The 54,774-nt window shown below is 73.5% G+C and carries 60 protein-coding genes (2 of these 60 cut by a window edge); 25 read left to right on the top strand and 35 right to left on the bottom strand.

From position 1 onward, the window contains the following. Both fdh and ML5_RS25650 read right to left on the bottom strand, forming a co-directional pair. Positions 1-1,371: the 5' portion of a formate dehydrogenase gene (gene fdh / locus ML5_RS25660; protein WP_013476752.1), read on the bottom strand. It extends 1,953 nt beyond the left edge of the window; only the first 1,371 of its 3,324 coding nucleotides appear in the window; its start codon is at positions 1,369-1,371; the stop codon falls past the left edge of the window. Positions 1,372-1,671: 300 nt separating this feature from the next. Continuing rightward, on the bottom strand, positions 1,672-2,262 hold the full coding sequence (locus ML5_RS25650) for a hypothetical protein (RefSeq protein WP_013476751.1): 591 nt from the start codon (positions 2,260-2,262) through the stop codon (positions 1,672-1,674). A gap of 817 nt (positions 2,263-3,079) precedes the next feature. On the opposite strand from ML5_RS25650, the gene ML5_RS25645 reads away from it, so the two are divergent. Both ML5_RS25645 and ML5_RS25640 read left to right on the top strand, forming a co-directional pair. Next, positions 3,080-3,406 (top strand): hypothetical protein, encoded by a 327-nt coding sequence (locus tag ML5_RS25645; RefSeq protein ID WP_013476750.1) that lies wholly within the window; start codon positions 3,080-3,082, stop codon positions 3,404-3,406. Further along, positions 3,403-4,053, top strand: coding sequence for a nucleotidyl transferase AbiEii/AbiGii toxin family protein (locus ML5_RS25640; RefSeq protein WP_013286395.1), 651 nt, complete (start codon positions 3,403-3,405; stop codon positions 4,051-4,053). The genes ML5_RS25645 and ML5_RS25640 overlap by 4 nt, the downstream gene beginning before the upstream one ends. 87 nt (positions 4,054-4,140) lie before the next feature. Here ML5_RS25640 and ML5_RS25635 read toward each other — a convergent pair whose 3' ends face one another. After that, positions 4,141-5,043, bottom strand: coding sequence for an SDR family oxidoreductase (locus tag ML5_RS25635; RefSeq protein ID WP_013476749.1), 903 nt, complete (start codon positions 5,041-5,043; stop codon positions 4,141-4,143). Between the two features lie 150 nt (positions 5,044-5,193). Here ML5_RS25635 and ML5_RS25630 point away from each other — a divergent pair, with 150 nt between their 5' ends. Next, a complete protein-coding gene (locus ML5_RS25630; protein WP_013476748.1) occupies positions 5,194-6,984 on the top strand; it encodes a bifunctional UDP-sugar hydrolase/5'-nucleotidase in 1,791 nt (596 codons plus the stop codon). A 37-nt stretch (positions 6,985-7,021) separates the two neighbouring features. On the opposite strand, the gene ML5_RS25625 is transcribed toward ML5_RS25630, so the two are convergent. Beyond that, on the bottom strand, positions 7,022-7,207 hold the full coding sequence (locus tag ML5_RS25625; protein WP_135240224.1) for a hypothetical protein: 186 nt from the start codon (positions 7,205-7,207) through the stop codon (positions 7,022-7,024). A gap of 95 nt (positions 7,208-7,302) precedes the next feature. Here ML5_RS25625 and ML5_RS25620 point away from each other — a divergent pair, with 95 nt between their 5' ends. Continuing rightward, positions 7,303-8,337, top strand: a complete 1,035-nt coding sequence (locus tag ML5_RS25620) for an NAD(P)-dependent alcohol dehydrogenase (protein WP_013476747.1) — start codon at positions 7,303-7,305, stop codon at positions 8,335-8,337. Between the two features lie 43 nt (positions 8,338-8,380). Here the strand turns inward: ML5_RS25620 and ML5_RS25615 are convergent, their stop codons facing one another. After that, complete coding sequence (locus ML5_RS25615; RefSeq protein WP_013476746.1) at positions 8,381-9,517, bottom strand: geranylgeranyl reductase family protein; 1,137 nt, start codon at positions 9,515-9,517, stop codon at positions 8,381-8,383. 143 nt (positions 9,518-9,660) lie between these two features. On the opposite strand from ML5_RS25615, the gene ML5_RS25610 reads away from it, so the two are divergent. Next, on the top strand, positions 9,661-9,897 hold the full coding sequence (locus ML5_RS25610) for a hypothetical protein (RefSeq protein ID WP_013286401.1): 237 nt from the start codon (positions 9,661-9,663) through the stop codon (positions 9,895-9,897). 71 nt (positions 9,898-9,968) lie between these two features. Continuing rightward, positions 9,969-11,423 (top strand): MFS transporter, encoded by a 1,455-nt coding sequence (locus tag ML5_RS25605; protein ID WP_013476745.1) that lies wholly within the window; start codon positions 9,969-9,971, stop codon positions 11,421-11,423. On the opposite strand, the gene ML5_RS25600 is transcribed toward ML5_RS25605, so the two are convergent. Next, entirely contained in the window at positions 11,396-11,953 is a 558-nt protein-coding gene (locus ML5_RS25600) for a helix-turn-helix domain-containing protein (protein WP_013476744.1), read from the bottom strand. The two genes, ML5_RS25605 and ML5_RS25600, sit on opposite strands and share 28 nt — an antisense overlap. A 71-nt stretch (positions 11,954-12,024) precedes the next feature. On the opposite strand from ML5_RS25600, the gene ML5_RS25595 reads away from it, so the two are divergent. After that, entirely contained in the window at positions 12,025-12,366 is a 342-nt protein-coding gene (locus tag ML5_RS25595; RefSeq protein WP_013476743.1) for a hypothetical protein, read from the top strand. Further along, positions 12,363-13,280: a S9 family peptidase gene (locus ML5_RS25590; RefSeq protein ID WP_013476742.1), complete on the top strand. Its 918-nt coding sequence runs from the start codon at positions 12,363-12,365 to the stop codon at positions 13,278-13,280. The genes ML5_RS25595 and ML5_RS25590 overlap by 4 nt, the downstream gene beginning before the upstream one ends. 51 nt (positions 13,281-13,331) lie before the next feature. Here the strand turns inward: ML5_RS25590 and ML5_RS25585 are convergent, their stop codons facing one another. The 5 genes from ML5_RS25585 to ML5_RS25565 all read right to left on the bottom strand — a co-directional run bounded on the left by ML5_RS25585 (position 13,332) and on the right by ML5_RS25565 (position 18,115). Then, positions 13,332-13,883 carry a hypothetical protein gene (locus ML5_RS25585; protein WP_013476741.1) on the bottom strand — a complete coding sequence of 184 codons (552 nt, stop codon included), beginning with the start codon at positions 13,881-13,883 and terminating at the stop codon, positions 13,332-13,334. Positions 13,884-14,216: 333 nt separating this feature from the next. Next, positions 14,217-14,942, bottom strand: a complete 726-nt coding sequence (locus ML5_RS25580; RefSeq protein ID WP_091327674.1) for a hypothetical protein — start codon at positions 14,940-14,942, stop codon at positions 14,217-14,219. A 220-nt stretch (positions 14,943-15,162) separates the two neighbouring features. Continuing rightward, on the bottom strand, positions 15,163-16,263 hold the full coding sequence (locus ML5_RS25575; RefSeq protein ID WP_013476738.1) for a DUF3626 domain-containing protein: 1,101 nt from the start codon (positions 16,261-16,263) through the stop codon (positions 15,163-15,165). A 137-nt stretch (positions 16,264-16,400) separates the two neighbouring features. Then, positions 16,401-17,030: an MBL fold metallo-hydrolase gene (locus ML5_RS25570; RefSeq protein WP_013476737.1), complete on the bottom strand. Its 630-nt coding sequence runs from the start codon at positions 17,028-17,030 to the stop codon at positions 16,401-16,403. Continuing rightward, a complete protein-coding gene (locus ML5_RS25565) occupies positions 17,027-18,115 on the bottom strand; it encodes an S-(hydroxymethyl)mycothiol dehydrogenase (RefSeq protein WP_013476736.1) in 1,089 nt (362 codons plus the stop codon). The genes ML5_RS25570 and ML5_RS25565 overlap by 4 nt, the downstream gene beginning before the upstream one ends. Before the next feature lie 139 nt (positions 18,116-18,254). Here ML5_RS25565 and ML5_RS25560 point away from each other — a divergent pair, with 139 nt between their 5' ends. Continuing rightward, positions 18,255-18,668 carry a hypothetical protein gene (locus ML5_RS25560; RefSeq protein WP_013476735.1) on the top strand — a complete coding sequence of 138 codons (414 nt, stop codon included), beginning with the start codon at positions 18,255-18,257 and terminating at the stop codon, positions 18,666-18,668. A 38-nt stretch (positions 18,669-18,706) separates the two neighbouring features. Here the strand turns inward: ML5_RS25560 and ML5_RS25555 are convergent, their stop codons facing one another. The 5 genes from ML5_RS25555 to ML5_RS25535 form a co-directional block, all read right to left on the bottom strand. Then, on the bottom strand, positions 18,707-19,990 hold the full coding sequence (locus tag ML5_RS25555; protein ID WP_013476734.1) for a nitrate/nitrite transporter: 1,284 nt from the start codon (positions 19,988-19,990) through the stop codon (positions 18,707-18,709). Beyond that, complete coding sequence (locus ML5_RS25550) at positions 19,987-20,637, bottom strand: GntR family transcriptional regulator (RefSeq protein ID WP_013476733.1); 651 nt, start codon at positions 20,635-20,637, stop codon at positions 19,987-19,989. Before ML5_RS25550 ends, ML5_RS25555 begins: the two co-directional genes overlap by 4 nt. A 69-nt stretch (positions 20,638-20,706) precedes the next feature. Then, complete coding sequence (locus tag ML5_RS25545; protein WP_013476732.1) at positions 20,707-21,546, bottom strand: alpha/beta fold hydrolase; 840 nt, start codon at positions 21,544-21,546, stop codon at positions 20,707-20,709. Further along, complete coding sequence (locus ML5_RS25540; RefSeq protein WP_013476731.1) at positions 21,543-22,454, bottom strand: SDR family oxidoreductase; 912 nt, start codon at positions 22,452-22,454, stop codon at positions 21,543-21,545. Before ML5_RS25540 ends, ML5_RS25545 begins: the two co-directional genes overlap by 4 nt. Next, on the bottom strand, positions 22,447-23,943 hold the full coding sequence (locus ML5_RS25535) for an NAD(P)/FAD-dependent oxidoreductase (protein WP_013476730.1): 1,497 nt from the start codon (positions 23,941-23,943) through the stop codon (positions 22,447-22,449). Before ML5_RS25535 ends, ML5_RS25540 begins: the two co-directional genes overlap by 8 nt. Before the next feature lie 116 nt (positions 23,944-24,059). Between ML5_RS25535 and ML5_RS25530 the strand changes: the two genes are divergently transcribed. Beyond that, entirely contained in the window at positions 24,060-24,740 is a 681-nt protein-coding gene (locus ML5_RS25530) for a TetR/AcrR family transcriptional regulator (protein WP_013286417.1), read from the top strand. Here ML5_RS25530 and ML5_RS25525 read toward each other — a convergent pair. Both ML5_RS25525 and ML5_RS25520 read right to left on the bottom strand, forming a co-directional pair. Next, positions 24,715-25,170: a hypothetical protein gene (locus ML5_RS25525; protein WP_013476729.1), complete on the bottom strand. Its 456-nt coding sequence runs from the start codon at positions 25,168-25,170 to the stop codon at positions 24,715-24,717. The genes ML5_RS25530 and ML5_RS25525 overlap by 26 nt on opposite strands. Continuing rightward, the gene (locus tag ML5_RS25520) at positions 25,170-25,646 is read right to left on the bottom strand and encodes a hypothetical protein (protein WP_013286419.1); all 477 of its coding nucleotides are present in this window, start codon (positions 25,644-25,646) and stop codon (positions 25,170-25,172) included. The genes ML5_RS25525 and ML5_RS25520 overlap by 1 nt, the downstream gene beginning before the upstream one ends. A gap of 44 nt (positions 25,647-25,690) precedes the next feature. On the opposite strand from ML5_RS25520, the gene ML5_RS25515 reads away from it, so the two are divergent. Continuing rightward, entirely contained in the window at positions 25,691-26,686 is a 996-nt protein-coding gene (locus ML5_RS25515; protein WP_013286420.1) for a YafY family protein, read from the top strand. Here ML5_RS25515 and ML5_RS25510 read toward each other — a convergent pair. Further along, positions 26,650-28,212, bottom strand: a complete 1,563-nt coding sequence (locus ML5_RS25510) for a PLP-dependent aminotransferase family protein (protein WP_013476728.1) — start codon at positions 28,210-28,212, stop codon at positions 26,650-26,652. The genes ML5_RS25515 and ML5_RS25510 overlap by 37 nt on opposite strands. Positions 28,213-28,241: 29 nt before the next feature. Between ML5_RS25510 and ML5_RS25505 the strand changes: the two genes are divergently transcribed. Then, positions 28,242-28,850 (top strand): LysE family translocator, encoded by a 609-nt coding sequence (locus tag ML5_RS25505; protein ID WP_013476727.1) that lies wholly within the window; start codon positions 28,242-28,244, stop codon positions 28,848-28,850. Positions 28,851-28,877: 27 nt separating this feature from the next. Then, entirely contained in the window at positions 28,878-29,585 is a 708-nt protein-coding gene (locus ML5_RS25500; protein ID WP_013476726.1) for a B3/4 domain-containing protein, read from the top strand. A gap of 132 nt (positions 29,586-29,717) precedes the next feature. On the opposite strand, the gene ML5_RS25495 is transcribed toward ML5_RS25500, so the two are convergent. After that, the gene (locus ML5_RS25495) at positions 29,718-30,107 is read right to left on the bottom strand and encodes a hypothetical protein (protein WP_013476725.1); all 390 of its coding nucleotides are present in this window, start codon (positions 30,105-30,107) and stop codon (positions 29,718-29,720) included. A 93-nt stretch (positions 30,108-30,200) separates the two neighbouring features. Here ML5_RS25495 and ML5_RS25490 point away from each other — a divergent pair, with 93 nt between their 5' ends. After that, positions 30,201-31,007, top strand: a complete 807-nt coding sequence (locus ML5_RS25490; protein WP_013476724.1) for an SDR family oxidoreductase — start codon at positions 30,201-30,203, stop codon at positions 31,005-31,007. Positions 31,008-31,036: 29 nt separating this feature from the next. Here ML5_RS25490 and ML5_RS25485 read toward each other — a convergent pair whose 3' ends face one another. The 5 genes from ML5_RS25485 to ML5_RS25465 form a co-directional block, all read right to left on the bottom strand. Next, positions 31,037-32,143, bottom strand: coding sequence for an ABC transporter ATP-binding protein (locus tag ML5_RS25485; RefSeq protein WP_013476723.1), 1,107 nt, complete (start codon positions 32,141-32,143; stop codon positions 31,037-31,039). Next, on the bottom strand, positions 32,140-33,204 hold the full coding sequence (locus ML5_RS25480; protein ID WP_013476722.1) for an ABC transporter ATP-binding protein: 1,065 nt from the start codon (positions 33,202-33,204) through the stop codon (positions 32,140-32,142). Before ML5_RS25480 ends, ML5_RS25485 begins: the two co-directional genes overlap by 4 nt. Positions 33,205-33,219: 15 nt before the next feature. Continuing rightward, a complete protein-coding gene (locus ML5_RS25475) occupies positions 33,220-34,209 on the bottom strand; it encodes an ABC transporter permease (protein WP_013476721.1) in 990 nt (329 codons plus the stop codon). Positions 34,210-34,272: 63 nt separating this feature from the next. After that, positions 34,273-36,018: an ABC transporter substrate-binding protein gene (locus tag ML5_RS25470; protein ID WP_013476720.1), complete on the bottom strand. Its 1,746-nt coding sequence runs from the start codon at positions 36,016-36,018 to the stop codon at positions 34,273-34,275. Between the two features lie 56 nt (positions 36,019-36,074). Then, entirely contained in the window at positions 36,075-37,082 is a 1,008-nt protein-coding gene (locus ML5_RS25465) for an ABC transporter permease (protein ID WP_013476719.1), read from the bottom strand. A 408-nt stretch (positions 37,083-37,490) separates the two neighbouring features. On the opposite strand from ML5_RS25465, the gene ML5_RS25460 reads away from it, so the two are divergent. From ML5_RS25460 to ML5_RS25445, 4 genes are all read left to right on the top strand, one after another. Beyond that, a complete protein-coding gene (locus tag ML5_RS25460; RefSeq protein WP_013476718.1) occupies positions 37,491-37,892 on the top strand; it encodes an SSI family serine proteinase inhibitor in 402 nt (133 codons plus the stop codon). A 26-nt stretch (positions 37,893-37,918) separates the two neighbouring features. Beyond that, positions 37,919-38,959: a pentapeptide repeat-containing protein gene (locus ML5_RS25455; protein ID WP_013476717.1), complete on the top strand. Its 1,041-nt coding sequence runs from the start codon at positions 37,919-37,921 to the stop codon at positions 38,957-38,959. Positions 38,960-39,099: 140 nt separating this feature from the next. Further along, positions 39,100-39,354, top strand: a complete 255-nt coding sequence (locus tag ML5_RS25450) for a hypothetical protein (RefSeq protein WP_013476716.1) — start codon at positions 39,100-39,102, stop codon at positions 39,352-39,354. Positions 39,355-39,390: 36 nt separating this feature from the next. Beyond that, positions 39,391-39,651: a hypothetical protein gene (locus ML5_RS25445; protein ID WP_013286433.1), complete on the top strand. Its 261-nt coding sequence runs from the start codon at positions 39,391-39,393 to the stop codon at positions 39,649-39,651. Here ML5_RS25445 and rnhA read toward each other — a convergent pair. After that, positions 39,570-40,133 carry a ribonuclease HI gene (gene rnhA / locus ML5_RS25440; protein ID WP_013476715.1) on the bottom strand — a complete coding sequence of 188 codons (564 nt, stop codon included), beginning with the start codon at positions 40,131-40,133 and terminating at the stop codon, positions 39,570-39,572. The genes ML5_RS25445 and rnhA overlap by 82 nt on opposite strands. A gap of 70 nt (positions 40,134-40,203) precedes the next feature. Between rnhA and ML5_RS25435 the strand changes: the two genes are divergently transcribed. Both ML5_RS25435 and ML5_RS25430 read left to right on the top strand, forming a co-directional pair. Next, the gene (locus ML5_RS25435) at positions 40,204-40,992 is read left to right on the top strand and encodes a tyrosine-protein phosphatase (protein WP_013476714.1); all 789 of its coding nucleotides are present in this window, start codon (positions 40,204-40,206) and stop codon (positions 40,990-40,992) included. A 77-nt stretch (positions 40,993-41,069) separates the two neighbouring features. Continuing rightward, the gene (locus tag ML5_RS25430) at positions 41,070-42,188 is read left to right on the top strand and encodes a serine hydrolase (RefSeq protein ID WP_236619289.1); all 1,119 of its coding nucleotides are present in this window, start codon (positions 41,070-41,072) and stop codon (positions 42,186-42,188) included. Here ML5_RS25430 and ML5_RS25425 read toward each other — a convergent pair. The 5 genes from ML5_RS25425 to ML5_RS25405 all read right to left on the bottom strand — a co-directional run bounded on the left by ML5_RS25425 (position 42,185) and on the right by ML5_RS25405 (position 46,885). Then, on the bottom strand, positions 42,185-43,369 hold the full coding sequence (locus tag ML5_RS25425; protein WP_187691220.1) for a lycopene cyclase family protein: 1,185 nt from the start codon (positions 43,367-43,369) through the stop codon (positions 42,185-42,187). The genes ML5_RS25430 and ML5_RS25425 overlap by 4 nt on opposite strands. Before the next feature lie 48 nt (positions 43,370-43,417). Further along, positions 43,418-44,665: an MFS transporter gene (locus tag ML5_RS25420; RefSeq protein WP_013286438.1), complete on the bottom strand. Its 1,248-nt coding sequence runs from the start codon at positions 44,663-44,665 to the stop codon at positions 43,418-43,420. 42 nt (positions 44,666-44,707) lie between these two features. Then, positions 44,708-45,853, bottom strand: a complete 1,146-nt coding sequence (locus ML5_RS25415) for an RNA polymerase sigma factor (RefSeq protein WP_013476711.1) — start codon at positions 45,851-45,853, stop codon at positions 44,708-44,710. 8 nt (positions 45,854-45,861) lie between these two features. Then, positions 45,862-46,299, bottom strand: a complete 438-nt coding sequence (locus ML5_RS25410) for a YciI family protein (protein ID WP_047893363.1) — start codon at positions 46,297-46,299, stop codon at positions 45,862-45,864. 169 nt (positions 46,300-46,468) lie between these two features. Continuing rightward, positions 46,469-46,885 (bottom strand): DUF6069 family protein, encoded by a 417-nt coding sequence (locus ML5_RS25405; protein WP_013476710.1) that lies wholly within the window; start codon positions 46,883-46,885, stop codon positions 46,469-46,471. Positions 46,886-47,053: 168 nt separating this feature from the next. Here ML5_RS25405 and ML5_RS25400 point away from each other — a divergent pair, with 168 nt between their 5' ends. The 4 genes from ML5_RS25400 (at position 47,054) to ML5_RS25385 (ending at position 50,268) form a co-directional block, all read left to right on the top strand. Beyond that, positions 47,054-48,157, top strand: a complete 1,104-nt coding sequence (locus ML5_RS25400; protein ID WP_013476709.1) for a sensor histidine kinase — start codon at positions 47,054-47,056, stop codon at positions 48,155-48,157. Continuing rightward, positions 48,154-48,822, top strand: a complete 669-nt coding sequence (locus ML5_RS25395) for a response regulator transcription factor (RefSeq protein ID WP_013476708.1) — start codon at positions 48,154-48,156, stop codon at positions 48,820-48,822. The genes ML5_RS25400 and ML5_RS25395 overlap by 4 nt, the downstream gene beginning before the upstream one ends. Before the next feature lie 242 nt (positions 48,823-49,064). Next, positions 49,065-49,547: a hypothetical protein gene (locus ML5_RS25390; protein WP_013286444.1), complete on the top strand. Its 483-nt coding sequence runs from the start codon at positions 49,065-49,067 to the stop codon at positions 49,545-49,547. Between the two features lie 73 nt (positions 49,548-49,620). Then, positions 49,621-50,268 (top strand): class F sortase, encoded by a 648-nt coding sequence (locus tag ML5_RS25385; protein ID WP_013476707.1) that lies wholly within the window; start codon positions 49,621-49,623, stop codon positions 50,266-50,268. A gap of 3 nt (positions 50,269-50,271) precedes the next feature. Here ML5_RS25385 and ML5_RS25380 read toward each other — a convergent pair whose 3' ends face one another. Continuing rightward, positions 50,272-51,273, bottom strand: coding sequence for a phosphotransferase family protein (locus ML5_RS25380; protein ID WP_013476706.1), 1,002 nt, complete (start codon positions 51,271-51,273; stop codon positions 50,272-50,274). Between the two features lie 84 nt (positions 51,274-51,357). After that, the gene (locus tag ML5_RS25375) at positions 51,358-52,038 is read right to left on the bottom strand and encodes a tyrosine-protein phosphatase (protein WP_013476705.1); all 681 of its coding nucleotides are present in this window, start codon (positions 52,036-52,038) and stop codon (positions 51,358-51,360) included. Between the two features lie 175 nt (positions 52,039-52,213). Between ML5_RS25375 and ML5_RS25370 the strand changes: the two genes are divergently transcribed. Beyond that, positions 52,214-52,630: a YchJ family protein gene (locus ML5_RS25370; RefSeq protein ID WP_013476704.1), complete on the top strand. Its 417-nt coding sequence runs from the start codon at positions 52,214-52,216 to the stop codon at positions 52,628-52,630. 98 nt (positions 52,631-52,728) lie between these two features. Here the strand turns inward: ML5_RS25370 and ML5_RS25365 are convergent, their stop codons facing one another. Then, complete coding sequence (locus ML5_RS25365; RefSeq protein WP_013476703.1) at positions 52,729-53,118, bottom strand: DUF2267 domain-containing protein; 390 nt, start codon at positions 53,116-53,118, stop codon at positions 52,729-52,731. Between the two features lie 87 nt (positions 53,119-53,205). Then, on the bottom strand, positions 53,206-54,774 hold the 3' portion of the coding sequence (locus tag ML5_RS25360; protein ID WP_013476702.1) for a transketolase. 294 nt of this gene lie beyond the right edge of the window; only the last 1,569 of its 1,863 coding nucleotides appear in the window; its start codon lies off the right edge, out of view; its stop codon occupies positions 53,206-53,208.

Raw genomic sequence — 54,774 nt, 5'->3', positions numbered from 1 at the left:
GTTGCCCAGCAGCGTCTGGATGATCGAGCCGGTGCGGATGTACTGCACGCCGACGCTGTGCTGCGTCCAGCCGACCGAGTAGACGAGCGCGCCGGTGCGCTCCCGGCCCGAGTTCTCCGTCCAGGCGCGCGCCAGTTCGAGGAACTTCTCCTCCGGGATGCCGCACACGCGGGCCACCATCTCCGGGGTGTAGCGGGAGAAGTGCCGCTTCAGGATCTGGTAGACGCAGCGCGGGTGCTGCAACGTCTCGTCCCGCGGGGCCTTCGCCGGCACCGGCTCGCCGTGCGACTCGTGCTCCAGCCCGGATGCCGAGTCGCGTTCCTTGCCGGTGCCCCGGATCTTGGCGTTGTCCTCCTGCCCCTCGTACTGCCAGCTCGCGTGGTCGTACGAGCCGGTGTCCGGGTTGTAGCCGGAGAACAGGCCGTCCAGGTCCTCGGTGTCGACGAACTGCTCGCTGACGATGTTGGCCGCGTTCGTGTACGCCAGCACGTACTTCCGGAAGTCCAGCTCGTTCTCCAGGATGTAGCGCACCACGCCGCCGAGCAGCGCGATGTCCGTACCCGCCCGGATCGGCAGGTACGTGTCGGCGAGCGCGCTGGTACGCGTGAACCGCGGGTCGACGTGGAAGACCTTCGCGCCGCGCTTCTTCGCCTCCATCACCCACTGGAAGCCCACCGGGTGGGCCTCGGCCATGTTCGAGCCCTGGATGATGATGACGTCAGCGTTGGCGAGATCCTGCTGGAAGTCCGTGGCGCCGCCGCGACCGAAGCTGGTCCCCAGACCGGGGACGGTGGCGGAGTGTCAAATACGGGCCTGGTTCTCGATCTGGAGTGCCCCCATCGCCGTGAACAGCTTCTTGATGAGGTAGTTCTCCTCGTTGTCGAGCGTCGCGCCGCCGAGGCTGGAGATGCCCAGCGTCCGGTTCAGCGGGCGGCCCTCGTCGTCGACGTCCTCCCAGGTCTCCGCGCGGGCGGCGAGGATCCGGTCGGCGATCATGTCGAGCGCGACGTCGAGGTCCAGGTCTTCCCACTCGGTCGCGTACGGCCGGCGGTAGCGCACAGTGGTCTGGCGCAGCGGGCTGGTCACCAGGCTCTTGCTGGCCGAGCCCTTCGGGCAGAGCCGGCCGCGCGAGATCGGGCTGTCCGGGTCGCCCTCGATCTGGGTGACCTGGCCGTCGGAGTGGAAGACGCGCTGCCCGCAGCCGACCGCGCAGTACGGGCAGACCGAGCGGGCCATGCCGTCGGCGGTCTCGGTGCGGGCGGTCAGGCCGGCGGAGCGGGCCGACTGGGCGGCGGCGCCGCGACCGAGCGGGTCGGTGCCGGTGAGTTGCCGGTAGACCGGCCACCCCTGGATGAACGTCTTGAAACCCATCCGGGCACCCCCCTCTCCGTCGAGAACGGCTCACCTCTGCCAGTAACCCTAGGCCAGCGGCCCGGGGCGTGCGACTCGAGCCCACAGACAGAGCCGCCCCGGCCGAATGGCCGGGGCGGCTCTGGGCGTCGGTGTGCATGTCGCCTCTCGGCGAGTGGCGCGACGCGGCTCCAGCCGAACGGTATTCCGCGAAGGCAATTTAGGTGAGGCCCGGGGACACTGAACACACCGACGCTCTGCACAACGGTACCGGGGTCACGGTTCTTCCGCTCGTTCGTCGTGACCCCGGTCACCGCCGGGTCAGCTGTTCCAGTGCTGGGCGACGAGGTCGGCGGCCTGCTGCTCCCACTGGGCGTAGTGGTCGGGGTAGGCCGACACCTGGACGGTCTGGGCGGCCTTGGTCAGCGGCATGTCCTGCCAGCCGTCGACCTGCTTCAGACCCTTCAGGAACGCCGTCGTGGAGTACTCGGGGTCGGTGATCTGCTCCACCGTGCCCCAACCACTGGACGGGCGCTGCTGGAACAGGCCCTGCGAGTCGTGATCGTTACGGTCACCGAGGTGGCCGAGGTTCTCCAGCTTCGACTCCTGCAACGCCGTGGCGATCGACACGACCGCGGCGCGCTCGTCCATGCCGGCCTTCTTGGTGGCGGCGATGATGGCCTTGACGTTGGCGGTCTGCTCGTCGTTCAGGTCGATACGCGACTGGGCGCCCTGCACGCCGTGCGGGATGAGTGTGGCGGTGTCGAGCTTCGCGGCGGCCTGAGTGGTGGTGACCGCGGCGTCCCGGGCGGTGGGGGTGCTGGTGTCGTGGCTGAGGGGGCCGGCGGCGAGGCCACCGGCGACGGTCAGACCGGCGATACCGAGGATGCTCTTACGCAGGATCGTGTTCATGAGGGGGCTCCATTCGGGGGTCGACGCACACCCGGGGGTGGGGTGCGTGGGCACCGTCAGGCGCTCAAGAAGTCTTCGGGGGATCCGGCTCGCTGCCCGTGGTCCGGGGCGCCGGAGGCATGTGCAACGACCGCCGCCCCGGGATCATTCCGGGGGCCTGCACCCGCGTTCGTGTGCTGCGGGGGTGCTGCTGCGGTCGTTCACCAGGTATAACGCCCCGGCCCCGCCCACGATTCCGCCAGCCGGGTGTCCCCCACCACCCCGAAACCCGACACCCGACGCAGCCCGGACACTGCCCCCGAACCATCCCCTGGTCCTCCGGCGTCCCGCCCAGCCTCAACATCCGTTCCGTCCCGGCCGATCCGATCCCGGCCCCGTCCTCCGCCTGGACTCACCTGGCCCGTCAAACATGAGGTTGACGGCACACGGTGTCCGGTTTGTCGCAACCCAACTTCATGATCGGGCATGCTCGCGGCGGCGTCCGCACTGCCGGATGGAGATCTTGGTACGAGAGTGCCCCCATGAGGGCCGTTGCGTACCAAGATCTCTCGTCGGCGGAACGCCGGGGCCCGTGCGCCGGCGTTGGCGCACGCGCCACCGTGGGAGATCTTGGAAGGAAACGGCCGCCATAGGGGCCCGAATCTTCCAAGATCTCCGGCGGAGTGCCGCGCTAGGCCAACAGTTGGCGAGGATGCAACGGTCGATCATGAAGTTGGCGGGGACGAAACGGACGCCGCGCGCCGTCAACATCATGATCGACAGGGTGGGGGCGGGAAGGGCGGGGGGTGTTGGGCCGGGTTGGGGTTACCCTGATGGCATGTCGGTCAGCGCGCACGCGTACCTCGCCCGTCCCGGGCGACCCGCCGTGGTGGCGCGCACCCTGGACGAGCTGACCGGTCCCACGACCGGCATCGTCGAGCTGCCGGTACGCCTCATGTGGAGCAGCGAACGCGCGTTCGACCTGGGCGACCCGGACGAGTTGCTCTGGATGTACGAGAACGTGCTGCGTGAGACGACCCGGGTGGAGGATCTGCGCGAGCTGATCCACGCGGGCACGCTGCGCCGGTTGTGGCCGCTGCTCAACCTGCCCCGGGGCGTACGCCTGGCCTGGGAGGGCCGGCACCGGAGCCTGCGCGCCGCGTGACCCATCCGCACGACTTCTACCGGCAGGTGGCCCGGGTGGCGCTGGCCGCGGCCGGCCCGCACCGTTTCGTGCTCGGCGGCGGGGTGGCGTGGGCCGTACACGGCCTGGTCACCCGCCCCACCGAGGACGTCGACCTGTTCGCCGACGTGGAGGGCGCCGCAGCGGCGGCGGCCGACGGGGTACGCGCGGCGCTGGAACGGGCCGGTTACCGGGTGGCCGAGGTGGACCCGGGCGGGCTGGGTGAGGTGTTCGACGGATTCGACCGGGACCTGCGGGACTTCGTGGTGAGCCGGGACGGCCGGCAGATCCGCCTGAGCCTGGCCCGCCTGGACCGGCACCGCAGCCCGGTGGTGATGGACCTCGGCCCGGTCATGGACGTCCGCGACCTGATCGCCAACAAGACCGCCGCGCTGGTGAACCGGCGGGAGGTACGCGACTACATCGACGTCTCCGCCGCGCTGGACCGGTACACGGTCGCGGAGCTGCTGGAGCTGGCCCGTCAGGTCGACCCGGCGCTGGACGACGAGGACGTGCGCGCCGCGGGCCGCTACCTCGACGGGCTGGCCGACCGCCGGTTCACCCGCTACGGCTTGGACGCGCCGCGCATCGCCGAGGTGCGCCGCCGGATGGCCGTCTGGCCCCGCTGAGCGGCGGAACCAGACGACCGGGGGCGGGACCAGGCGGCCGGCACGGGCCAGCGAGCCAGAACGGGAAAAGCCGGACCGGACGACGGCTCACTTCGTCGGACGGCCGCCAGTGACGCCGAGGATCTCGCCGGTGACGTAGCTGGACTCCTGCGAGGCGAAGTAGACGTACGCGGGCGCCAGCTCGGCCGGCTGACCGGGACGGCCCAGCGGCGTGTCGGTGCCGAACTGCTTGACCTTCTCCTCCGGCATGGTGGCCGGGATCAGCGGCGTCCAGATCGGGCCGGGCGCGACCGCGTTGACCCGGATGCCCCGGTCGGCCAGGTTCTGCGCGAGCGCCTTGGTGAAGTTGGCGATGGCGGCCTTGGTGGTGGCGTAGTCGAGCAGCTGCGGCGACGGGTCGAACGCCTGGATCGACGACGTGTTGATGATCGTCGAGCCTTCCTTCATGTGCGGCACCGCGAACTTGCAGAGCCAGAACATGGCGTACACGTTGGTCTTGAAGACCCGGTCGAACTGCTCGGTGGTGATGTCGAGCAGGCCGTTGTCCTGCGACATCTGGTACGCCGCGTTGTTGACCAGGATGTCAACGCCGCCGAGGTCGCGGACGGCCTGGTCGACCAGGGCGCGGCAGTTGGCCTCCTCGCGCAGGTCGCACCGGACTGCGACGCCGGTGCGCCCGGCCTGCTCGATCAGGGCGACCGTCTCCCGGGCGTCCTTCTCCTCCTCGTCGGCGAGGTACGTGACGAGCACGTCGGCGCCCTCGCGGGCGAAGGCGACGGCCACGGCCCGGCCGATGCCGGAGTCACCGCCGGTGATGACGGCGCGCTTGCCGGTGAGCCGGTCGCTGCCCCGGTACGACTCCTCGCCGTGGTCGGGCTTCGGCCCCATCTCCTGCTCGTTGCCGGGCGGCGTCTGCTGCTGCGACGGCTGGCCCTCCTGCTGTCCGTACTGCTCGGCCGGGTGCTGCTGGGTGAACTGGTCCTCGCTCATGGATGCGCCCTACCCGGGTGACGGGCGGGAAAACAGCAGCCTGTGACCGGAAGGGAAACGATTCGGGCCGGTGTGGCGCAGGTGACATGTGGTGGTTATGGTGCGCAACGGCGCCCACGAGGCGCGTACCCCCATTGGAAAGGCACCTCCATGACTTCCTCCTCCGGCGCCTCCCGGCGCCAGGTGCTGGCCGTCGCGGCCGCCGCCGCGACCGCTCCCCTGCTGGCCGGCGCGCCCGCCGAGGCGAAGCCGAAGCAGCCGAAGACCTGGGACCTGACGATCCTCGGCACGTCTGACACCCACGGCAACGTCTACAACTGGGACTACTACAAGGACGCCGAGTTCGACGACAGCAAGCACAACGACGTCGGCGTCGCGAAGCTCGCCACCCTGGTCAACCAGATCCGCGCCGAGCGCAAGGGCAGGGCCACGCTGGTCCTGGACGCCGGCGACACCATCCAGGGCACGCCGCTTGCGACGTACTACGCCAAGCAGGAGCCGATCACCAGCACCGGCGAGACGCACCCGATGGCCCGCGCCATGAACATCCTCAAGTACGACGCGGTGACGCTCGGCAACCACGAGTTCAACTACGGCCTGCCGCTGCTGGCGACCTGGATCGAGCAGCTCGGCTTCCCGGCGCTGGCTGCGAACGCGCTCAACGCGAAGACCGGCAAGCCGGCGTTCCTCCCGTACGTGATCAAGGAGGTCAAGCTCGGCGGGCACGGCGCGCCGAAGCTGCGCGTGGGCATCCTCGGCCTGACCAACCCCGGCGTGGCCATCTGGGACAAGGGCAACGTCGAGGGCCGCCTGGTCTTCGCCGACATGGTCGCCACCGCCGCGAAGTGGGTGCCGGAGATGCGCCGCCGCGGCGCCGACCTGGTCGTCATCTCCGCCCACGGCGGCGACAGCGGCACCTCCAGCTACGGCCCGGAGCTGCCGAACGAGAACCCGACCGCGCTGATCGCCGAGCAGGTCCCCGGCATCGACGCGATCCTGTTCGGCCACGCGCACAACGAGGTGCCGGAGAAGTTCGTCACCAACCTCACCACCGGCGAGCGGGTCCTCACCTCGGAGCCGTCGAAGTGGGGCCAGCGGCTGACCCGGATGGACTTCACGCTGACCCGGGAGAAGGGCCGCTGGACGGTTACCGCCAAGTCGGCCACCACGCTGAACACCAACACCGTGGTCGAGGACCCGGCGGTACTCGCGGCCGTGCGCGGCCAGCACACCAAGACCGTCGAGTACGTCAACCGGGTCGTCGCCCAGTCGAGCGTGGAGCTGTCCGCCGCCGAGTCGCGGTACAACGACACCCCGATCCTGGACTTCATCAACCACGTCCAGACCGAGGTGGCCACCGAGGCGCTCGCCGGCGGCGAGTACGCGGGCCTGCCGGTGCTGTCCATCGCCGCGCCGTTCAGCCGTACCGCGGTGTTCCCGCAGGGCGACGTGCGCATCCGCGACGTGGCGGGCCTCTACGTGTACGACAACACGCTGGAGGCGGTCGTGCTGACCGGCGCCGAGGTGAAGGCGTACCTGGAGTACTCGGCGAAGTACTTCGTCACGCTGCCGGCGGGCGCGCCGGTGAACCCGGAGACGATCAGCGACCCGGCGGTGCCGGACTACAACTACGACGTGTTCTCCGGCGTCGACTACGACATCGACATCGCCAAGCCGGTCGGCCAGCGGATCACCCGCCTGGTGCTGGCCGGCACCGACACCCCGGTCGCGGCGGACGCCCGGTTCGTGGTGGCGGTGAACAACTACCGGCGCAGCGGCGGCGGCAACTTCCCGGGCATCGTGAAGCCCCAGGTCTACAACGCGCAGCAGGAGATCCGCCAGCTGCTCATCGACTGGGCGCAGGCCAAGGGCGTCATCGACCCGGCCGACTTCTTCGTACCCAACTGGAAGCTGGTCCGCGACGGCGTGCCGGTCTTCTGACCGTGAGGCGGCGGGGCCCGGCGGTGTCCGGGCCCCGTCAGCCGCCCGCGCGCAGGTGCCACTCCGACTCCCCGCCGACCGGGTCCGGCCGGTCCGGCGGGAACTCGGTCTCGGCGGACTCGACCCGCTCCTCCGGGCGTACCCGGGCGGGCAGTTCGCCGAAGCGGACGTGCCGCAGGAACGCGTACTCCTCGTCGGTGAACGACTCGGCCGGCTCGCTCATGACCGCATTGTGCGCCCACCCGTCCCGTCTCCGCATCAACCGCCACGGCACGGGTATGCCGCCGCGTCGACCGTCGGCGACGAGGTGGAGGAGACATGCGCGCAGTACGGATGACCGCACCCGGTGTGCTGGAGCACACGGAGGTGCCCACGCCGCAGGCCGGCCCGGGTGAGGTGCTGCTGCGCGTCGGCGCGGTCGGCGCCTGCCACTCCGACCTGCACATCCTCGACGCCCCGGCGGGCGTGTTCCCGATCCCGATGACGCTCGGTCACGAGATCGCCGGCACCGTCGACACGGTCGGCCCCGGCGTGAACGGCTGGTCGCCCGGCGACCGGGCCGCCGTCTACGGGATCATCGGCTGCGGCCGGTGCCGGGCCTGCCTGCGGGGCGAGGAGAACCGCTGCCGGGTCATCCCGGTCGGCGGCATCGGGCTCAGCCGCGACGGCGGGCTGGCCGAGTACGTGGTGGTGCCCGCGTCCCGGCTGCTGCCGGTCGGCGACATGGACCTGACCCAGGCGGCGCCGCTCACCGACGCCGGGCTGACGCCGTACCACGCGGTGGACCTGGCGCGGCCCCGGCTGCGACCCGGCACCTCCTGCGTGGTGATCGGCATCGGCGGCCTGGGGCACATGGGGTTGCAGATCCTGCTGGCCACCACAGCGGTACGGATCATCGCGGTGGACACGAACACCGCCGCGCTGGACCTGGCCGGCCGCCTCGGCGCGCACCACTCGGTGCAGGCCGGCCCGGACGCGGTGGAGAAGATCCGCGAACTGGTCGGACCGGCGCCGGACGGCGCGGACGTGGTGCTCGACTTCGTCGGCGCGCAGCCCACGCTGGACACCGCCCGGCAGGTCGTCGCCACCGGCGGCCAGATCCTGCTGGTGGGCCTGGCCGGCGGCACGCTGCCGGTGCGTCCGGTCGCCGACGAGCCGCCCCCGGTGCCGCTGGAGACCGGTGTGGTGGTGCCGTTCTGGGGCACCCGGGCCGAACTGCACGAGGTGATCGCGCTGGCCCGCGACGGCCGGCTGCACGCCGACGTGCACACGTTCCCCCTCGCGGAGGCGCCGCAGGCGTACGAGGCGCTGCGCCGGGGCGAGGTGCGGGGGCGGGCGGTCATCGTCCCCTGACGCGGGGCGTTCAGTGGTGCGGGAACACCGGCACGACGCCCGGTCAACCGGCCACTGACCGTACCTTCGCGGGCAGGCGGTCGAGCACCGCCAGCGCGGCCCGTACCGGCCGCCGGTCGAGCACCTCGGCGAAGCTCGCCCGGCCCTGGCAGAACCGGACGAACATCCGCCAGCCGGGCGGGCTGGCCAGCATCGCGTGGAACACGTCGGGCCGCCGCTCGAACACCTCCAGCAGCCGGTGCCCGGCGCGCATCTCCGGCGTCAGCCGCCGGTCGACCTCCCGGGCGTACGCGTCGAGGTCACCGGCGGCCACCGCCTCCCCGGCCAGCCGGCCCGAGCGCAGCGCGTAGCTGATCCCCTCGCGGCTCCACGGTTCCAGCAGCCCGGCGGCGTCCCCGGCGACCAGCACCCGGCCGTGCCGCAGCGGGGAGTCCCCGGTGCGGCAGCGGGTCAGGTGACCGGAGTCGTGCTCCGGCCTCACCCCGGACAGGCCGAGCCGGTCGGTGAAGTCGCGCAGGTAGGCGCGGGTGCGGTCGCCGTCGCCCCGGGCGGAGATGACACCCACTGTGAGACGGTCGCCCTTCGGGAACACCCAGGCGTAGGAGCCGGGCAGCGGCCCCCAGTCGAGCAGCACCCGGCCGCGCCAGCGGTCCCGTTCGGCGGCGTCCACCGGCAGCTCCAGTTCCAGCCCGAGGTCGACCTGCCGGAAGCGCACCCCGACGTGGCGTGCCGTCACGCCGGACGAGCCGTCCGCGCCGATGACGGTACGGGCGCGTACCGTCTCACCGCCGGCCAGGCGCAGGCGTACCTCGTCGGGGTCCTGCTCGATCGCGCGGACCGCGACGCCCTCGCGGACCTGCGCCCCGGCGGCGACGGCGGCGGCGCGCAGCCGGTCGTCGAACTCCTCCCGGCGGATCATGATGACCAGCGGCGCGGGGTGCCGGCGGGTGAACGCGCGTCGCCCGTCCCGGGTGAACGTGACCCGGCCGATCCGGTCGTGGGCGGGCACCTCGACGCGGCCGGCGACCTCGGCCAGCGACGTGCCGATCAGGCCGCCGCCGCAGGTCTTGTAGCGGGGGTGGGTGGCCCGTTCGACCACGAGCGTGCGCACGCCGGCCCGGGCCGCGGCGTGCGCGGCGGAGAGTCCGGCGGGCCCGCCGCCGACCACGACGAGATCCATGATCACGGGTGCAGCCTAGGGCACCGCCGTGCCTCGCCGCCCGGTACGACAGTCGAACGGGTGCGCATCATCGCGGCCCGTCCGGGTAACCGCCGGTCGCCGGCCGTCCGCGGGTCGGGCGGTCCACGCCGAGGAGGGAAGCGATGCCTCAGGTCCAGCTGTCTGCGGTCGAGGAACGGGTCTACCAGGCGGTGTCCGCGCTGGAGGTGCAGGGACACGTCCCCTACCCGGACCTGATCGCCCAGGAGACCGGGATGACCGAGGAGGAGCTGCGCGAGCCGCTGCACTCGCTCACCGAGCGGGGGCTGCTGCACCGCGAGGACTCCCCGATGTCCGGCCTGGACTTCGGACCCCGGTGGTGCGCGCGCCAGATGGCGTGATCGAGTCGTTTGCCCCACCGGGCACCGGGTAGCGATCGGAGTCGGGTGATCGACGGTCTGTGGGGGGCACGATGAGCGAGGGCCGGTCGTCGACGCCGGTGCCTGACACCGGGTACGACGGCCGGCGCCGCTGGCGCGCGCTGAGCGTCGGCCTGATCGCGGCGTTCATGACGCTGCTGGACGTCAGCATCGTCAACGTCGCGGTGCCGTCGATCGACCGGGCGCTGCACGCCACGCCGAGCGATCTGCAGTGGGTGCTGTCCGGGTACGCGCTGACGTTCGGCCTGGTGCTGGTGCCGGCCGGGCGGTTCGGTGACGCGCGCGGGCGGCGTACCGCGTTCGTGGTCGGAGTGGGGCTGTTCACGCTGACCAGCGCGCTGGCCGGGCTGGCGCGCTCGCCGGAGTGGCTGGTCGTCGCCCGCCTCGTCCAGGGCGCCGCCGCCGGTGTGGTGAACCCCCAGGTCAGTGGGATGATCCAGGAGCTGTTCCGGGGCGCGGACCGGGGCCGGGCGTTCGGGCTGCTGGGCGCGACGATCGGCATCTCCACCGCCGTGGGTCCGCTGCTCGGCGGGCTGCTCATCCAGCTCGGCGGCGCCGAGCACGGCTGGCGGTGGGTGTTCTTCGTGAACATCCCGGTCGGGATCGTGGCGATGCTGCTCGGCTGGCGGCTGATGCCGGCCCGGCCCACCAACCCCGCCGGACGGGGGCGGCTCGACCCGCTCGGCGTGCTGCTGCTCGGCGCCGGAGTCACGGTGATCCTGCTGCCGCTTGTGCAGCGGGAGCAGTGGCGGGGCCCGGGCAAGTGGCTGCTGATCCCCGCCGGCCTGCTGCTGCTCGCCGGGTTCGCGCTCTGGGAGCACCGGTACGCCCGGCGCGCCCAGCCGCTGTTCGACCTGCGGCTGTTCACGGTGCGCTCGTACACGCTGGGCGCGCTGATCGGCCTGATCTACTTCGCCGGGTTCACCGCGATCTTCTTCATCTTCACGCTCTACCTCCAGATGGGGCTCGGCTACAGCGCGCTCGTGGCCGGTCTGGCGATCACCCCGTTCGCGCTCGGTTCGGCGCTCGCCTCCGCGCTCGGCGGCCGGGTGGTCACCCGCTACGGCCGCCCGCTCGTCGCGATCGGGTTGCTGGCCGTGGTGGCCGGGCTGATCGCGACCGACCTGGTGCTGGCCGGCGGTCCGCACGACAACGTGCCGCTGCGGACCGCGCTGCCGTTGCTCGTCGCCGGGCTGGGCAGCGGCCTGGTGATCGCGCCGAACCAGACGCTCACGCTGTCCGAGGTGCCGGTGCCGATGGCCGGCAGCGGCGCCGGGATGCTCCAGACCGGGCAGCGGATCGGATCGGCCGCCGGCATCGCCGCGGTGGGCGCGCTGTTCTTCTCGACGATCGCCGACGACCGCGGCGACTGGAGTACGGCGTTCCGCCACTCACTGCTGCTCGCCGCCGGGATCATCGTGCTGGCGCTCGGCGCCGCGGTGGCGGACATCGTGCTCGGTCACCGGCGGTCCGCGGGCCGCTCCTGATCGGCGGCGGGCAGCAGGACTGTGGTGAGCAGCCGCCGGGTGCGGCCGGGCCCGGGGCCGAGAGCCGCGTACTCGGCGAACAGGTCGCGGAACCGGGTGACGAACTCGGCGGTCTCGGCGTCGGTGGCGTGGAACGCGTTCTGCCGGTAGCCGGCCACGTCGCGGGCCAGGTCGGCGTCGCCGCGGTCGAGGTAGCCGTCGAAGTCGGCGAGCAGGCCCGCGACGAAGGTGAGGAACGCCTGGCGGTGTCGCTGCGGGCTCATGGACCGGGCCTCGTCCGGGTCGACCGACGCGGCGGCCTCGTTGAGCCGGTAGCTGCGCTCGACCGCGCCGCGGGCGCGCCGCTCCCCCACCGTGTGCAGGACGCCGTGGTCGGCGAGCGTGGCGACCTGCCGGTAGAGCGTGGCCGGTGGCACGTCGCTCAGTTCGGTGCGCAGGTCGGTGGTGGTGAGCGTGCGGCCACCCAGGAACGCCTGGACGATGCGCAGCCGGACCGGGTGCAGCAGCAGCTCCACGGTGTCGAGTGCCACAGTGGCTCCCCTTTTTGTTATCGCCTCCGGTAATGTTCTCAGCAACGATAACAGAAGCGAGGAGTTCGCCGATGGCCACCGTCGACCTCACCCCCGACCGCATCGACGTCCGGCTCACCACCGCCGAGAAGGTCTGGGCGCTGCGCGGCGACCTGTCGTTCCCCCGCTCCGCCGTCAGCGCCGCCGTCGTCGTACCGGACGGGGCGCGCGCCACCCGCGGCATCCGGGCGCCCGGCCTCGGCGTCCCCGGCACGCGCAACGTCGGCACCTGGCGCGGCAGGGCCGGCAAGGAGTTCGTCAGCGTCCGCGGCGGCCAGCCGGCCGTCCGCATCACCCTCACCGGCCAGGCGTACGACTCCCTGCTCATCGGCGCCGACGACGCCGACGCCCTGGCCGCGGCGGTGCTGCCGTGACGGTCGACCGCCCGCTCGCCGTCGACTCGGCCGGGCAGCGGCTGTCCGGCACGCTCACGCTGCCCGACGGCGCCGGACCGCATCCGTTGGCGCTGCTGCTGCCCGGCTCCGGGCCGATCAACCGCGACGGCGACCACCGCCGCCTGCCGCTGGGCATCCAGCGGCACCTGGCCGCCGCGCTGACCGGGGCCGGGATCGCTGTCGCCCGGTACGACAGGCGGGGCGTCGGCGCTAGCAGCGGCGAGTTCCTGCGTACCGGCTTCCACGACAACGTCGACGACGCGGCCGCCGTGCTCGCCGCGGTGCGCGACGACCCGGCCGTGGACGCCGGGCGGCTGTTCCTGGTCGGGCACAGCGAGGGCGCGCTCACCGCTGTCGCGCTCGCCGCGCGCGGCGTACCGGTGGCCGGCCTGGTCCTGCTCTCCGCGCCCGGGCGCACCGGCGCCGAGGTCCTGCGCCGGCAGGCCGGGCTGCTGCTGCCCACCCTGCCCGCGCCGGTACGCCTCGTCCTCCGGCTCACCCGCACCGACCTGGTGGCGAAGGTGGCCCGCAACCACGAGAAGATCCTCGCCACCGACAAGGACGTGGCGTGGGTCGGCGGGCAGCGGCTCAACGCCCGCTGGTTCCGGGAGTTCCTGCGCTACGACCCCCGGCCGGACCTGGCCCGCGTCGACGCGCCGATCCTCGCGCTCACCGGCGACAAGGATCTCCAGACCGATCCGGCGGACCTGCCGGTCATCGCCGCGCACGCGGGCGGGCCCGTGCAGACCGGGGTGCTGCCGGACGTCACCCACGTGCTGCGCCGCCGGACGGGCCCGCCGTCGCTGCGGGCGTACCGGGACGAGGCGAAGCAGCCGCTGGACCCGTCGGTGGTCGAGCCGGTGCTGTCGTGGCTCGCCGCGCACAGCGGCTGAGGGCACGCGAAAGGCCGGCACCCGGATCGGGTACCGGCCTTTCGTCAGGTCTTACTTGTTCCAGTGCTCGGCGACGATCTCGGCGGCCTGCTTCTCCCACTGCGCGTACGCGTCGGGGTAGGCGCTGACCTGCACGGTCTGCGCGGCCTCGGTCAGCGGCATGTCCTGCCAGCCGTCGACCTGCTTGAGGCCCTTGAGGAACGCCAGCGTCGAGTACTCGGAGTCGGTGATCTGCTCCGGCGTACCCCAGCCGCTGGACGGCCGCTGCTGGAACAGGCCCAGCGAGTCGTGGTCGTTGCGGTCACCCAGGTGACCCAGGTTCTCCAGCTTCGACTCCTGCAGCGCGGTGGCGATCGAGATGACCGCGGCGCGCTCGGGCAGGCCCGCCTTCTTGGTGGCCGCGATGATGGCCTTGGCGTTGGCGAGCTGCTCGTCGTTCAGGTCCACGTGCGACTGCGCGCCCTGCGGGCTCACGCCCTGGACCGCGACGGCGGCCGGCGTGGCGGTGTCCGCCGCGTGGGCGGCGACCGGACCGGCGAACACGCCACCGGTGAAGGCCAGACCGGCGATACCGAGGATGCTCTTGCGCAGGATCGTGTTCATGGTGGGCTCCGTTCGGGGGTCGACGCATCCGGGGGGATGCGCGGGCACCGTCAGGCGCTCAGGTTTCTCGGGGGATCCGGCAGCGCGCGGCGTGCCGGGTGCATCTGCAACGACCGGCAGCCCGGGGTTGTTCCCGGGGGGCGCTCGGCGGCGCCGCTCCGGTCGCGCACCGGGTTACAACGCCATCCGCCCACCCCCGATTCCGCCCGCGCAGTGCCGCCCACCACAGCGCAACCGGACATCGCGCCCATACGTCCGCCCTCCCCCCGAGGGCCTGCTCCGTGCGAGAACGGCCGGCCCCGGAAGGGCCGGCCGTTCGCTACGGGTGTCGGGTCACCAGACCTGCTGGACGATGTCCGCCGCCTGCTCCTCCCACTGCGCGTACGCGTACGGGTAGGCGGACACCTGGACCGTCTGCGCGGCGGTGGTCAGCGGCAGCTCGTGCCAGCCGCCGACGTTCTTCAGCGCGTTGAAGAACGCCTTGCTGGAGTACTCCGGGTCGGTGATCTGCTCGGACGTGCCCCAACCGGACGACGGGCGCTGCTGGAACAGGCCCTCCGAGTCGTGGTCGTTGTACGCGCCGAGGTGACCCAGGTTGTACAGCTTCGACTCCTGCAGCGAGGTCGCGACGCCGATCACGGCGCCCCGCTCCCCCACGCCGGTCTCCTTGGCCGCCTCGACGATGGCCTTGGCGTTGTCGAGCTGCGCGTCGTCGAGCGGGATGCGCGACTGCGCGCCCTCGACGCCGTGCGGCACGAGCTTCTCCTTGGCCGGCCGGTCGGGCCGGGTCGGCACCTTGTCCAGGCCGGTGGTCTGGCCGGGCTTGACCGCCTCGGTGGAGGTCTTCTTGCCGGTGGCCAGGTCGATCGCGGCCTTGGCGCCGGCGTGCGGCCCGCTGGTCACGGGCGCGGCCACGGCTACGGGGCCGACGGCCAGGCCGCCCAGGACTGCCACACCCGCCACGCTCAGCGCGGCGCGGCGGTTACGGGTGACGGCGGCGGTCTTCGCGACGGCGGTCTTCGCGATGGCGGGGAGCCATCGAGTGAAGTGCTGCTTCACGATGGTTGCCCTTTCGATCGTTACGACGCGCTCCGGGGTGAGCGCCCCTCGAGGGACTACCGCCGGGTAGGTGTTTGGCTTCCGGCGGTACGGGGGACACAACCAACCCGCAGTGTCGGTCATTCCGGAAATGCCGGGCAGGGCCGAGGCTGCGGTCCAGGTCACCCGCGATTCCGGGCAGCGGCTGCCGGAGCGCGGCGGACGGGACGAAAAGGGATGATCAGGCCGGAACGCCGAACCGGACCAGCACATGCCAGAGCTGCTTGAGGTGTTGAAGCGTCACCGCGGCCGGCCCCCGGTCTGCCCAGCGCTGCGGCTCGCGTACCACCGAGGCGGCGGCGCGCCCGACGAGCGCCGCGTGCAGCGGCTCCCCCGGGCGGGCGAACTCGGCGGCGACCCGTACGGCCAGCGGCGGGATGTCCGGGCCGCGGAACTCGGCGTCGACGCCGTCGACGGGCAGCACGAAGCCGGGGTGGAAGCGCAGCGCCACGCCGTGCCGCGCGGCGATGCCCTCCAGGCGGCGCCCCACGTCGGTGCCGCGGAACGACGGGTCGACCACGAGCGCCTCGACGTCGCGGGCCAGGCTGATCTCGCCGTGCACCTGCGCCTCGATGTAGTCGTCCAACGCCCGGCCGACCCGCCCGGACTCCCGTTCCCGGCGGCGCAGCAGCGTCCGCAGCAGCGTGCCGGTGTCCATGCCGGCCACGCCCAGGGCGACGCCGGTGCCGGCGGTGGCGGTCAGCAGCGCCGCGAACACCGGCTCGAAGACGTCGACGGTGCCGAACTCGGTGGGCTCGATGTGGCTGTCACCGAAGCTGAACGTCGCCCGGGCCAGCACCTCCGGGCGCAGCCGCAGGTGACACGAACCGAACCGGGGGCACGCGCCGTCGGCGTGGTCGAGCAGGTTCAGGCCGCCGTACTTCGGGCGCTCCGTGGGGAGCACGCCGGGACGCTGGTACGCGCCGCCGAACATCGCCTGCTCCCAGACGTCCCGGTCGCCGCCCGGGTACGCGGTCAGCCCGCCGTTGGAGATGCCGGTCTCGAACTGGCTGCGGTAGACGCCCTCCTCGTCCAGCGCCTCGACCACTGTACGGCCGTCCCGCAGCACCCGGTCGGGGTGGAAGTTAACAGTCAGGCGCCCGTACCCGGTCACCGCGGCGACGACCTCCTCGTACCGGTACGTGGCGCCGGAGGCGGCGAGGTGGCGGGCGATGACGGCGAGCGCCGCCGGGCGGTCGCGCAGCGCGACGTCGCGGACGTGGCGCAGCGCGGCGGACTGGGCGGCGGTGAGTGTGGCGACGGGCACGGGCCCGAGTATCACCGGACGGGACCTAGCCCGGCCACACGGTTTCGGTGCCGTCCGAAGCGGACGGACGCCCGCCGGCGCGCGGACGGGCCGGGAGACGCCGCGGGCCCGGACCGGACTGCTCCGGCCGGGCCCGCGCGGGTGTTCGGTCCTCAGTGGCCCCGGGCGATCCACTCGTCCAGGTGCGGCGCCTCGGCCCCGATCGTGGTGTCGTCGCCGTGCCCCGTGTGCACCACCGTCTCCGGCGGCAGCGTGAGCAGCCGGGTACGGATCGACTCGACGATGGTGCCAAAGTCGCTGTACGACCGCCCGGTCGCGCCCGGTCCACCGGCGAACAGGGTGTCGCCGGTGAAGACCGCGCCCAGGTCGGGGGCGTACAGGCTGCACGCGCCGGGACTGTGGCCGGGCGTGTGCAGCACCCGCAGCGTGGTGCCGCCGACGGCGATGGTCTGCCCGTCGGTCAGCTCGCCGTCCGGGGCCGTGTCCGGGTGCACCATGTCCCACAGCACCCGGTCGGCGGGGTGCAGCAGCACCGGCGCGCCGGTGGCCCGGGCCAGCTCGGGCGCGACCCGGACGTGGTCGTCGTGGGCGTGGGTGGCGATGATCGCCAGAACCCGCCGGTCACCGATCACCTCACGGATGGCGGCCACGTCGTGCGGCGCGTCGAGGACGACGCACTCCGAGTCGTCACCGATCACCCAGACGTTGTTGTCCACGTCGAACGTCTGGCCGTCGAGCGAGAACGTGCCGGAGGTGACGGCGTGGTCGACGCGGGCGGTCACGGGAAGACCACCACCGAGCGCAGCACGTCGCCGTGGTGCATCCGGGCGAACGCCTCCTCGACCTGGTCGAGGGCGATCTCCTCGGTGACGAACGCGTCCAGGTCCAGCCGGCCCTGCCGGTACAGCTCGGTCAGCATCGGGAAGTCGCGGCTGGGCAGGCAGTCGCCGTACCAGCTGGACTTGAGCGCGCCGCCGCGGCCGAAGACGTCCAGCAGCGGCAGGTCGACTGTCATCTCCGGGGTCGGCACGCCGACCAGGACGACGGTGCCGGCCAGGTCGCGGGCGTAGAACGCCTGCTTCCACGTCTCCGGGCGGCCGACCGCGTCGATCACCACGTCGGCGCCGAAGCCGCCGGTGGCCGCGCGGATGGCCTCCACCGCGTCGTCCTCGGAGGCGTTGACGGTGTGGGTGGCGCCGAACTTGCGCGCCCAGTCGAGCTTGCGGGAGTCGGTGTCCACCGCGATGATCGTGGTCGCGCCGGCCAGGGCCGCCCCGGCCACCGCCGCGTCGCCGACACCGCCGCAGCCGATCACCGCGACCGAGTCGCCCCGGGACACGTTGCCGGTGTTCATGGCCGCGCCGAGACCGGCCATCACGCCGCAGCCGAGCAGGCCGACCGCCGCCGGCCGGGCCGACGGGTCGACCTTCGTGCACTGCCCGGCGTGGACGAGCGTCTTCTCGGCGAACGCGCCGATGCCGAGCGCGGGCGTCAGCTCGGTGCCGTCGGTGAGCGTCATCTTCTGCGTCGCGTTGTGGGTGGCGAAGCAGTACCACGGGCGGCCGCGCCGGCAGGCCCGGCACTGCCCGCAGACCGCGCGCCAGTTGAGCACCACGAAGTCGCCGGGTGCCACGTCGGTGACGCCGTCGCCGACCTGCTCCACGATGCCGGCGGCCTCGTGGCCGAGCAGGAACGGGTAGTCGTCGTTGATGCCGCCCTCGCGGTAGTGCAGGTCGGTGTGGCAGACGCCGCACGACTGGATGCGGACCACCGCCTCGCCCGGCCCCGGGTCCGGCACCACGATGGTGGTGACCTCCACGGGCGCGCCCTTGCGCCGCGACACGACTCCCCGGACTTCCTGGCTCACGGTGCCTCCTTCGTTGCGTGCGTCTGCACCCAGAACCTACCGCTGATCATGACCCGCGAACCACTGAAGGCCGCCGGATTGTCCTGGTCATGACCGGGTACCCGGTGTGCCGGTTCTACCAGGTGGGACGGGAGTGATCATGAGGCTATCGCATGCGCCGCTGCGGGTCGCGATCGGCGCGTACATCCTGAACTCCGGGCTGGGCAAGCGGGGCCTGGAGGGTGAGGCCGCCGCGGGCATGCACGGCATGGCGGCCGGCGCGATGCCGCAGCTGCGGCAGATCCCGCCGGACCGGTTCGCCGTGCTGCTGTCCCGGGGCGAGGTCGCGCTCGGCGCGGCGCTGCTCGCCCCGTTCGTCCCGTCGCTGCTGGCCGGAGCCGCGCTCACCGCGTTCGGCGCGGGTCTGGTGCAGCTCTACCTGAAGACGCCGGGCATGCGCGAGGGCAGCAGCCTGCGGCCGAGCCAGGAGGGCATCGGCCTGGCCAAGGACGTGTGGCTGGTCGGCGCGGGGCTGACCCTGGTGCTCGACTCGCTGGTGCGGCACCGGCCCTGAGCCGGCCGCGCCGAAACCGCGCCCGGCCGCCCGCGTACTCAGGCCGCCGCCGGCACCGCAGCGGCGGCCCGCTCGTCGGCGAGGCGGCGACGGGCGGCGTTGCGGTAGCGCAGCACCTGCGCCGCGCCGAGCGCCCAGAGCAGGAACTGCACGGCGAACGCCCAGCGGAACGCGGACAGCGGCGGCGCGTCCCGCCCGGCCGGGGTGGCCAGGTCGAGCACCACGCCGACGGCCAGGATCAGCGCGATCGAGGCGACGAAGCCGCCCACGTTGACGATGCCGGTGGCACTGCCGATGCGGTGCACCGGGTTGAACGTGCGGGCGTAGTCGAACCCGATCATCGAGCCGGGTCCGTTCACCGCGAGCACCACCACGAGCGCCACCAGCAGCCAGTGCGGCGCGCGGCCGGGCCAGGCCAGCACCACCGCCCACACCCCGGCGGTGGTGGCGGTGATCGCGAAGACCACGACCGAGCGGTGGAACGGGTGGCGCGAGCACAGGTGCGCGATCACCGGCCCGCACACGAGCGTCACCACTGTCATCAGGGTGAGCATCCCGGCCGCCGCAGTCGGCGAGAACCCCTGCCCCTGCACGAGGAACGGGTACCCCCACAGCAGCGCGAACACCGCGCCGGAGAACTGGGTGACGAAGTGCGTCCACAGGCCCAGCCGCGTGCCGGGCTGCGCCCAGGCGTCGGCGAGCTGCCGCCGTACGGTGGCCAGGTCGGGGGCGAGCGCGGTGGCGTGTTCGGCATGCGGGGTGTCGCGTACCGCGACGAGGACCAGCAGCACCACCGTGGCGCCGAGCGCCGCGGCGGTCAGGAACGCCGGGGTCCAGCCCGCGCGGTGCAGCAGCAGCACCAGGGGTACGGCGCCGAGCACCGCACCGAACTGGCCGACGGTGCCGGTGAGCTGCACCAGCAGCGGGTTGCGCCGGCCGGGGAACCAGAACGCGACGATGCGCAGCACGCTGATGAAGGTCATGGCGTCGCCGAGACCGACGAGCACCCGGGCGGCGACGGCGGCCGGTACGTCGCCGGCCACCGCGAACAGGAGCTGCCCGGCCACCATGAGCGCGCCGCCGGCCAGCAGCAGCCGGCGTGAGCCGTAGCGGTCCAGCAGCACCCCGACCGGCACCTGCATGGCGGCGTAGACGGCGAGTTGGGCGACGGAGAACGTGGCGAGCGCGGCGGCGTTGATGTGGAAGCGCTCCGCCGCGTCGACCCCCGTCACGCCGAGGGAGCTGCGGTGGAACACGGCCGTCAGATAGGCGGTGACGGCCACCGCGTACACCAGGGCGGCGGGGCGGCGACCCGCGTTCACCGCAGCGTCCCGAGCATCCGCGCGGCGGTGTCGATGTGCGCGGCGACCGCGTCGTGCCAGGCCTGCGGGTCGTCGCCGTCGAGCGCGGCGAGCTGGCCGGCGTGCTCGGTGAGGGCGACCTCGGCCCAGCCGGGTGAGAGCCGGAAGCTCGCCTCGCCCATGCGGAGCTGCCTGTCGCGCAGCCGGTGGTACAGCTCGGCGAGGATCTCGTTGCCGGCGGCCTCGACCACTGCGGCGTGGAACGAGCGGTCGGCGGCCATCAGGGTGGTGATGTCACCGGCGGCGTGCGCGCGGCGCATCTCGTCCAGCCGGCGGACCAGGTCGGCGCGCAGCTCGGCGCGGCGCGGCCAGACCCGGTCGGCGGCGTGCAGCTCGACCAGGCGGCGGGCCTCGATCACGTCGGCGATCTCCCGGGCCGAGACCGGCCGGATCAGCGCGCCGCGCTTCGGGTAGAGCTTGACCAGCCCTTCGGTCTCCAGCCGCAGCAGCGCCTCCCGGACCGGGGTGCGGGACACCCCCGTCGCCTCGGCGATCTCGCCCTCGCTGACGAGCTGGCCGCCCGGGTAGGACTGTTCCAGGATGGCCTGCTTGAGGTGCCGGTACGCCCGCTCGGCGGCGGACGGCGCGGTCCGGCTGGGATGCGTCATGTATCTAAGCTTGCTCCGCCGGCCGCCCCGCCGGCCCGGCGCGGGCCGGGACAGTGGCGCAGGCCACGGTCAGGCCCACAGCTCCCGCAGCAGCGCCTCCACCTCGGCGGTCCGCTCGATCTGCGGCATGTGCCCGGTGTCGCGGAACAGGTGGCTGCGCGCCTCGGGCAGCCGGGTGCGGGCGTACGCCAGGTGCGCGGCGGGCAGGACCAGGTCGCGCTCGCCCCAGACGAGCAGCGTGGGCAGGCCGAGCGCGGCCACCGCGTCGAGCAGGTCGGCGCGCCACTGCGGGCGTACGCCGCGCCAGGTGCCCAGGTCGCGGACCAGCTCCAGCATCACCCGGGCGGCGTGCGGCTGCCGGGCCACCGCGAGCGCGGTGGCGAGCCGCTCGGCGGTGACGTACGCCGGGTCGTGGAAGATCGCCCGTTCGGTCCGGCGGACGATCCCCGGGTGCGGGCGCAGCAGCAGCCGGGCCAGCGGGCGTACCGCGAGCAGCCGCAGCGCCACCGTCACCTCGCGGCCGAAGCCGGCGCTGTTGAGCAACGCCAGGCTGGCGACGCGCCGCGGTTCGTCGGCGGCCAGGCGCATCGCGACCGCCCCGCCGAGGGAGTTGCCGACCAGGTGGGCGGGGCCGGTCACCCCGGCCACGTCCAGGAAGCGGGCCACCGCGGCGGCCAGCGCCGGGAGCGTGTGCGGTCCGTCCAGCGGCGCGGAGCCGCCGTGCCCGGGCAGGTCCACCGCGAGCACCAGGTGGTCGCGGGCCAGCTCCGTGTGCAGGGCGGTGAAGTCGTCGAGGGTACGGCCGATGCCGTGCAGCAGCACCACGGGCGGCCCGTCGCCGCTGATCCGGCAGCGGGTACGCCGCCCGTCGACGGTGCGCTCGCCGGCCGGGGGCAGGGCGAGCGTCACGCCCGGCGTCCGGGTTCCGCCCCGGCCTCCTCGCCGGTCCGGGGAGGCGGCACCGGCACGCCGGCGTCGGCCCGCCGGGCCGGACGGAGGCGCATGCCCAGGGCCAGCACCCGGCCGTACCCGGCGGGGGCGACGCGGGCGAGCAGGTCGGGCAGTTTCGCCGACCAGCCGATCAGCACCCGGCCGCGACGGCGCTGCGCGCCGCGCAGGATCACCTCGGCGGCGGTCGCCGGGTCGATGGTGAGCAGCTTCTCGAACTGCTTGCGTCCGGCGTCGTACTCGTCGAGGGCCACGCCGCTGCCCACCCGGGCGCTGGCGGCGATCCGGGTGCGGATGCCGCCCGGGTGCACCGATGTGACGCCGACGCCGTCGTCGACGAGCTCGTGCCGCAGCGCCTCGGTGAAGCCGCGTACGGCGAACTTGCTCGCCGCGTACGCGGCCTGCCCGGCGGGCGCGATCAGACCGAACAGGCTGGACACGTTCACCAGGTGGGCGCCGGGTTCGGCCTTGAGCGCGGGCAGCAGCGCGTGGGTCAGGCGGACCACCGCCCGGAAGTTGATCTCGATGACCCAGAGGAACTCCTCCAGGGTGACCTGGTCGAAGCGCCCGCCCAGCGCCACACCGGCGTTGTTGATCAGCAGGCGGATCCGGGGGTGCGCACTGTGGATCTCGGCGGCGACCCGGTCGGTGGCGTCGGCGTCGGCCAGGTCGACCAGATGGGTCTCCACCCGCCGGTCCGGGTACGCGGCCCGGATCGCGGCCACGGTGGCGGCCAGGCCGTCGGCGTCCCGGTCGAGCAGCACCAGATCGGCGCCGCGCCGGGCCAGGCCGTGGGCCAGTGCCGCGCCGATGCCGCTCGCCGCGCCGGTGAGCACCGCCGTGCCGCCGGGGAAGACGAGGTCACGCATCGGTTCCTCCCGAGGTGGTGGCCGCCGTGGCGGGTACGCCGGCGCGGTCGAACCGTACGCCGTCGGTGAGCGGGCCGTGCCGCATCAGGCGTACGTCGCGGGGATAGTTCTGGTGCAGCCGCCACGGCGCCTGCGGCCCCTGCTTGGGCAGCTGGTCGACGGCGCGCAGCACGTAGCCGGACTGAAGGTCGATGATCGGCACCAGGTCGTCGGTGTCCGGGGCGAGCGGCGTGACGATCTGCCGGCCGGTGTCGTCGAGGTGGCGCAGCAGCCGGCACACATACGTGGCGACGAGGTCGGCCTTGAGCGTCCAGGAGGCGTTGGTGTAGCCGATGGTCATGGCGAAGTTCGGCACGCCGGACAGCATCATGCCCTTGTAGGCGACAGTCGAGGCGAGGTCGACCTCGGCGCCGTCGACAGCCAGCGTCATGCCGCCGAGCGCGAGCAGGTTGAGACCGGTGGCGGTGACCACCACGTCGGCGGGCAGCTCCTCACCGGAGGCGAGCCGGATGCCGTGCTCGGTGAACGTGTCGATGGTGTCGGTCACCACCGACGCGCGGCCGGCGCTCAGCGCGGCGAACAGGTCCCCGTCCGGCACCACGCACAGCCGCTGGTCCCACGGGTTGTAGCGGGGCGAGAAGTGCCTGTCGACGTCGTACCCGGACGGGAGGCGGCCCTTCGCGGCCCGGCGCAGGAACCGCTTCACCACGCCGGGGGCGCGGCGGCTGAGCTGGAAGTTGGCCACGCCGAGCGTGACGTTCTTCCACCGGGCCACCGCGTACGCGGCCTTCGGGGGCAGCCAGCGCCGCGCGGCGTCGGCGAACGGGTCGCGCGAGGGCAGCGCGATCACGTACGTGGGTGAGCGCTGGAGCATGGTGACGTGGGCGGCCCGCTCGGCCATGGCCGGGACCAGGGTGACAGCCGTGGCGCCGCTGCCGATCACCACGACCCGCTTGCCGGCGTAGTCCAGGTCGTCGGGCCAGTGCTGCGGGTGCACGAGCGTGCCGGCGTACCGCTCGACGCCGGGGAACCGCGGCGTGTACCCCTCGTCGTAGCGGTAGTAGCCGGAGTTGGTGAACAGGAAGGCGCAGGTGAGGGTGACGTCCTCGCCGGTGTCGTCGCGGTGGGCGTGCACGGTCCAGCGCGCGGTGGCGCTGTCCCACTCGGCGCGGACGGCCCGGTGGTGGAAGCGGATGTGCCGCTCCACGTCGTACTCGCGGGCGGTCTGCCGGACGTACGCCCGGATGGAGTCGCCGTCGGCGATGGCCTTCGGGTCGGTCCACGGCTTGAACGAGTAGCCGAGGGTGTACATGTCGGAGTCGGAGCGGATGCCCGGGTAGCGGAACAGGTCCCAGGTGCCGCCGATGGCGCCCCGGGCCTCCAGCACCGCGTAGGTCTTGCCGGGGCACTCACGTCCGAGGTGGACGGCGGCGCCGATGCCGGACAGGCCGGCCCCGACGATGAGGACGTCGACGTGGTCTGCGGCCATCGGTTTCTCCCGTTCGCACCGGCGGTGGACCGGACACTATCCATCGCCGTCGACCGCAGTCAACACCGTGTCGAGTCGAATCGACAGGGTGTCGAGCGGGTGTAGCATCTGCCGACATGACGACCGCCCGTACGCCGACCGGCGCCGCGCCGACGCGCGGGCGGCGGGCCGGCCGGTCCACCGGCGACGACCGGGAGACCGCGATCCTGGCCACGGCCGAGCGGTTGCTCGCCGAGCGTCCCTTCGCCGACATCTCCATCGACGACCTGGCGCGCGGCGCGGGGATCTCCCGGCCCACGTTCTACTTCTACTTCCCGTCCAAGGACGCGGTGCTGCTCACGCTGCTCGACCGGGTCACCGAGGAGGCCGACGCCGCCGCCGGGGGCGTGTTCGAGCGGCTCGCCGAGGATCCGCGCGCCCACTGGCGGGAGCTGATCGCCCGGTTCCACGCCACGTTCGGCGGGCACCGGGACGTGGTGCTGGCCTGCGCCCAGGTGCGCGGCACCAACGCCGAGGTGCGGCGGCTCTGGGCCGAGGTGCTGGAGCGCTGGGTCCGCGCGGTGCAGGCCGCGATCGAGTCCGAACGCGCCCGCGGCGCGGCCCCGGACGGGCTGCCCGCCCGGGACCTCGCCATCGCGCTGAACTCGATGAACGAGCGCGTCTGGTATGCCACGTTCGCCGGGGACGGCCCGGCGGTGGCCGAGCGGGACGTGGTGGACGTGCTGCTCGACGTGTGGCTGACCGCGATCTACCGGACCGCCACGCCGCCGGTCACCGCGTCCGGCGGAACTCCATGACCCAGTTGGTCTCCCACGTGCGCTCACCGTCGGTGGAGAACGCCTGCTCCCAGCGGCATGAGTCGGCGGTGACCGCCGACCAGAGGAACCGGCAGCGTACCGGCCGCCCCTCGTCGGTGTCGTCGGCGTAGAACGTGCCGACGCCGCCGGTGAACCGGCCGACCACCGGGGGCAGTTCCAGCACGCCACGGCTGCTGTGCATCCAGTAGATCGACCACAGCCCGGTCGACGGGTTCAGGATGCGCACCGTGGAGCCGGAGAAGCCCCGGCTCGGGCAGCGCATCTCGTCGAAGCTGCCCGCGCCGTCGAAGAACGAGCGCGCCTCGCTGACACCGGCGAACTCGTCCCAGTCGTCGCCGCCGACGTGGCGCTGCCGCAGGCGCCGGTTGGTCACGTCCCAGGTGCCGACGAGGAAGTCGAAGTCGCCCATCAGCGGCCCACCGGCCCCTCGGCCCGGGCGTCGGCCAGGTAACCCGCCAGGTCCGGCCGGTCCGGTGCGAGCACGTGCCGGATCCAGGCGGTGCGCTCGTGTTCCAGTACGCCCAGTTCCCAGACGCAGCCGACGCCGGGACGGGTGAGGTCGACGAAGTGCGCCGGGTCGTCGTCCGGGCAGTCCAGCGCGGGCTGCCCGGCGATCGCGATGCGGCACTCGACGACGTTGTCGAAGAACCAGCTGTACGCCAGCAGGTACGCCCCGGTGTCCGCGCCCCGGTGCAGCACCACCCAGCTCGCCGGCGGGGTGGAGCCGTCCGGGCCGGGCAGCAGCGACGGCAGGTACGCGTACGCGGCGTCGACCACCCGCGGTTCGAGGCGGCGGTCCGGCTGGTCCATGTGGTAGCGCTTGACGTGCCGGCCGGCCACCTCGACGGTCCCCGGCACGGTCAGCTCCTTGTCGTGAAAAGCCATGCGGGCACGCTAGGACCGCTCCCCTGACAGCTAGTGTCAGTGGAATGCGGGCCAGCCGACTCCTGTCCATCCTGCTGCTCCTCCAGGCGCACGGCCGGCTCACCGCCGCCGACCTGGCCGCCCGCCTCCAGGTGTCGGCGCGCACGATCTACCGGGACGTGGAGGCGCTGCACGCCGCGGGCATCCCGCTGTACGGCGAAGCCGGACACGACGGCGGCTACCGGCTCGTGGAGGGCTGGCGCACCCGGCTGACCGGGCTCACCGCCGAGGAGGCGGACCGCCTGCTCTTCGCCGGGCTCCCCGGGCCTGCGGCCGAGCTGGGCTACCAGTCGGTCGTCGCCGCCGTCCAGCTCAAGCTGCGGGCCGCGCTGCCCGCGCCGCTGGCCGACCGGGCGGCCCGGCTGGAACAGCGGTTCCACCTGGACACACCGGGCTGGTACTCCGACGGCGACCCGTCGCCGCACCTGGCCGAGGCCGCCGAGGCGGTGTGGCGGCAGCACCGGCTCCGGGTGCGGTACCGGGGCTGGCGGGGCGAGACGACCCGGGTCCTCGAACCGTACGGGCTGGTGCTCAAAGGCGGACGCTGGTACCTGGTCGCCGCCCGGCCGGACCGCGCCGACCCGGCCACCTACCGGGTCAACCAGATCCTGGACCTGACCCCGCTGGACGAGCCGTTCGAGCGGCCGGAGTTCGACCTGCCGGCGTGGTGGCGCGCGCACGTGGTGGAGTTCCGGGCCGGCCTGCACCGCGACGAGGCGCGCATCCGGCTGTCGCCACGCGGGTTCGCCCGGCTGCGCGAGGTCGGCAGCGACGTGGTGGTGGCCGCCGCCGAGGCGAGCGCCGGCCCGCCCGACGCCACCGGCTGGGTGCACGCGGTCATCCCGATCGAGTCGCTCACCCACGCCCACGGCGACCTGCTCCGGCTCGGCGCCGACGTGGAGGTCCTCGCCCCGGAGGCGCTGCGCACCCGCCTGTCCGAAACCGCCGCCGCCCTGGCTGCCCTCTACCACCCGCCCTCCGCCCCGCCTCTCCCCGGTTGATCAAGGAGTTCGTGTCCCTCCAGGAGATCGACTCGGACACGAACTCCTTGATCACGGGGCGGGGTGACGGCGTCGGCCACCGTGGAGAGGGCTCGGTCGATCTCGGAGGGCGGGGTCGCCGCGTAGCCGAGGACCAGGCCGGGTGGCTGCGGGCGCCGGCTGTGCCACGACAGCGGGTGGACCTTGACGCCGCGGCGCAGCGCCGCCGCCGCCAGCACCCGGTCGTCGACGTCGCCGGGCAGCGTGACCATCAGGTGCAGCCCGGCCGCCGCGCCGTGCACCACCGCCCCCGGCAGGTACGCGCGGACCGCCCGGATCATCGCGTCCCGCCGGCGTACGTGCCGGTGGCGCAGCAGCCGCAGGTGCCGTTCCAGCGCGCCGGACTCCATCAGCTCGGCCAGCACGAGCTGCGGCAACGCCGCGTTGCCGAGGTCGGCCGCCCGCTTCGCGGCCACCACGTCGGCGTGCAGCGCGGGCGGCACCAGCATCCACCCGATCCGCAGGGCCGGCGCGAGCAGCTTGGAGATGCTGCCGACGTAGCAGACCCGATCCGGCGCCATGGCACGCAGCGCCGGCACCGGCGGACGGTCGTAGCGGTGCTCGGCGTCGTAGTCGTCCTCCACCACCAAGCCGCCGTCGCGTGCCCACCGCAGCAGCCGCCGGCGCCGGTCGCCGTCGAGCACCACCCCGGTCGGGAACTGGTGCGCCGGGGTGAGCAGCACGGCCGGAGCGCCGGAACGCTCCAGCTCGTCGACACACAGGCCACTGTCGTCCACCGGGATCGGCGGTGTCGCCAGCCCGGAGTAGACCAGGTGCTGCCGTACGCCCAGCGAGCCGGGATCCTCCACCGCGACGGTGTGCGTACCCCGGTCGTGCAGCACCCGCGCGAGCAGGCCGAGCGCCTGGGACACCCCGGCCACGATCACCACCTCGGCCGGGTCCGCACGGACGCCCCGGTTGCGGGCCAGCCAGTTCGCGACCGCGAGCCGCAGCGCGGGCGTGCCGGCCGGGTCGCCGTAGCCGAGCGCGGCGGGCGTCATCCGGTGCAGCACGGCCCGCTCGGCCCGCAGCCAGGCCGCGCGGGGAAAGGCCGCCAGATCGGGTACGCCGGGAGTCAGGTCCACCTGCGCCGGTACGGCGCGCAGCTCGTCGAACGCGTCGACGCCGGGCCGGGTGGCGAACACCTGCGGTGCTCTCCTCGGCTCGGGCGGCCGGGTGACCACGGCGGCCGGCGTGGCGACCACCACCGTTCCGGCCCGGCCGCGTCCCGCCACCTGCCCGTCCTCGGCCAGCCGCTGGTACGCCTCGGTCACCACACCGCGGGAGACGCCCAGCTCGGCGGCGAGCACCCGGCTGGCGGGCAGACGGGTGCCCACCGGCGCCCGTCCGTCGGCGATGGCGGATCGCAGCCGGGCGGCGAGCCAGTCCGCGCGGCCGCCGGGCGGCGCCTCGCCGACGTCGAGCTGGAGGAAGTCCGCGCCGGCCGCTTTGGACTCCTCGGGAACGGCAGCTTTGGCCCTGTCCATCGGGCCATTATGGGCACAGGCTGGACCGCATGACAGTCGCCTTCCTGCTGACGTCGCTCGTCGTCGCGATCACTCCGGGCACCGGGGTGATGCACACGCTCGCCACCACTGTGACCGCCGGACGCCGGGCCGGCCTGGCCGCTGCCGCCGGGGGCACGCTCAGCCTCGTCCCGCACGTGATCGCCGCGGTGACCGGACTGGCCGCCCTGCTGCGCGCCGGCACCCCGGCGTTCCGCGTGGTGACCTGGCTGGGCGTGGCGTACCTGCTCTGGATGGCCTGGTCGGCGCTGCGCGACCGGGGCACGTTCGCCCTCGACGGCGACCGGCCCCCGCGTCCGGCGGCGGCCGTGTTCCGGGACGGGGTGCTGCTGAACCTGCTGAACCCGAAGGTGACTGTGTTCTTCGTGGCGTTCCTGCCGCAGTTCGTACCGCCGGACGCGCCCGCCGCCGCAGCGCGCATGCTCGCCTGCGGCCTGGTGTTCATGGCCGTCACGCTGCTGGTGTTCACCGGGTACGCGCTGCTGGCCGGGGCGTTGCGCCGACGGGTGCTGTCCCGGCCCCGGCTGACCGGGCTGCTGCGGCACGCCTTCGCCGGCAGCTTCCTCGTCCTGGGCCTCGGCCTCGCGTTCACCGCCTAGCCCTCAGCACCTGGAAGGAGTCTTCCCGTGCGTTTCCGGCACTCCCCCGAGATCTGGTCGGCCTTTCCCGAACTGACCTGCGGCGTCCTGCACGCCACCGGCGTCACGCCCGACATCGACGTCACGCCACGGCTGGCCGGGTATCTCGGCGCCGCCCGGGACCGGCTCGCCGCCGGGCCGGAGGGCGGCTTCCCGGAGATCCAGGCGTGGCGTCGCGCGTTCGCCCGGATGGGCTGCCCGCCGACCCGCTACCGCTGCGCGGCCGAGTCGCTGCTGCGCCGGCTGCGGCGGGACGGGGACCTGCCCCGGCTGCATCCGCTCGTGGACCTCGGCAACGCGCTCTCGGTCCGGTGCGCGGTCCCGGTCGCAGTGCTCGACCTGGCCCGGATCGGCGGCGACCTGACAGTGCGCCCGGCCGACGGCACGGAGTCCTACCTAGGGCTCGGCGGTGACAGCGAGCAGCCCGCGCCCGGCGAGGTGATCTTCGCCGACCAGGGCGGGAACGCGCACGCCCGGCGCTGGTGCCACCGGCAGAGCGGCACGTCAGCGGTACGGGCCGGCACCACCGAGGTGCTGGTGGTGGTCGAGGCGATGCACGAGGGGGCGGCGCCGACCGTACGCCGGATGCTGGACGAGCTGGCGGCGGCGCTGGACGAGCTGTGGCGCGTGCCGTCGCGGACGGCGCTGCTCACCGCTGACGCGCCCGAGTTGGCCGTGCCGGTCCGGACGGGCTGACCCGCCGGCGTGGTGACGGCCGGTCGCGCGGCGTGACGCAGGCTCCGGGCGTCCGGCGACGACGCCGGCAGCCGCCCGGCTCGTCGTCAGGCATCGGGGTCGTCGGTGCGGTCGCGCACCATCAGCTCGTCGTCAGGCGTCGGGGTCGGTGCGGTCGCGCGCCATCAGCTCGTCGAACTCGGCCGGGGTGATCTCGCCGGTGCGCAGCCGCCGGGCGTTGGCGGCGAACCGGGCCGTCGCCGCGCCGCGCGGGTCCGGCTCGGTGAGCAGCCCGGCGTCGGCCGTCAGGGCGCTCGCGGCACCCGCCACGTCGTACGGATCGGCCAGGTCGACCGGCTCGCCGTGCAGCTCGCGCAGGGCGTCGGCGAGTCGCGCGTCGGCGGCGTCACCGGTACCCCACAAGCGCCGGGCGAGGTCGACGGTGCGGCCGAGCGAATCCTCGCCCACCCGTTCGGTGCCTATCTCGGCACGCATCATGCGCAGGAAGCGGATTGTCACAGCGTCGGAGTCATCGGCGATCACGCCCGTACCCTAGCGAGCGGCTACGACGAAACCGCCGGGCGAGCCGGGGTCGTCCGGCCGGTTGAGGTCGCCACCCGCGGGTAGTGCGCGGACATGCCCGAACGATACGAGGACTACGACCGCGTCGCGATCGTCACCGGCGCGGACTCCGGCATCGGCAAGGCGTGCGCGGTGGCGCTCGCCGAGGCCGGTTACGACATCGGCATCACCTGGTACGGCGACGCGGCGGGGGCCGACCGTACCGCCACCGAGGTACGCGCCACCGGCCGCCGCTGCGAGACCGCCGAGCTGGACCTGACCCGGCTGCCCGAAGCGGCGGCGGTGGTCGACGAGCTCGCCGACCGGCTCGGTGGCCTGGGCGTACTCGTCAACAACGCCGGCACCGGCCTGTCCGAGCCCTTCGTGGACGTGAGCTGGGAGAAGTGGCGGGACGTGCTGGCGGTGGACCTGGACGGGCCGTTCCTGTGCTCGCAGCGGGCCGCCCGGCGGATGCGCGCGGCCGGGCGAGGTGGCCGGATCATCAGCATCACCAGCGTGCACGAGCACGCGCCCCGGGTCGGCTCGTCGGCGTACTGCGCGGCGAAGGGCGGGCTCGGCCTGCTCACGAAGGTGATGGCGCAGGAACTGGCGGCCGACGGGATCACAGTCAACGCGGTGGCACCGGGCGAGATCGCCACGCCGATGACCGGGCAGGAGGACGTCGACCCGTTCACGCAGGAGCGTCCCGGCGTGCCGGTGGGGCGCCCCGGTGACGCCCGCGAGGTGGCAGCGGTGGTGGCGATGCTCGCCTCACCGGCTGCGGCGTACGTGACGGGGGCGTCGTGGGCGGTGGACGGGGGGATGCTGCTGATGGGTCCGCAGGCTTCTGCGCTTTCCTCCCATTCGTGGCGCGCTGCTTAGTCCTTGGTCGCCCCCGGCCCCGTCGTGGGTCAGGTGCGTTCGTTGCTGCCGGGTTCGGGGGTGGCTCCCACCGCCGCATCCTCTCGGGAGCTTGCGGGCTCGTTCTCGGGGTAGTGGCAGGCGGTTTGCTGTCTGCCGTCGTCGCGGGTGGTCAGCGCCGGTTCTTCGGTGGCGCAGTGGTCGGTGGCTTTCCAGCAGCGGGTGCGGAAGCGGCAGCCCGACGGCGGGTTGAGTGGCGTGGGCACGTCGCCGGTGAGACGGATCCGTCCGGCGGGGCCGAGGGTGGTGACGTCGGGGATCGCGGACAGCAGCGCCCGGGTGTAGGGGTGCTGTGGCCGCGTGTAGATGGTGTCGCGGTCGCCGATCTCGACGATCTTGCCGAGGTACATGACGGCGACGCGGTGGCAGAAGTGCCGCACGACGGCGAGGTCGTGGGCGATGAACACGAACGCCAGGTCGAGATCTTGTTGCAGGCTGCGTAGCAGGTTGATGACCTGCGCCTGGATCGACACGTCGAGGGCGGAGACGGGTTCGTCGGCGACGATGAGTTTGGGTTTGAGGGCGAGGGCGCGGGCGATGCCGATGCGCTGGCGTTGCCCGCCGGAGAACTCGTGCGGATACCTGTTGTAGTGCTCCGGATTCAACCCGACCAGTTCCAGGAGTTCCTGCACCCGCTTCTTGACGCCGCCGGGTGGGGTGATGCGGTTGACCTGCAACGGCATCGCCACGATCCGCCCGACGGTGTGGCGGGGGTTCAGCGACGCGTACGGGTCCTGGAAGATGATCTGCAGGTCCTGCCGCAACCCGCGCAGCTCACCACGCCCCGCGTGGGTGATGTCCCGCCCCGCGAAGGTGATCGACCCGGCGGTGGGCTCCAACAGCCGGACCAGCATCCGCCCGGTCGTGGTCTTCCCACACCCCGACTCCCCCACCAGCCCGAGGGTCTCGCCCGGCCGCACGTCGAAGTCCAACCCGTCCACCGCCCGCACCGCACCCGTGCTGCGCAGGCCCTGCCGGACGGGGAAGTGCTTGGTCAGCCCCCGCACCGACAGCAGCGGCTCGCCGACCGGCACCGCACGGACGGCCTCACCCCGCCGGCCGTCGACCGCGCCCGTCGTGTCCCGGTCAGCACTCATCGGGCCACCCCCACCTGCGCGACCTCGTCGCGATAGATCCGCTCCCGCGCGGCGACCGGCAGATGACACGCCACCAGATGCCCTGCCGCCCCCGCCGGAACCAGCTCCGGAACCTCGGCGCGCGACCGGTCGCCGTTCACGTCGGCCCACCGGCACCGCGGATGAAACGCACACCCCGACGGCAGGTTGATCAGACTGGGCGGGTTACCCGGAATCGGCAGCAGGTCCGCGTCCGCGTCACCGTGCAACGACGGCACACTCGACAACAACCCCCACGTGTACGGATGCTGCGGCGCCCGCAACACCCGCTCCACACTCCCGTGCTCCACCGCCCGGCCCGCATACATCACCAACACGTCATCAGCCACCTGACTGACCACACCCAGGTCATGCGTGATCAACACGATCGCCGACCGGAACTCCTCCTGCAAATCGGCAAGCAGATCCAGGATCTGCGCCTGCACCGTCACATCCAACGCCGTCGTCGGCTCATCCGCGATCAGCAGATCCGGATCATTCACCAACGCCATCGCGATCATCGCCCGCTGCCGCATCCCACCCGAGAACTCATGCGGATACTGATCGAACCGCCGCGCCGGCTGCGGAATACCCACCCGGCCCAACATGTCCACCGCCCGCGTCCGCGCCTCCCGCCGACCGGCCCTCGGATGATGCACCCGGTACGCCTCAGCGATCTGCCTACCCACCGAGTAGTACGGATGCAACGCCGACAACGGATCCTGGAAAACCATCGCCATGTCCCGGCCCCGCAGCCGCCGCACCTCCTCCTCACCCAACCCCACCAGCTGACGCCCACCCACCCAGATCTCCCCCGAGATGACCGTCCGCCTCGCGTTGTGCAAACCCAGAATCGCCAGCGACGTCACGCTCTTACCGGAACCCGACTCCCCCACGATCCCCAGCGTGCGACCCCGCTCCACAGCGAACGACACACCGTCCACGGCCCGCACCACACCGTCCTCGGTGTCGAACCGCACCCGCAGATCCCTGACCCACAGGTACGGGCCCTCGCCGCGACGCGGCGCCGGAAGCTCCACCATGTCCGTCTCCTCCCGTCAGCTCAGCCGGACCCGTGGGTCGATCACCGCGTACAGCACGTCGACGACGATGTTGGCCACCACGATGAACACCGCCGCCAGCAGCACCGTCGCCATCACCACCGGCAGGTTGAGGAACTGCACCGCCTCCACAGTCGCCTTGCCGAGACCCTGGAGGCCGAAGATCGTCTCGGTGATGAAGGTGCCGCCGAGGCTGGTGCCGATGTCCAGCCCGGCGATCGTGACGATCGGTGTGATCGCCGCCCGCAGCGCGTGCCGGGTGTGCACCTTCCGGGCGGGCAGCCCCTTCGCCCGGGCGGTACGCACGAAGTCCTCCGACAGCGTCTCCACCATCTGCGCCCGGGACAGCCGGGCGTACAACGCCGAGTTGAGGAAGCCGAGCGTCATCCAGGGCAGAATCAGCCCGGCCGCCCAGCGGAACGGGTTCTCGGTCAGCGGGGTGTAGCCGGGGAACGGCAGCAGCCCGGTGGAGTAGACGAGCAGGTAGAGCAGGATCAGCCCGAAGAAGTAGACCTGCATCGACGCCCCGGCCAGCGTGACGCCGATCGCGGCGCGGTCGAACGCCGTACCCCGGCGTAGTGCCGACACCATGCCCAGCGAGATGCCGAGGCCGAGCCAGAGCACGGCACCGCCGAGGACGATGCTGAACGTCACCGGGGCGCGCTGGGCGACGATCTCGGTGACGGGCTGGTTGTTGCGGAACGAGTAGCCGAGGCAGGGTGCCGGGCAGTCCTGCCGGAAGTCGCCCTCGCCGTAGGTACGGCCGGCGAAGACGCCGCTGACGAAGTCGGCGTACTGCCGGGGCAGCGGCTGGTCGATGCCGAGGCGACGCTCGACCTGGGCGATGTCCTCGGCCGTGCAGTTCTTGCCGCACATCACCTTCGCCGGGCTGCTCGGCACCGCGAAGAAGAGACCGAACGTGACCAGGCTGATGACGACCAGGGTCAGGGCGGCGACGAGCAGCCGCCGTACGACGAAACGGAGCACGGGAGCACCTCCCCCGGGGTGGGCGCGGGGGCGGACGCCGTGGCAGCCGCCCCCGCGCGGCTGTCACTTCTTCACGTAGATGCCGTTGAGCGAGATGATCCCGAACGCGTCGCTGAGGAAGGCGTTGCCGACCTTCGAGCCGTGCAGCTCGTAGGTGGCGTCGTAGTAGCAGGGCACCACCGGGGCGTACTTGTCCATGATCATGCGGTCGAGCGCCATCCAGCCGGCGTCCTGCTCGGCGGCCGGCAGGTCGCGGACCCGGTCGATCTCCGCGCTGACGGACGGTTCATTGAGGTACGACAGGTTCTGGTTGCCCTCGGCCACGATCTCCCGTCCGTCGTAGACCGGGGGGATCACAGTCGAGCCGGTGGGCCAGTCCGAGCCCCAGCCGGTGAGGTAGAGGTCGTACGGGTTGTCCTTGCGGCCGACCTCGTCGTAGTAGCTGCTGTTGTCGATCGGCTTCATCACGATGTCGAAGCCCGTGTCGGTGAGGTTCTTGCGCAGCGCCTCGGCCTGCTGGGTGCGCAGTTCCAGGTTGGAGTGGGCGAGCACCAGCTTCGGCCGCTTGCCGGCGAGCAGCTCGGCGGTCTTGGCCTTGTCGCCGGTGACCGGGGCGTTGTACAGGTCGTACGGGACGAATCCGGCGGTGGTGGGCGACATGAGCGTGGTGGCGGGTGAGCCGGCGGCCTGCCCGCCGAGCACCTTGAGCAGGGCGTCCTTGTCGACGGCGTAGTTCAGCGCCCGCCGTACACTCAGGTCGGTGACCCGCTGGGTGTTGATGCTCAGCACCCAGTTGTACTGCGTCGGGCCGCGTACCACGCGGTCGGAGACGCCGGATCCGGTGGTGCGGGGCAGCACCGACGGCGGCACGTCCGACCAGCTCAGCGCCGCCTGGTCGGCCGGCCCGTCGGCGACCAGGCGCTCGGCGATCTGGGCCTGCTCCAGGCCGAACGTCATCCGGATCGCGTCCGGGTACGCGTTGCGGATCGGGTCGGTCGCCGGATCCCAGTTCGGGTTGCGTTCCAGCTCCAGCGACACGTCGCGCTGGTAGGTCTTCACCCGGTACGGCCCGGACGAGAACGGCCGCAGGTCGTAGTTCGCGCGGGTGTCCTTCGCGGCGGGCACGGGCGCGCTGGTCGGCAGCGCCGCCGCGTACGGCAGGTCGCAGTGCGGCTGCGGGAAGGTGAACCGGATGGTCCGGTCGTCGGGTGTGGCGACGCCGTCGGGCACCGGCTTGCCCCCGTCGTACGGTCCCTTGTAGGTGGCGTTGTACGCCCCGCCCGGGTAGAGCCACTGCTGGATGTAGTGCGGGCCCTCGTTGAGGTTCGCCGCGAACGACCGGGCGATGCCGTGGGCGACGTCCTTGCTGGACACGGGCGTGCCGTCCTCGTACTTCACGCCGTCGCGCAGGGTGAACTCCCAGACCTTGCAGTCGCCGTTCACGTCCTTGCCGGGGTTGGTGGCCAGGTCGCCGACGAGCAGCAGCTTGCCGCTGCCGTCCTCCTTGTAGCCGTTGAGCGCGCGGTACAGCAGCCCACCGGCGACCTGCTGCACGTTGACGTAGTTGCGGGCCGGGTCGAGGTGCTCGAAGTCGGCCGGCTGCATCACGGTGAGGGTGCCGCCGCGGGTCGCCCCGTCGACGTCCTTCGCCGGGCCCTGGTTGTCGGCGGCCTCGTACGAGATCGATCCGCTCTGGGTCTTGGTCTTCTGGTCGTCGCCGCCGCCGTCGTCGGTGGTGGGGCTGCAGCCGGCGGCGGCCAGCGCCGCCGCGGCGAGGACACCTGTCAGTGTCCGGGTTCGTGCGCGCACGGTGTGCTCCTTCCTGCCCGGCGGCCCCCGCCGGCCGGGCACTGATGGCCGTGGGACTACCGGGTGGAGCGGGGGTCCAGCGAGTCGCGCAGCGCGTCGCCGAGCAGGTTGAACGCCAGGACCAGCAGGAAGACCGTCAACCCGGGGAACAGGGTGTACCAGGGGTCGCTCGCGACGTAGCCGATGCTGTTGAAGATCATGCGGCCCAGGTCGGGCGTGGGTTCGGTGACGCCGATGTTGACGAACGCCAGCGCCGCCTCGATGGCGATGAACTGCGGCACCATCAGCGAGACGGTGACCAGGATCGGCGCCCAGATGTTCGGCAGCAGCTGCCGCAGCAGGATGTGCGTGGTGCCGGCGCCGGCCGCACGGGCCGCCTCGACGAACTCCCGCTCGCGCAGCGAGATCACCTGCCCGCGGACCAGCCGCGCGGTGTACGTCCAGCTGAACAGGCCGAAGGTCGCGACGATCAGGGCCACCCGGAAGGCCGGCGACGGCGCCTCCCGGTCGGAGTAGAAGCGGTCCTGGAGGATCGGGATGACCGCGAGCGCGAAGATGAGGAACGGGAACGCCAGCGTGAGGTCGATCAGCCAGTTGACGACGCTGTCCAGCCAGCCTCTGGCCCACCCGGCCAGCACCCCGACAGCGACACCGATGCCGGATGCCAGCAGCGCCGAGGTGAACGCGATGAACAGGGACGTCCGCAGGCCGTAGACCAGTTGCATCAGGATGTCCCGGCCGCTGCCGGGTTCGAGCCCCAGCCAATGGTCGGAGCTGATTCCGCCGGCGTACCCGATCGGCATTCCGAAATCGTTGAGGCGGTCCACGAACTTGTCGGTCGGGTCGATTCCGGTGAGCCGTCCCAGCAGTGGCGCGCCGAGCGCCACCAGGGCGGCGACGGCGAGCGTGACGGCGCTGGCCTTGGCCGTACGGTCGCGTTTGAGCCGCAGCCAGGCGAGCCGGCCGGGCGACCGGCCGACGAATTCGCCGGGCCGGCCGGCGGGGCCGGGAACGGCCTCGACATCGGGGCCGGGAGCGGCCGGTGGGTGCGACAGTTCGCTCATGAGCAGTCCTCCCGACGGGGACGAAAACGCCCTGCCACCCGACGGTAATGCGCTATGAGGTGCTCAAAAGAATCGTTCCGGTAACGGCCGTTCCGGTTGTCGTGCATTGACAACGATCCGGCGTACGGAATGCATCGGCGCAATAACGGCCCGATTCGGTTGTCAGCCTTTCAGGTGGCCGTACCGCCAATTCGGAATGCGCTCCTGCGAGGCACTCGGGCGGTTGTCAGCCGTTCGGGCATTCCCGTGCGCCGATGTAACACCGGACCGGCAGCGGGGTCGACTGGCGTAACACTTCGTGACTCTTCGCGTTCACACCGTCCACCTAGGGTTCTCGGCGGTCCGGTTCGCACGACGTGCCGGGCCGTCCACCGGCCCTCACCCGGGGCCCCGACGGAAGGACCACCCATGCCCTTCGCCCGACGTACCGCCGCTCTGGCCCTGGCCGCCGCGCTCGGCGGCCTCGCCGCGCCGGCCCCTCCCGCGCAGGCCGCGCCGCGCCCCGGCCCCGAGACCCCCTCGGTGCTGCTGCTCACCGTCGACGACGGCGCCGGCCTGCGCGCCACGGTGCTGACCTGCGGGCCCACCGGCGGCCTGCACCCCGACCCGATCACCGCCTGCCGGCTCGTCGCCCGCGTCGACGGCGACCTGGACGCGCTCGACGTGGACGGTGCGCCGTGCACCTCGCAGTACGACCCGGTCGTCGCGCGTGCCGTGGGCATCTGGCAGGACCGCCCGGTCTCCTACACCCGGACGTTCGGCAACGCCTGCCTGATGCAGCGCACCACCGCCTCCCTCTTCACCTTCTGACCCCGCCTCACCTTGTCGCGTTGATCATGAGGTTGGCGGCGGTTCCGGTCCGTTTTGTCGCCGTCAACTTCATGATCGACGGGGTGGGTCGGGAGGTGGGTGGGGTGGGTGCGGAGAATGGGGGCGGGGTGTTCGGAGGGGAGACTGTGCGGGTGGACGGGCCGGTGGCGGGCGGGGGCGGCGGGCGGGAGTTGCGGGCGGACTGCTCGCGCTGCGCCGGGGTGTGCTGCGTCGCTCCCGCGTTCACCGCGTCGGCCGACTTCGCCATCGACAAGCCCGCCGGGCGGCCCTGCCCGAACCTGGGCGCCGACTTCCGCTGCGGCATCCACACCGAGCTGCGGCAACGCGGCTTCCCCGGCTGCACCGTGTTCGACTGCTTCGGCGCCGGTCAGCACCTCACCCAGCACACGTTCGCCGGCCGCGACTGGCGGGCCGACCCGGCCACCGCCCAGCGGATGTTCGACAGCTTCGCCGTACTTCGGCCGCTGCACGAGCTGCTGTGGTACCTGACCGAGGCGGTACGCCTGACCCCGCCCGGCCCGCTGCGCGACGAGCTGACCGCCGCGCTCGACGAGACCGGCCGGCTCACCGACGGCACCCCCGACGACCTGCTCGCCCTCGACGTCGACGCGCACCGGGACCGGGCCAACCGGCTGCTGTCCCGCGCCGCCGAACAGGCCCGCGCCGGGCGGGCCGGCCCGGACCGCCGGGGCGCGATGCTGATCGGGACGGACCTGCGCCGTACCCCGCTGACCGGGGCGAACCTGCGCGGCGCCTGCCTGATCGGAGCCGACCTGCGGGGCGTACGCCTCGGCGCCGCCGACCTGACCGGCGCGGACCTGCGCGGGGCCGACCTGCGCGGCGCGGACCTGGGCGGGTGCCTGTTCACGCACCAGTCGCAGCTCGACGCCGCGCGCGGCGACCACCGCACGGTGCTGCCGCCCGGACTACGCCGCCCATCCCACTGGTCCCTGACGCTGACCCCGACTCGCCCCCCAGCCGCGCCAGCGCCGCCCCCGACCCCGCTGACGCCACCCCGCCCGCACCCGCACCCGCCACAGCGGTGATCAAGGAGTTTGTGTCCGGTTCGGGGCCGGATCGGGACACGAACTCCTTGATCACCGCGAGACGGGCCGGGGCCGCGTTTGGTGGGGGTGGGGTCGGGTAGGCGGCGCGGACGGCTGTTGACCGACAGGGGGGGCCACCGGTGGGGTATCGGGCACGCGACGGTGAGGAGCCGGTCGACCCGGCGCACGCCGAGGACGAGGCCGGGCAGGTGCCGCTGGTGCAGACGGCCGCGGACACCGACGTGCCGGCCCCCGCTCCCGGTGCGCCGAAACCGGACGAGATGACCGAGGACGACGGATCCGGCATGGCGGGCGGCGCCTCCGGCAGCAGCTCGGGCGGCTCCTCGATGCCGACCCACCCGGACGCGGCCCGCGGACGGGACGCCGCCCGCTGAACGTTTGCCGTCACCCGCTGCGGGCAGGAGTGCGACATGACCAGTGAAGAGTCCTTCGGCCGCGCGGCCGGCGACGAACCCGACGGCGCGACCGCGTACGAGGCGTCCCTGCGCCCGCCGGGCGAATCCCTGCACACCACCGACGACACCGGTGACGACTTCGCCGACCTGCCCGCCGAGGACCGGCGCTCGGCACGAGAGGTCAGCCGCGCCGGTTACGACGTCGATGCGGTCTCCGGCACCGGCGACCCGTCCGAGGAGCCGGAGGAGATCGAGGAGGGCCGGCCGCTGCGCTGAGCCGTACGCGGGGCGGCCGCCGCGCCGCTCCGCGCCTCGGTCATGCCCCGGTTCGCCAGCGCGTCGGCGCGCTCGTTCTCCGGGTGCCCGTTGTGGCCCTTCACCCACAGCCACGTCACGTCGTGCCTGGCGCACGCCGCCTCCAGCGCCTGCCACAGGTCGGCGTTCTTCACCGGCTGCTTCGCCGCGGTCAGCCAGCCGTTGCGCTTCCACGCGTTCAGCCAGCCGGTGATGCCGTTGCGCACGTACGTGCTGTCGGTGTGCAGCCGTACCGTCACCGGTCGGGTGAGGCTCTCCAGCGCCCGAATCGCGGCGGTCAGCTCCATCCGGTTGTTGGTGGTCGGGGTGGCCTCGCCGCCGCACAGCTCCCGCTCGTGCCCGCCCCAGCGCAGCACCGCGCCCCACCCGCCGGGCCCGGGATTGCCGCTGCACGCGCCGTCGGTCCAGATCTCCACGACCCGGCCGGTCTCCGCCTCCACCATGCCCGGCAACCTACCGGGTACGCGAGCACGCGGGACCACCCGACCCGCCGCGCCCGGCTAGCGTGCCGGTGTGACCACTCCCCCGGACTTCGCCACGCTCTGCAACTTCCGTGACCTCGGTGGCTGGCGGACCGGCGACGGCCGCACCGTCGCCCGGGGCCGCCTCTACCGCTCCGACTCGCTGGCCAAGCTCGCCGGTGAGGATCTGGAACGGTTCGCGGCACTCGGCGTCCGCACCGTGATCGACCTGCGGTACCCGTGGGAGATCGCCGACCGCGGCCGGGCCCCGGAGAGCCTCGGCGTCACCTGGCACAACCTGAGCATCGAACACCGGCCGTACGTGCAGGCCGACATCGACCCCGACGTGGACCCATGGCGCTACCTGGCCGACCGGTACGCCGAGGTGGCCGAGGACGGCGTGGCCGAGCTGCGCCAGGCGATCGAGGTGATCGCGGACGGCGAGCACCCGCTGGTGTTCCACTGCGCCTCCGGCAAGGACCGCACCGGGCTGCTCGCCGCGCTGGTGCTGTCCCTGCTCGGCGTCGACGAGGACCAGATCGCAGCGGACTTCGCGCAAACCGAGCAGGCCACCGACCGCCTGGTCGCCGAGTGGCGGGACCGCAACGGTGGCGCCACGCCGGGCTGGCCCGCGTACGGGCGGGCGCCGGCCGAGATCATCCGGCTGGTGCTGGCCGACCTACGGGCCGCCCACGGTTCGGTGCACGGATACGTGACCGGCCGGCTCGGCGTCAGCCAGGAGACGATCGACGCGCTACGCGCCCGGCTGCTGACCGGCGACTCCATCCCGCTGCCCACCCAGGGCACCACCGGCAGTACGCCGACGCCGGCCGCCCGGTAGAGCACCGCCGGCCGCCGTCGCCGTCCCCCACGAAAAGCAGACGACGCCGATGCCACGGTCTGGCACGCTGCGTGATCGTGGACACGCGGTGGGACGGCCTGCGGGCCGAGGTACGGGCGACGATCGACGAGCTGGTCTCCTCCGGGCGGGAGGCGGGTGTGCAGGTAGCCGCCTACCTGGACGGGGTCGCGATCGTCACCGAACAGGCCGGGCTCGCCGACACCACCACCGGCCGGCCGATGACGGCCGACACGCCCGTGCACGCGGTCTCCACCGGCAAGGGCCTCACCGCCACAGTGGTGCACGTGCTGACCGAGCGGGGACGGCTCGACTACGACCTGCCGCTGGCGCGGGTGTGGCCGGAGTTCGCCCGGCACGGCAAGGACGGCATCACGCTGCGGCACGTGCTCACCCACACCGCCGGCCTGCCCGCGCTGCCGGCCGACGTCACGCCGGAGGACTTCACCGACTGGACGCGCATGTGCGAGCTGCTCGCCGACGCGCGGCCGCTGTGGGCACCGGGCGAGCGGCTCGCGTACCACGCCTGGACGTGGGGCTGGCTGCTCGGCGAGGTGATCAGGCGGGTCACCGGCGCCCCGGTGTCGCAGGTGCTCGCCGAGGAGGTGGCCGGGCCGCTCGGCGTGGACCGGGAACTGTTCCTCGGCGTACCGGAGGCGGACCTGCCCCGCCTGGCCCGGCTGGAGGACGCCGGCCTGTCCGCGCTGATGACCTGGGCCGGGGCCAACCTGCCGCACTTCGACGCGGTCGCCCCGCCCGGCGTACGGCCGGACACCGTCATCGGCTCCCGCCCCGACGTGCTGCGCGCCGACGTGCCGTCGGTCGGCACGATGAGCGCCCGCGCGGTGGCCCGGATGTACGCGGCGCTGCTCGGTCCGGTCGACGGGGTACGGCTGATCTCCGCCGAGCGGATGCGGGAGGTGTCCGCCCCGGCGGTACGCGCCCAGGAGTGGGTGTTCGGGCAGGAGAGCACGTTCGGGCTCGGGTACGCGGTCGACGACGACGGATCGTTCGGCACCGCCGGTAGCGGCGGCAGCCTCGCGTTCGCGTACCCGGAACTGGGGTTGACGGTGGCGGCGGTGCGCAACCGGCTCGGCGCGGGCGACGGCGACCCGATGGAGCAACTGCGGACGCTGGTGCGCGACCGCGTCGCCGCAGCGACCGGCCACCGAGGCTAGCGCCGCAGGCGGGCCCGCAGCCGGCCGGCCGCGTCGCCGAGCACCGCGCCGGTCATCGGCAGCAGCGGGCTGGACCGCATCACCGCCAGATCCTCGGCCGGGCTGGTCACGCCGTCGAGGAACCGCAGCACCCGTTCCGGCGGGTTGCGGTCGAACAGCCGCTCGAAGAACTCCACGCCGCCGACGTGTCCCCGGTCCAGCGCGCGCAGCGCCACCGCGTCCATCCACAGGTGCCGGCCCGGGTACGCGGGCGCCGGCACCGGCGGGCGGCCGGCGGCGAGCGCCCCGGCCACCTGGTCGGCCTGGCGCAGCATCGCCGAGAACGTGAACCCGGTCGACGGGCGCGTCGCCCCACCGGCGGTGCCCAGCCGCACCACGCGCGGGCTCGGGCGGGACTCGAACGGCCCGTCGGTCATCGGGATCACGCCGTCCTCGACCTCCCGCACCCGCAGCGCGGTCAGGTCCAGGCCGAGCAGGTCGGCGTACCCGCGCAGCGCCGCGTCGTAGCCCGCGTCGTCGAGCAGGGCCGGCCCGAACTCGGTGTACTCGACGAGCGCGAACCGGTCGTCGATGGGCAGCACGTACCCGAAGGAGACGCCGCGCTGCGGCTGGGGCGTGCGGAAGTCCATCAGCACCGCCCGCTCCGGGTCGAACGTGGGCCGGTCGGCGGCCAGCCACCAGCCGCGGAAGTGCTGCAACCAGCTGGTCCGTCCCGGCCGCTTCGGCCGCCGGGGCCGGGAGTCCAGCACCCACCCGGCCCGCACCAGGTCCCGCCCGTCCGGGTCGCGGACCGTGACCCGCTCACCGTCGTCGTGCAGCTCCCCCGCCGGGACGCTGATCCGGACCACGTCCAGCCGCCGCTCGGCCTCGGCAGCCCGGTCGTAGACCGGGGCGGAGCGGAGCATGGCGTACCGCAGGGGGTCGAGCGACAGGACACGGCGGCCGGCCGGCGTGACCACGTCGACCTGCGACCAGCTCGCGCTCAGCATCGGGTCGAGGTCGTCGCCGGGCAGGCCCCAGAACGCCCAGGTGCGGTCCTGGCCGCGCTTGTGCACCGGGTCGACCACCGCGACCCGCAGCCCGGTCACGTCGTGGCGGTCCAGCGCGGCCAGGACCAGGGACGCGGCGCCGCCGCCGCCGACCAGCGCGAGGTCGACGTCGACCGGGAAGGATGCGTGCATCCGGCCACGCTGCCACATCGGCGGAGGCGGCCACCGGCCGACCCGCGCTCAGGCCACCGGCGCGGGCTTCTGCGGGGCCGGCTCGGCGTAGGCGGCGGCCACCGTCGCCCGGTCGAAGACCCGCCACGTCGCGGCGATCACCGCGACCGCCACCACGAAACCCACCCAGTACGGCGCGGTGATGCCGAACCGGGCCGCCACCACGCCGCCGAGCAGCGCGCCGACGCAGTTGCCGCCCGCCGCGACGAACAACGTGGTGCTGCCGACCCGGCCCATCAACGCGGGCGGGGTGAGGCGCTGCCGCAGCGAGTTCGCCACGATGTTCCACAGCGCGCTGTGCGCCCCGAACGCGAACAGCGCGAACCCGACCACGGCCGCGCTGCGGGACGCGGCGAGCGCCAGGTGCAGTCCCGCCTCGACCAGCAGCCCGGTCCGCACCGTCCAGGTGGGTGTGATGGCGGCGATCAGCCGGTCCCCCACCAGCGAGCCGAGCACCCCGCCGACCGCCATGCAGGTGAACAACGCGCCGTAGCCGACCGAGCCGAGACCGAGCCGCTCGGTGGCGAGCAGAACCAGCACCGCCACGGCCGCGGTGAGCGTGACGTTCAGCAGGCCGATCAGCACGGTCATGGTGCGCAGCAGCCGCTGCCCCCACAGCCAGCGGAACCCCTCCGCGACCTCCGCCCGCACCGAGCGCCGCTCCTCCGGCGCCGGCCCGCCCCGGTACGTCCCGGCGAGCAGTCCGACCAGCACGGCGCTCAGCGCGTACGTGCCGGCGTTGAGGGCGAACGGCAGCGACGCCGCCAGCACGAACAGGAACCCGCCGAGCGGGCCGGCGATCATGTTCTGCATCACCTGGGTGCCGCCGCCCAGCCAGCCGTTGGCGCGTTCCAGCAGGGAGCGCGGCACCACCGCCGGCAGCACCGCCTGCGCGGCGGTCCGGAACACCACCTCGCCGGTGTTCACCACGAACAGCACCGCGTAGAGCAGCGCGATCCCGGCCCGGTCGGCCAGCATCGCCGCCGCCAGCACGGCCAGCGCGCCGACGCGTACCCAGTCGATGAGCACCATCAGCCGCCGCCGGTCCACCCGGTCCGCCAGGACGCCGCCGGGCAGCGCGAACAGCAGCCACGGCAGCCACGACACCGCCGCCCCGGCCGACACCACCAGCGGATCGTCGGTGATCGACGCCACGTACAGCGGCGCGGCCACCGTCGCCGTCCCGCTACCCAGCGCGGACAGCGTGCTCGCCGTCCACAGTCGGGCGAAGCGCCCGCCGAGCCGTTCCCCCGTCACGGCGAGGCAACCTACCAGCGGCGACGCGCGCCGCCGACCGGTTTATCCGGGGCGGCGGGTGTTGAGGCGGGCCGCCTGCCGGTTCAGGTGGTCGCGTTCGGCCAGGCTGGACGCGCGGCGGGCCGCCTCCGCGTACAGCCGGGCCGCCCGGTCCTGGTCGCCGTCGCGTTCGTGCAGGTACGCGGCCACCGCCGTGTACCGGGGCAGCGAGTCGTCGAGCGCCGCGAGCGCCGCCAGCCCGGCGCGCGGGCCGTCCGCCTCGCCGACCGCCACCGCCCGGTTGAGCCGGGCGATCGGGCTGCCGGTCAGGCGGACGAGTTCGTCGTACCACTCGACGATCTGCACCCAGTCGGTCTCGGCCGCCGTACGCGCGTCGGCGTGCAGCGCCGCGACGGCGGCCTGGGCCTGGAACTCGCCCAGCCGGTCGCGGGACAGGGCGGTCTGGAGGATGTTCACGCCCTCGGCTATCAGCGTGGTGTCCCACCGGCCGCGGTCCTGCTCAGCCAGCGGCACCAGGCTGCCGTCCGGCGCGGTCCGCCCGGCCCGGCGGGCGTGGTGCAGCAGCATGAGCGCGAGCAGCCCGGCCACCTCGGGGTGGTCGATCGCGGCGGCGAGCTGCCGGGTGAGCCGGATCGCCTCGGCGGCCAGGTCCACGTCGCCGGAGTAGCCCTCGTTGAACACCAGGTACAGCACGCGCAGCACGGTGGCGACGTCACCGTGCTGATCGAACCGCACCCCGGACACGGTGCGCTTGGCCCGGCTGATCCGCTGCGCCATGGTGGCCTCCGGCACCAGGTACGCCTGCGCGATCTGCCGGGTGGTGAGCCCGCCGACGGCGCGCAGCGTCAACGCGACGGCCGACGACGGGCTCAGCGACGGATGCGCGCAGAGGAAGTAGAGCCGCAGCGTGTCGTCGACCGCCGGCACCGGGCCGGGCGGCGGTTCCTCGTCCACGAGGTCCTCGCGCCGGCGCCGGGCGGCGTCGGCGCGCACCACGTCCAGGAACCGCCGCCAGGCCACGGTCACCAGCCAGCCCCGCGGATCGCGGGGCGGGTCGGCCGGCCAGACGCGCAGCGCCTCGATGAGCGCGTCCTGCACGGCGTCCTCGGCCGCCGCGAAGTCGGCTCCGCGGCGGACGAGGACACCGAGCACGCCCGGGATGAGGCTGCGGAGCGCGACCTCGTCCATCGGACGGATCACTCCGTGATGGTCGGCGGCGCGGTCAGGAACGGGCGCAGCTCCAGCCACTCGTGGATCGGCTTGCCGCCCTGCCCCGGCGCGGCCGACAGCTCGGCGGCCAGTTCGAGCGCGCGCTCGTAGCTGTCCACGTCGATCACCATCCAGCCGGCGATGAGGTCCTTCGTCTCGGCGAACGGGCCGTCGGTGACAGGCGGGCGTCCCTCGCCGTCGTAGCGGACGAACGTGCCCTCCGGGGCGAGCGCCTGGCCGTCGACGTACTCGCCGCTCTCCTGCAGCTTCGCCGCGAACTCCTGCATGTAGTGCACGTGCGCGGAGATCTCCTCCGGCGTCCACTTGTCGATCATCGGCATGTCGGACACCGGGGTCGGGCCGCCGCGGTAGTGCTTCAGGAGCAGGTACTTCATGAGTGTCTCCTCGTGGAGGGTGCGACCCATTCTGGCCGCGTTCACTCCGGGGACGAAGCCGGCGTTGCGTTCTCGACATCGGTGGCGGAGGAATTTCGGCGTCCACATCGCGTAGGGCATCCTAGGAGGCTAGTTCTGATGGTCCGGGCCGCCTGCCCCCGTCGCGGCGGTCCGGACCCGTCAGCGGATCGCCCGGCCGTCAGCGGGCGGCGGTCCGGCGCAGGCCGGTGATCAGCACCGCGCCTGCGACCAGGTGCAACGCCACCAGCGTCAGCGTCGCCGCACTCCCCACTCCCCCGCCCAGCGGCCCGAGCAGGGACACCAGCAGCACGAGGCCCGCGACCACCGTCCAGACGGTGCGGGCACGGGCGGTGAGCCGTTCCAGCAGGGCCAGCAGCGCCCAGCCGGCCAGCCCGGCGAGCAGCGTGCTCACCACCACTGCCACCGGCGTCACCCGCTGGTCCGTAGAGCCGCTGCGCGCGATCAGCTCCACCCCCGCGACCGGTACCGCGACCACCCAGCCCAGCAGCGCGGCGGCGGTCGCCGCGAACACCGTGAGCAGGCGGTCCCGGCGGCGGTTCGGGCGGGCGGTGACTGTCGGGATCGTGGTCTCCATCGGTGACTCCTCCACATCGGGACGACTGCCGGAAACGCTAGGTCCGGCGGCCGCCGCGCGGATCGGGCTGCGGAGCGGTTCCCGGCTCCGTCGCCCGAACGACCACCGGCCCGGATCTCCGTCTGGCGACCGATGAGAAGCGGTGGACCGGCGGCCTAGCATCCGGACATGAGGTGCGCGTCCCGGTCCCGGTTCCTGCTGCTGCTCGACGGCGGCATCGCCACCGCGAGCATCGCCGTGTGCCTGCTCGCGCTGCTGGCCTCCGACGCCGGCCCGGACACGCCCGGCGCGACCGCCGTCGCGGTCGGCCTCGCCGTGGCGCAGGCGAGCTGTCTGCTGTGGATCCGGCGCCACCCGGGGTACGCCCTCACCGTCGCCGCGCTGGCAGGCGTCGGCCTGGAGGCGCTCTGCCCGCAGCTCGGCTGGCTCGGCCTGGTCGCGGTGCCGATGGCGTACGTGGCCCGGCTGCGCCCGCCCCGGTACTCGCTCGTCGCGCTCGGGCTGCTGCTGGCACCCACGCCGTGGAAGCTGGTCACCGGCGGCTGGCGGGACCTGCTGCTGGCGGTGACCGCGCTGGCCCTGAGCTGGACGCTCGGCGAGCTGCAACGGGGCCAGGCGCAACGGCGCTGCGCGTGGGAACGGCAGGTGCTGGCGGCCGAGCGGGAACGCATCTCCCGGGAACTGCACGACGTGGTGGCGCACCACGTCGCGGTCATCGCCGTCCAGGCAGCCGCCGCGGAGGACGTGTTCGACGAGCATCCGGAGCAGGCGCGGGTCGCGCTCGGCGCGATCGACACGGCGGCCAGGTCGGCGCTGACCGAACTGCGGGCCATGCTGCACGCGCTCGCCGCCGACGACGGGTCCGAGCAGGGCGGGCCACAGCCGGGGCTGGCGCAGCTCGACGCGCTCGCCGACGCGGTCCGGGCGGTCGGCCTTCCGGTGACGCTGCACCGGGAGGGCGACGGCGAGGCGCTACCCGGCGGGGTGCAGCTGTCGGCGTACCGGATCGTGCAGGAGTCACTGACGAACGCGCTGCGCCACGGGCACGCCACCCACGCCGACGTGGACGTCCACTATCGCGACGGCGTACTGCGGCTGGAGGTCGTCAACGACGGCCCGGCGCCCGCCCGCCGGCCCGGTACGCCCACCGGGCGCGGCATCGTCGGCATGCGGGAGCGGGCCCGGCTGCTCGGCGGCACGCTCGACGCCGGCCCGCTGCCGGCCGGCGGGTTCCGGGTCCACGCACGACTGCCGGTCGGGGCGGGCCGGTGACCGTGCGGGTGGTGGTCGCCGACGACCAGGAGCTGATCCGCGCCGGGCTGCGTACCGTCCTCGACGCTAGGCCCGACCTGAGCGTCGTCGGGGAGGCGGCCGACGGTGTCGAGGCGGTCGCGGTGGCGACGCGGACCCGGCCGGACGTGGTGCTCATGGACGTGCGGATGCCCCGGCGCGACGGCATCGCCGCCACCCGGGACCTGGTGGCCGCCGGCAACCCGGCCCGGGTGGTCATGCTGACCACGTTCGACCTGGACGAACACGTCTACGCCGCGCTGCGCGCCGGGGCGAGTGCGTTCCTGCTCAAGGACACCCGCCCGGCCGACCTCGCCGAGGCGGTACGCGTGGTGGCCCGGGGCGAGGCCCTGCTCGCGCCCACAGTGACCCGGCGGCTGCTGGACCGGTACGCCGACCGGCTGCCCGCGCCCGCGCCCGCCGGCGACGTGCTCGCCGTGCTGACCGCCCGCGAGCGGGAGGTGCTGACGCTCACCGCGCGGGCACTGTCCAATGCGGAGATCGCCGCCCGGCTGCACCTGAGCACCGCCACCGTGAAGACCCACGTCTCGGCGATCCTCACCAAGCTGAGCCTGCGAGACCGGATCCAGGCGGTGGTGCTCGCGTACGACACCGGGCTGGTCCGGCCGGAGCCGCCGGTCCGGTAGGCGCCGAACCGGACAGCGGACCCAGAAGTGCCGAACCGGGACGGTTCGCCGTCCGGGCTGGCCCGGCATGTCCGCCGTGTCGTGGCGGCAGGGAGCACACCGGACGGCAACGAAGATTTCTCAATTACCCCCAGTGACCGCCGCAACCCTCCTAGTGTTGGCCACACCGGTGCTCGTCACGGAGTTGGCCACCCGAACGACGTCCCACGCCTACAGCGGACGAAAAGTGAGGGAAGACGCGGATGAAGGCACAGTCATTTCTCGGATCGGCGGCGTTCGGCGTGGGCCTCGGCGCACTGCTGCTCCCGGCCGCCGCGCTGGCGGACACCAGAGTCTCACCCGCCACCACCCCGGTCGGCGGCACCGTCGTGCTGACCACGACGTGCAACCCGAACGCCGGTGACGCGATCTTCCGGGTCACCGGCCCGGACCGGGACCAGAACGTCCGATCCACCACGGCCGCCGCGGGCGGTGGCCTGAGCGCCGAACTGTTCACCGCCGGGTTCACGCTCGGCACGTACACGGTCGCCACCACGTGCGGCGACGGCAGCGACGGCGGCAGCGCCACGTTCACCGTCACCCCGATCGGCGGCGCGCAGGCCGGTGGCGGCGGACGCGACGGCGACACCGGAGTGCTGATCGCCGGTGGCGTGCTGGCCGCCGGGGCGCTCGCCGGAGGCGCGTACGCGGTCATCCGCCGGCGCCGCGCGGACGCCGCCGCCTGACCGGCTCGCCGAGCGGTCCGCCCGCGCCGGATGCTCCGGCGCGGGCGCCGCGTCCCCGTCGGACGGAGGTGGGATGCTGGCCTCGTCGCCGCACGGCGGCCGGTCGCGACTGCGCACCGCCGCCGTGGTCACCGCCGTCACTCTCGCCGCCGCCGCGGGCGCCGGCCTGGTCTCGGCCGGGCTCGGCACCACGTCGGCGTCACCACCGCAGCCCGGCGTCTCCGCCGCGCCCGCCACCGAACGACCGGGTACGGCCGGCCCGGCACTCCCCCGGTCCACGCCGGTCCGGGTCACCATCCCCCGCATCGGCGTCGACGCCGAGATCGTCCCGGTCGCCACCGACGCGGACGGCGCGCTGGAGGTACCGCCGCTGGAACGCCCGGAGGTCACCGGCTGGTACCACCCAGGTCCCGCACCCGGCCAGGCCGGCAACGCGGTGCTCGTCGGGCACGTCGACTCGCAGCACGGCCCGGCGGTCTTCTTCGACCTCGGGCGGCTGCGCAGCGGCGACACCATTCGCGTGCTGCGCGCCGACGGCCGGACCGCGACGTTCACTGTGGACGGCGTCGGGGCGTACCCGAAGGAGCGCTTCCCCACCGCGCGCGTCTACGGCGGCGACGCGGCGGCGCGGCTGCGGTTGATCACGTGCGGCGGGCGGTTCGACCCGCGGACCGGCAGCTACCCGGACAACATCGTCGTCTTCGCCACCGCGACCCGGTGACGCTCAGTCCGCCAGGTCGGCCAGTTCCGCGCCGAGGAGTTCCGCCAGCAGCTCCACCCGGCCCGGGTCGTTGTCGGCGGTGATGTTCCGGCTGGGCATCTCGACAGTCATCAGCAGGTAGAGGTACAGCCGGTAGAGCCCCAGCCGCCGCCGCGCCCCGGCGTCGAACGGGAACGGCGCCGCCGCCCGGTAGGCGCGTACCAGCGGGTCGTCCGGCTCGTCCTCGGCGCGGCGGAACAGCAGCGGCGACACGAGGTCCATCAGCGGGTCGCCCCACAGGTACCGCTCGCCGTCGACCAGGCCGGTGAGCCGGGGCGTGCCGTCCGGCCCGTCCACTGCCAGCACGTTCCCGGCCCAGCCGTCGAAGTGCAGCAGCGCCGGGCGGCGTACCGCGTCGAGCACTTCCGCGTGCCGCGCCACCAGCTCCCGGATCCGGGTCGCGGGCGCCGGCAGCGGCACCGCCCAGTCCGCGGCGTCGGCGAGCATGTCGTCCACCATGGCCGTGTAGGCGTCCCGCCACGTCGCCCCGGAGGCCCGGTCGCCGTCGTAGCCGTACCGCTCGCCGGTGACGCCGTGCAGCGCGGCGAGCGCGCGGCCGAACTCCGCGCGCAGCGGCCCGACGTCCGCGCCGGCCCGGCTCAGGTCCCAGAGGGTACGACCTGGTAGCCGCGCCATGAGCAGCCAGTCACCGAGGTCGGGGTCGGTGCCGTGGTGCAGCAACGCCGGGGTGGGCACTGCTGGTGCGCGGTCGGCCACCAGGCGCAGGTAGTGCGCCTCCGCGCCGATCATGTCCCGCTCGTAGCGCAGCAGCGGCACGTGCGGCGGCGGACCGGCCTTGAGCACCACGTCCCGGCCGTCGGTGAGGCGTACCCACCAGACGGCGGCGAAGCCGCCACCGGTCAGCGGCCCGCAGTCGGCCACCTCGGCGCCGGGTCCGAGCGAGGCGGCGAGGTGGCGGCGGACCTGATCCGGGTCGAGGGCACGCTGAGTCGGGCTCACGCTCATGGTCCGGGGAGCGTAGCGCCTGCGGCTGCATCGTGGGCGCAGCGATTGCGAAGACGTGCGGTACCGGCCGGTGGCGCGACCGTGTCAGGCAAGCACCCCCCGCAGGGCCTCCAGTTCGGCCTCGGTGGCGCCGGCAGCCTGGAGATAGGCGGAGACCGAGCCGTGGTGGCTGCGGATCCACACCATGGCATGAAGCAGGTGCGCTGCGGTCACCGGGCGGGTGCCGTGTCCGATCGCCGCGCCGGCCGGCGATCCGGTGAGGTCCAGAGCGGCGTTCGAGCGCAGGAAGTCCTGGGTGACCTCCGCATCGGAAGCATTCAGGAGAGTCTGGATGACGGCGACGACGACTCCGGTGCGGTCCTTGCCGGAGGCGCAGTGGACCAGGGCAGGTAGTGCACCAGGGGTGATGAGCTGCCGGATTATCGCGACGGTGGCACGACCGGCCTGCTCAGCCATGTACGGGTACAGCGCCACCTGGTCGTCCGGCCAGCTCTGGTCGGTGAACACCGGAAAGTGGCAGTGCTCGACGTCGAGACCCGCACACCGGTCCGGCCGGTCGGCCACCTCTCGGATGCTGCGGAGGTCGATGACCGTGCGTAGCCCGAGATCCTCCAGCTCCCGGGCACCCTCGGGCGTCAGGAGATGCAGGGCGCCAGAGCGATACAGGACCCCACGGCGCAACGACCCGACGCCGCCTGCGTCGCGGAGGTTCCGGACGCCGGAACCGCCGGTGGTGGCGTCGGCCGTGGCCCCACGAGTGATCATGGAGGCGACTATACGAGGTCGGTCAGCCGACGCTGGTGGCCTCAGCCGCCTCCCCGGCGACTGCCCCTCTCCACCGTCCTCGCCATCGACCAGCGCGCCCTCTCATCCTGTCCCGTCCGGGATTGCCCGGCCTACCGGCCGCGAGGGCGGTCGTGGTGTGGGAGAGAATCGCCGGGTGGCGAGACGGAAGGCGCGCGAGGGCGCGGGTGAGCGTCCGGCGGCCTGCCCGTGCGGCACCGGCCGGCCGTACGCGGACTGCTGCTCCCCGGTGCACCGGGGCGAGGCGACGGCGGCGACAGCGGAGGCGCTGATGCGGTCCCGGTTCAGCGCGTTCGCGCTCGGCGACGCGGCCTACCTGCGGCACAGCTGGCACTCCACCACCCGCCCCGAGCGGCTGGAGCTGGACCCGGGCACCCGCTGGACCCGGCTGGAGATCGTGGAGACCGGTCAGGGCGGCCTGTTCGACAGCGCCGGGACGGTGCGGTTCCGGGCGCACTACCGCGAGGGCGGGCGGGCGGGCGTCCTGGCCGAGCACAGCCGCTTCGCCCGCGAGGACGGCCGCTGGGTCTACCTGGACGCGCTGCCCGAGTGACGCCTCCCCCGGCGCCGACGCTGGCGGCCCGTGGCGGCGGGTGTTAACAAGGGGCCCTTCCTCTACCGGAGGCGTTAATAAGGGGCCCTTCCTTTCGCCTAGGCGGGGCGTGGGGCGGGCTGGGCCAGCTCGGCGATCTCCCGGGGCAGCTGGGACAGCGCCCGGTTGAACTGGGCCGGCCCGATCACCCGGTGCAGCGCCTGCAACACCGCCCGGGCGCCGCGCTCGGCGTCGGACGGTGTGGCGCCGGAGCGCTCGGCGACCCGGCGCAGGAATTCGTCGTACCCGAAGACCTCGGGGTCTTCGATGCGGGCGCGTGCCAGCAGCGGACGCAGCTCGTGCGCGACGTGCGCGGACAGGTCGTCGGCCTCGCCGCCGCTGATCCGTTCGGCGAGCGTGCGCAGTGTCGCCTCGGTCAGCGCGCGGGCCGTCTCCACCGGCACGCCGGCACGGGCGGAGACCCGCGCGTAGAACTCCGGTTCGGCCATCGTCTGTCCTCCCGTCGCAACGGCACCGTGGCTACCCGCCGCCGGTCCGGGCAAACACCGCCGCGCCGCGGGCCGCGGCGGTACGGCTCAGGCCAGGGCCCGCGCCGCCGAGACGATCGCGCCGACGCCGATGCCGGCCCGGTCGAGCTGCTGGGCGGGGGTGCCGGAGCCGGGCAGCCCGCGTACCGCCAGGTGGTTGACCCGGGCCGGTTCGCCCAGGTCGGCGAGCGCCTCCAGCACCGCGGAGCCCAGCCCGCCCTCCGGGTAGTGGTCCTCGACCACCACCAGCCGTCCGCCGGTCTCCACGACGGTCTCGGCCAGGCGCTGCCGGTCCACCGGTTTGATCGAGTACAGGTCGATCACCCGGGCGTCGATGCCCTCGCGGGTCAGTTCGTCGGCGGCGGCGAGGCAGAGGTGCACCGTGACGCCGGTGCCGAGCAGCGCCACGTCCCCGCCGTCGCGCAGCATCCGGCTGCCGCCGATCGGGAACGGCTCGGCGTCGTCGTAGAGCACCGGGTACGCGCCGCGCGTCGTCCGCAGGTAGCTGACGCCCGGCTGGTCGGGCATCTGGGCGACGAGGGCCGCGCAGGAGACCGCGTCGGCCGGGCACAGCACCGTGGAGCCGGGCACCGCCCGCAGCGCGGCGATGTCCTCCAGCCCCATCTGGGACGGGCCGTCCGGGCCGATCTCCACCCCGGCGTGCGAGCCGACGAGCGCGATGTCGGCCCGGGAGACGCCCGCCATCCGGATGAAGTCGTACGCCCGGGACCAGAACGCGGCGAACGTAGCCGCGAACGGCCGGTAGCCGCGCACCGCCAGGCCCACCGCCGCGGCGGCGAGCTGCTGCTCGGCGATGAACATCTGGAAGAACCGGTCCGGGTACGCGGTGGCGAAGCGCTCCGCCCGGGTGGAGTCGCTGACCTCGCCGTCGAGCGCGACCACGTCGGGCCGGGCCGCGCCGAGGGCGCGCAGCGCGTCGCCGTACGCGTCCCGGGTGGCGACCTTCGCGCCGCGCTCGTACGTCGGCAGTTCCGGTTGCCGGATCTCCGGCGCGGCGGCCCGGGGCGCGGGCGGTGGCTTCGGTCCGGCGACCCGGATGCGCCGGGGGCCGCCGAGCGCCCGCACGGCGCGCTCGGCCAGCTCCGGGTCGAACGGCTTGCCGTGCCAGGACGGGTTGTTCTCCACCTCGGGTACGCCCTTGCCCTTGACCGTGCGGGCCAGCACCACTGTCGGCCCGGTGGCGTCGCGTGCCTGCCCGTACGCCTCGTCGATCGCGCCCGGGTCGTGGCCGTCGACCACGATCGCCCGGCAGCCGAACGCCTCGACGCGCCGCCGGTAGGTGTCCAGGTCCCACTCCAGTTCGGTGGGGCCGCGCTGGCCGAACCGGTTGACGTCCACGATCGTGGTGAGGTTGCGCAGCCCGTAGTGGCCGGCCTTGTCCAGCGCCTCCCACACCGACCCCTCGGCGGTCTCGCTGTCGCCGCAGAGCACCCAGACGTGGGCGGGCGACCGGTCCAGGTACTGGGCGGCGAGTGCCACCCCGACGCCGACCGGCAGGCCCTGCCCGAGCGAGCCGGTGGCGACGTCCACCCAGGGCAGCACCGGCGTGGGGTGGCCCTGCAGGCGCGACCCGGATCGCCGGTACGTCTCCAGCAG

The sequence above is a fragment of the Micromonospora sp. L5 genome, assembly GCF_000177655.2.
Classification (GTDB): Bacteria; Actinomycetota; Actinomycetes; order Mycobacteriales; family Micromonosporaceae; genus Micromonospora; species Micromonospora aurantiaca.
Note: the sequence above shows the minus strand (reverse complement) of the source record. Positions and strands in the feature narration are given on the sequence as shown.

Bases quoted from the DNA above. Each gene is read 5' to 3' on its own strand.
- ML5_RS25615 (WP_013476746.1), bottom strand. From the start codon at position 9,517: ATGGATCTCGTCGTGGTCGGCGGCGGGCCCGCCGGACTCTCCGCCGCG.
- ML5_RS25385 (WP_013476707.1), top strand. From the start codon at position 49,621: ATGCTGGCCTCGTCGCCGCACGGCGGCCGGTCGCGACTGCGCACCGCC.
- ML5_RS25630 (WP_013476748.1), top strand. From the start codon at position 5,194: ATGACTTCCTCCTCCGGCGCCTCCCGGCGCCAGGTGCTGGCCGTCGCG.
- rnhA (WP_013476715.1), bottom strand. From the start codon at position 40,133: ATGGTGGAGGCGGAGACCGGCCGGGTCGTGGAGATCTGGACCGACGGC.
- ML5_RS25445 (WP_013286433.1), top strand. From the start codon at position 39,391: ATGACCAGTGAAGAGTCCTTCGGCCGCGCGGCCGGCGACGAACCCGAC.
- ML5_RS25585 (WP_013476741.1), bottom strand. From the start codon at position 13,883: ATGAACACGATCCTGCGCAAGAGCATCCTCGGTATCGCCGGTCTGGCC.
- ML5_RS25610 (WP_013286401.1), top strand. From the start codon at position 9,661: ATGCCTCAGGTCCAGCTGTCTGCGGTCGAGGAACGGGTCTACCAGGCG.
- ML5_RS25510 (WP_013476728.1), bottom strand. From the start codon at position 28,212: ATGGACAGGGCCAAAGCTGCCGTTCCCGAGGAGTCCAAAGCGGCCGGC.
- ML5_RS25490 (WP_013476724.1), top strand. From the start codon at position 30,201: ATGCCCGAACGATACGAGGACTACGACCGCGTCGCGATCGTCACCGGC.
- ML5_RS25620 (WP_013476747.1), top strand. From the start codon at position 7,303: ATGCGCGCAGTACGGATGACCGCACCCGGTGTGCTGGAGCACACGGAG.
- ML5_RS25425 (WP_187691220.1), bottom strand. From the start codon at position 43,369: ATGCACGCATCCTTCCCGGTCGACGTCGACCTCGCGCTGGTCGGCGGC.
- ML5_RS25460 (WP_013476718.1), top strand. From the start codon at position 37,491: ATGCCCTTCGCCCGACGTACCGCCGCTCTGGCCCTGGCCGCCGCGCTC.
- ML5_RS25505 (WP_013476727.1), top strand. From the start codon at position 28,242: ATGACAGTCGCCTTCCTGCTGACGTCGCTCGTCGTCGCGATCACTCCG.
- ML5_RS25520 (WP_013286419.1), bottom strand. From the start codon at position 25,646: ATGGCTTTTCACGACAAGGAGCTGACCGTGCCGGGGACCGTCGAGGTG.
- ML5_RS25645 (WP_013476750.1), top strand. From the start codon at position 3,080: ATGTCGGTCAGCGCGCACGCGTACCTCGCCCGTCCCGGGCGACCCGCC.
- ML5_RS25380 (WP_013476706.1), bottom strand. From the start codon at position 51,273: ATGAGCGTGAGCCCGACTCAGCGTGCCCTCGACCCGGATCAGGTCCGC.
- ML5_RS25650 (WP_013476751.1), bottom strand. From the start codon at position 2,262: ATGAACACGATCCTGCGTAAGAGCATCCTCGGTATCGCCGGTCTGACC.
- ML5_RS25405 (WP_013476710.1), bottom strand. From the start codon at position 46,885: ATGGAGACCACGATCCCGACAGTCACCGCCCGCCCGAACCGCCGCCGG.
- ML5_RS25540 (WP_013476731.1), bottom strand. From the start codon at position 22,454: ATGCGTGACCTCGTCTTCCCCGGCGGCACGGCGGTGCTCACCGGCGCG.
- ML5_RS25560 (WP_013476735.1), top strand. From the start codon at position 18,255: ATGAGGCTATCGCATGCGCCGCTGCGGGTCGCGATCGGCGCGTACATC.
- ML5_RS25480 (WP_013476722.1), bottom strand. From the start codon at position 33,204: ATGGTGGAGCTTCCGGCGCCGCGTCGCGGCGAGGGCCCGTACCTGTGG.
- ML5_RS25595 (WP_013476743.1), top strand. From the start codon at position 12,025: ATGGCCACCGTCGACCTCACCCCCGACCGCATCGACGTCCGGCTCACC.
- ML5_RS25400 (WP_013476709.1), top strand. From the start codon at position 47,054: ATGAGGTGCGCGTCCCGGTCCCGGTTCCTGCTGCTGCTCGACGGCGGC.
- ML5_RS25635 (WP_013476749.1), bottom strand. From the start codon at position 5,043: ATGAGCGAGGACCAGTTCACCCAGCAGCACCCGGCCGAGCAGTACGGA.
- ML5_RS25465 (WP_013476719.1), bottom strand. From the start codon at position 37,082: ATGAGCGAACTGTCGCACCCACCGGCCGCTCCCGGCCCCGATGTCGAG.
- ML5_RS25515 (WP_013286420.1), top strand. From the start codon at position 25,691: ATGCGGGCCAGCCGACTCCTGTCCATCCTGCTGCTCCTCCAGGCGCAC.
- ML5_RS25605 (WP_013476745.1), top strand. From the start codon at position 9,969: ATGAGCGAGGGCCGGTCGTCGACGCCGGTGCCTGACACCGGGTACGAC.
- ML5_RS25410 (WP_047893363.1), bottom strand. From the start codon at position 46,299: ATGGGTCGCACCCTCCACGAGGAGACACTCATGAAGTACCTGCTCCTG.
- ML5_RS25550 (WP_013476733.1), bottom strand. From the start codon at position 20,637: ATGACGCATCCCAGCCGGACCGCGCCGTCCGCCGCCGAGCGGGCGTAC.
- ML5_RS25530 (WP_013286417.1), top strand. From the start codon at position 24,060: ATGACGACCGCCCGTACGCCGACCGGCGCCGCGCCGACGCGCGGGCGG.
- ML5_RS25375 (WP_013476705.1), bottom strand. From the start codon at position 52,038: ATGATCACTCGTGGGGCCACGGCCGACGCCACCACCGGCGGTTCCGGC.
- ML5_RS25525 (WP_013476729.1), bottom strand. From the start codon at position 25,170: ATGGGCGACTTCGACTTCCTCGTCGGCACCTGGGACGTGACCAACCGG.
- ML5_RS25455 (WP_013476717.1), top strand. From the start codon at position 37,919: ATGAGGTTGGCGGCGGTTCCGGTCCGTTTTGTCGCCGTCAACTTCATG.
- ML5_RS25415 (WP_013476711.1), bottom strand. From the start codon at position 45,853: ATGGACGAGGTCGCGCTCCGCAGCCTCATCCCGGGCGTGCTCGGTGTC.
- ML5_RS25625 (WP_135240224.1), bottom strand. From the start codon at position 7,207: ATGAGCGAGCCGGCCGAGTCGTTCACCGACGAGGAGTACGCGTTCCTG.
- ML5_RS25535 (WP_013476730.1), bottom strand. From the start codon at position 23,943: ATGGCCGCAGACCACGTCGACGTCCTCATCGTCGGGGCCGGCCTGTCC.
- ML5_RS25365 (WP_013476703.1), bottom strand. From the start codon at position 53,118: ATGGCCGAACCGGAGTTCTACGCGCGGGTCTCCGCCCGTGCCGGCGTG.
- ML5_RS25390 (WP_013286444.1), top strand. From the start codon at position 49,065: ATGAAGGCACAGTCATTTCTCGGATCGGCGGCGTTCGGCGTGGGCCTC.
- ML5_RS25485 (WP_013476723.1), bottom strand. From the start codon at position 32,143: ATGAGTGCTGACCGGGACACGACGGGCGCGGTCGACGGCCGGCGGGGT.